General features: G+C 73.9%; 30 protein-coding genes (2 of these 30 cut by a window edge). 15 read left to right on the top strand and 15 right to left on the bottom strand.

Annotated elements, in window-relative coordinates; genetic code table 11:
* Both ACFU7Y_RS00235 and ACFU7Y_RS00240 read right to left on the bottom strand, forming a co-directional pair.
* Positions 1 to 1,204: the 5' portion of a tryptophan halogenase family protein gene (locus tag ACFU7Y_RS00235; protein WP_224275933.1), read on the bottom strand. Its footprint begins 404 nt before the window's first position; 1,204 of the gene's 1,608 nt are visible here — the first part of the coding sequence; its start codon is at positions 1,202 to 1,204; the stop codon falls past the left edge of the window.
* Positions 1,205 to 1,771: 567 nt separating this feature from the next.
* Positions 1,772 to 4,762: a BTAD domain-containing putative transcriptional regulator gene (locus tag ACFU7Y_RS00240; protein WP_380765699.1), complete on the bottom strand. Its 2,991-nt coding sequence runs from the start codon at positions 4,760 to 4,762 to the stop codon at positions 1,772 to 1,774.
* 410 nt (positions 4,763 to 5,172) lie between these two features.
* Here ACFU7Y_RS00240 and ACFU7Y_RS00245 point away from each other — a divergent pair, with 410 nt between their 5' ends.
* The 13 genes from ACFU7Y_RS00245 to ACFU7Y_RS00305 all read left to right on the top strand — a co-directional run bounded on the left by ACFU7Y_RS00245 (position 5,173) and on the right by ACFU7Y_RS00305 (position 42,561).
* Positions 5,173 to 6,129: a TauD/TfdA family dioxygenase gene (locus ACFU7Y_RS00245; protein WP_380765701.1), complete on the top strand. Its 957-nt coding sequence runs from the start codon at positions 5,173 to 5,175 to the stop codon at positions 6,127 to 6,129.
* A 185-nt stretch (positions 6,130 to 6,314) separates the two neighbouring features.
* Positions 6,315 to 7,190: a pyridoxal-phosphate dependent enzyme gene (locus ACFU7Y_RS00250; RefSeq protein WP_224275939.1), complete on the top strand. Its 876-nt coding sequence runs from the start codon at positions 6,315 to 6,317 to the stop codon at positions 7,188 to 7,190.
* A complete protein-coding gene (gene sbnB / locus ACFU7Y_RS00255; RefSeq protein WP_380765703.1) occupies positions 7,184 to 8,182 on the top strand; it encodes a 2,3-diaminopropionate biosynthesis protein SbnB in 999 nt (332 codons plus the stop codon). Before ACFU7Y_RS00250 ends, sbnB begins: the two co-directional genes overlap by 7 nt.
* A gap of 2 nt (positions 8,183 to 8,184) precedes the next feature.
* Entirely contained in the window at positions 8,185 to 9,195 is a 1,011-nt protein-coding gene (gene sbnA, locus ACFU7Y_RS00260; RefSeq protein ID WP_224275943.1) for a 2,3-diaminopropionate biosynthesis protein SbnA, read from the top strand.
* Positions 9,196 to 9,284: 89 nt separating this feature from the next.
* A complete protein-coding gene (locus tag ACFU7Y_RS00265; RefSeq protein WP_224275953.1) occupies positions 9,285 to 9,503 on the top strand; it encodes an MbtH family NRPS accessory protein in 219 nt (72 codons plus the stop codon).
* A 185-nt stretch (positions 9,504 to 9,688) separates the two neighbouring features.
* Entirely contained in the window at positions 9,689 to 14,662 is a 4,974-nt protein-coding gene (locus ACFU7Y_RS00270) for an amino acid adenylation domain-containing protein (protein ID WP_380765705.1), read from the top strand.
* Entirely contained in the window at positions 14,659 to 31,929 is a 17,271-nt protein-coding gene (locus ACFU7Y_RS00275) for an amino acid adenylation domain-containing protein (RefSeq protein WP_380765706.1), read from the top strand. Before ACFU7Y_RS00270 ends, ACFU7Y_RS00275 begins: the two co-directional genes overlap by 4 nt.
* Before the next feature lie 40 nt (positions 31,930 to 31,969).
* Positions 31,970 to 32,947: an ornithine carbamoyltransferase gene (locus tag ACFU7Y_RS00280; protein ID WP_380765707.1), complete on the top strand. Its 978-nt coding sequence runs from the start codon at positions 31,970 to 31,972 to the stop codon at positions 32,945 to 32,947.
* Positions 32,944 to 34,302: an MFS transporter gene (locus tag ACFU7Y_RS00285; protein WP_380765709.1), complete on the top strand. Its 1,359-nt coding sequence runs from the start codon at positions 32,944 to 32,946 to the stop codon at positions 34,300 to 34,302. The genes ACFU7Y_RS00280 and ACFU7Y_RS00285 overlap by 4 nt, the downstream gene beginning before the upstream one ends.
* Positions 34,299 to 35,288 carry a TauD/TfdA family dioxygenase gene (locus ACFU7Y_RS00290; RefSeq protein ID WP_224282224.1) on the top strand — a complete coding sequence of 330 codons (990 nt, stop codon included), beginning with the start codon at positions 34,299 to 34,301 and terminating at the stop codon, positions 35,286 to 35,288. Before ACFU7Y_RS00285 ends, ACFU7Y_RS00290 begins: the two co-directional genes overlap by 4 nt.
* Before the next feature lie 4 nt (positions 35,289 to 35,292).
* Positions 35,293 to 36,081 carry a thioesterase II family protein gene (locus ACFU7Y_RS00295; RefSeq protein WP_380765711.1) on the top strand — a complete coding sequence of 263 codons (789 nt, stop codon included), beginning with the start codon at positions 35,293 to 35,295 and terminating at the stop codon, positions 36,079 to 36,081.
* A complete protein-coding gene (locus ACFU7Y_RS00300; RefSeq protein ID WP_380765713.1) occupies positions 36,065 to 42,154 on the top strand; it encodes an amino acid adenylation domain-containing protein in 6,090 nt (2,029 codons plus the stop codon). Before ACFU7Y_RS00295 ends, ACFU7Y_RS00300 begins: the two co-directional genes overlap by 17 nt.
* Complete coding sequence (locus ACFU7Y_RS00305) at positions 42,154 to 42,561, top strand: hypothetical protein (protein WP_224282221.1); 408 nt, start codon at positions 42,154 to 42,156, stop codon at positions 42,559 to 42,561. The genes ACFU7Y_RS00300 and ACFU7Y_RS00305 overlap by 1 nt, the downstream gene beginning before the upstream one ends.
* Positions 42,562 to 42,682: 121 nt before the next feature.
* Here the strand turns inward: ACFU7Y_RS00305 and ACFU7Y_RS00310 are convergent, their stop codons facing one another.
* From ACFU7Y_RS00310 to ACFU7Y_RS00330, 5 genes are all read right to left on the bottom strand, one after another.
* On the bottom strand, positions 42,683 to 44,596 hold the full coding sequence (locus ACFU7Y_RS00310; RefSeq protein ID WP_380765715.1) for an FtsX-like permease family protein: 1,914 nt from the start codon (positions 44,594 to 44,596) through the stop codon (positions 42,683 to 42,685).
* A complete protein-coding gene (locus ACFU7Y_RS00315; protein ID WP_224273733.1) occupies positions 44,590 to 45,327 on the bottom strand; it encodes an ABC transporter ATP-binding protein in 738 nt (245 codons plus the stop codon). Before ACFU7Y_RS00315 ends, ACFU7Y_RS00310 begins: the two co-directional genes overlap by 7 nt.
* A gap of 68 nt (positions 45,328 to 45,395) precedes the next feature.
* Entirely contained in the window at positions 45,396 to 47,258 is a 1,863-nt protein-coding gene (locus ACFU7Y_RS00320) for a BTAD domain-containing putative transcriptional regulator (RefSeq protein WP_380765717.1), read from the bottom strand.
* A gap of 200 nt (positions 47,259 to 47,458) precedes the next feature.
* Positions 47,459 to 47,644 (bottom strand): hypothetical protein, encoded by a 186-nt coding sequence (locus ACFU7Y_RS00325; RefSeq protein ID WP_224273736.1) that lies wholly within the window; start codon positions 47,642 to 47,644, stop codon positions 47,459 to 47,461.
* A 226-nt stretch (positions 47,645 to 47,870) separates the two neighbouring features.
* Positions 47,871 to 48,851, bottom strand: coding sequence for a glycoside hydrolase family 16 protein (locus ACFU7Y_RS00330; RefSeq protein WP_224273738.1), 981 nt, complete (start codon positions 48,849 to 48,851; stop codon positions 47,871 to 47,873).
* A gap of 446 nt (positions 48,852 to 49,297) precedes the next feature.
* Here ACFU7Y_RS00330 and ACFU7Y_RS00335 point away from each other — a divergent pair, with 446 nt between their 5' ends.
* Positions 49,298 to 50,461, top strand: a complete 1,164-nt coding sequence (locus ACFU7Y_RS00335; protein ID WP_224273739.1) for a glycosyltransferase family 2 protein — start codon at positions 49,298 to 49,300, stop codon at positions 50,459 to 50,461.
* A complete protein-coding gene (locus tag ACFU7Y_RS00340) occupies positions 50,452 to 50,676 on the top strand; it encodes a hypothetical protein (RefSeq protein ID WP_224273741.1) in 225 nt (74 codons plus the stop codon). Before ACFU7Y_RS00335 ends, ACFU7Y_RS00340 begins: the two co-directional genes overlap by 10 nt.
* Before the next feature lie 81 nt (positions 50,677 to 50,757).
* On the opposite strand, the gene ACFU7Y_RS00345 is transcribed toward ACFU7Y_RS00340, so the two are convergent.
* The 8 genes from ACFU7Y_RS00345 to ACFU7Y_RS00380 all read right to left on the bottom strand — a co-directional run.
* Positions 50,758 to 51,495, bottom strand: coding sequence for a polyprenol monophosphomannose synthase (locus ACFU7Y_RS00345; protein WP_380765721.1), 738 nt, complete (start codon positions 51,493 to 51,495; stop codon positions 50,758 to 50,760).
* Positions 51,496 to 51,520: 25 nt separating this feature from the next.
* Positions 51,521 to 52,402 carry an alpha/beta fold hydrolase gene (locus ACFU7Y_RS00350; protein ID WP_224273744.1) on the bottom strand — a complete coding sequence of 294 codons (882 nt, stop codon included), beginning with the start codon at positions 52,400 to 52,402 and terminating at the stop codon, positions 51,521 to 51,523.
* Complete coding sequence (locus tag ACFU7Y_RS00355; protein WP_224273746.1) at positions 52,402 to 52,614, bottom strand: MbtH family protein; 213 nt, start codon at positions 52,612 to 52,614, stop codon at positions 52,402 to 52,404. Before ACFU7Y_RS00355 ends, ACFU7Y_RS00350 begins: the two co-directional genes overlap by 1 nt.
* A gap of 26 nt (positions 52,615 to 52,640) precedes the next feature.
* Entirely contained in the window at positions 52,641 to 53,438 is a 798-nt protein-coding gene (gene mppR, locus ACFU7Y_RS00360; protein WP_224273754.1) for an enduracididine biosynthesis enzyme MppR, read from the bottom strand.
* Positions 53,435 to 54,613: an aminotransferase class I/II-fold pyridoxal phosphate-dependent enzyme gene (locus ACFU7Y_RS00365; RefSeq protein WP_224273761.1), complete on the bottom strand. Its 1,179-nt coding sequence runs from the start codon at positions 54,611 to 54,613 to the stop codon at positions 53,435 to 53,437. Before ACFU7Y_RS00365 ends, mppR begins: the two co-directional genes overlap by 4 nt.
* Positions 54,613 to 55,764 carry an enduracididine biosynthesis enzyme MppP gene (gene mppP / locus ACFU7Y_RS00370; RefSeq protein ID WP_224273763.1) on the bottom strand — a complete coding sequence of 384 codons (1,152 nt, stop codon included), beginning with the start codon at positions 55,762 to 55,764 and terminating at the stop codon, positions 54,613 to 54,615. The genes ACFU7Y_RS00365 and mppP overlap by 1 nt, the downstream gene beginning before the upstream one ends.
* Positions 55,765 to 55,867: 103 nt before the next feature.
* Positions 55,868 to 57,043: a tryptophan 2,3-dioxygenase family protein gene (locus ACFU7Y_RS00375; RefSeq protein WP_380765725.1), complete on the bottom strand. Its 1,176-nt coding sequence runs from the start codon at positions 57,041 to 57,043 to the stop codon at positions 55,868 to 55,870.
* On the bottom strand, positions 57,040 to 57,671 hold the 3' portion of the coding sequence (locus ACFU7Y_RS00380) for a methyltransferase (RefSeq protein WP_380765727.1). The gene runs 397 nt beyond the window's last position; only the last 632 of its 1,029 coding nucleotides appear in the window; its start codon lies off the right edge, out of view; the stop codon is at positions 57,040 to 57,042. Before ACFU7Y_RS00380 ends, ACFU7Y_RS00375 begins: the two co-directional genes overlap by 4 nt.

The raw sequence follows: 57,671 nt of genomic DNA on the forward strand, positions 1-57,671 counted from the left end.
ACATCGTCCGGAACTCCCCGTTGAACCGGTCGATGAGGGCCGGGGCGTAGGAACGGTCCGGGAAGTGCCAGGTGAGCCGGCGCAGCGCCGTGGTGATGAAGTGGAGGCCGGTGGGCTCCAGGGGCTCCAGGAAACAGGCGGACGCCCCGATGCCGACGACGTTCTTCACCCAGGCGCGTTCGCTGCGGCCGACGCGCAGGCGGGTGTGGGTGCACGTGGTCGTGGCCGGGTCCAGGTCCCACAGGGCGAGGAGTTCGGCGGCGGCCCGCTCGCGGGTGGTGTGGCGGCTGGAATGGACGTAGCCGGTGCTGAACCGGCCCGGCAGCGGGATCTTCCAGGTCCAGCCGGCCTCCATGGCGATGGCGGAGGTGTACGGCTCCACGCCGTGGACGTCGTCGTCGTGCGGGACGTCGGCGGTGACCACGCTGTCGCACGGCAGGTGGTCGGCCGCGGAGCGGAAGGGCTCCGCCATGGCCTCGCCGAGGAGCCGGCCGCGGGAGCCGGAGCAGTCGACGAAGAGGTCCGCCGCCAGCACCGAGCCGTTCGCGGTGTGCAGGGCCGTGACGAAGCCGTCGGAGCGCCGGGCGACGGAGGCGAGCTCGTCGGTGATCCGGGTGACGCCCAGTTCGGTGGTCGCGAAGCGGCGCAGGAAGGCCGTGAACAGACCGGTGTCGAGGTGCCAGGCGTAGCGGGTGGCGGTGCGGCCGTCGAGCCAGCGCGGGGCCTTCTTGGCGTCCATCAGCGGGGGTTCGCGGAAGCAGGCGTAGTCGAAGGGTTCGATGGTGTCGCCCTCGTAGGCGCGCTTGAACCAGTAGTGGGACAGCGGCGTCTGGTCGTAGTCGGGCAGCAGACCGAACGGGTGGTAGAAGTGGTCCGGCGCACGGTCGGGCAGGGAGCGGGCCCCGGGGGCACCGGGGCCGGCGGTGCGCCAGTTGACGAAGCGCACGGCCATCTGGAAGCTCGCGTCGCACTCGCGCATCCACTGTTCCTCGTTGATGCCGAGGAAGTCGAAGAACGTGCGCTGGAGGCTGGGAAGGGTGGCCACGCCCAGTGCCACGCGCGCGGTGGCCGAGTCTTCGAGGACCGTGATGTCGACCGTGCCCTGCAGCGCCTTGCCGAGGTAGGCGGCAGTCATCCAGCCCGCTGTGTCGCCACCGAGGATGACGATGCTCCTGATGCGGCGGTCGGCGTAGCTTCGCGGCATGAGTGTGCCCCTCGTCTGGACAGGTGGTTCCGAGGCCGGTTCCAGGGTGGTCCGGGGGCCTTGCAGATTTCTTGATGCGGCGTGCCCGGGGTGCCGGAGATGCCGTGGGTGCCGGGATGCCGGGGAGCCGCGGGGGAGGTGTGGAGCCGGTACGGCCGCCCCGGCCATGCCCCCGGCCGCACGTTCCCGCGGCGGGGGCGCCGGCCTGTTTCGGTCGGGGGTCCGTCCGTGAAATCGAAGAGACATTGGCTCGACAGCGGCGCTCCCTAACGTCATGACTGTCGCCCCGACCGGGCGGCACCGAAGAGCCCGTGACGAGGAGAAGCCCTTATGCGCAGCATCCGCACCGCACTTGTCGTAGCCGGCTCCGTCGTGGCCGCGGCCTCGGCCCTGACGGTGTGCTCGGCGGGGCAGGCAGCCGCGAGTGACGTTCCGGCGGCGTCGGCGATCCGGTACGGGGTCCAGTACGGGGCCCAGGACGAGGTTCCGTGGACCGGTCCGGGCCCCGGGACGCCGGTTCCGGGCGTGGCCGGTGATTCCGAGGTGCCCTGGACCTGACCGTCCGCGTCAGCCTTCCAGGACGTCGATGAGGTCCTGCGGGGAGACGGGTCCGCCGGCTGCGGTCACGTTCTTCAGGACCTTCGCCACCTGCTCCTGCCAGACGGGGGCACGCAGGTCCTCGAACACGGCCCGCGCGGCCTCCAGACGGAGGGCCGCCTCGGGCGTGCCGCGCACCGCGAGCGCGCAGCCGAGGTCGGCCTCGATACGGGCTCGGAGGAACCGGTCGGACACCTCGTCGGCGACTTCGAGGGCCTGGAGGAGCGCGATCTGCGCGCTCTCCCACGCGCCCTGGCGCCAGCGCGCCTCGCCGATGCCGCGCAGCGCGTGGGCCTCGCCGAGCCGGTCGCCGTCCTGCCGGGTGAGGGCGAGGACCTTGACGCAGGTCTCCTCCGCCGCGGCCGGGTCGCCCCGGCGCAGCAGGGCCTCGGCCAGCCGGTAGGTGTTCTGGGTCTCGCCGCGGACACTGCCGGCCTTGCGGCTCATGGCGATGGCGTCCGTGCACAGGGCTATTCCCTCGGCCAGATTGCCCCGTTCCAGCTCCAGCTGGGCGAGCAGCCCCAGCGCATGGGACTCGCCGGCGATGTCGCCCGCCTGCCGGAACCCCTCCAGGGCCTCGCGGGCGTCCCGCATGGCGCCGTCGAGGTCGCCGGAGAAGCGGGCGCACAGGGCCAGGTTGCGCAGGGTCACGGCACGCCCGTGGATCTCGCCGCACGCGTCGAAGAGGGCGAGGGCCCGGGTGAGCAGGGGTACGGCCTCCTCGTAGTGGCGCTGGTAGATCGCCAGGGTGGCCTGGGAGCGGAGCATCGTGGCCTCGCCGAGGGTGTCGCCGGTGCGGATGGCTGCGGCGAGGGCGTGGTCGGCGCAGGTGCTCCAGTCGTCGAGGTAGTTGTGGGCCTCGAAGAGGGTGGTGCTGTTGACCGTCAGGCCCCAGGCGTAGGCGGCGGTGTGGTCCCCGGCCGCGGCCTGCTTGATGACGTCGCGCAGGGCGGTGCGTTCGGACTCGAGCCAGTCCATGGGGTTGGCGAGGAGTTCGTCGGTGAGCTCGGCGGCGAGCGGGTAGGGGGTGACCCGGCCGTAGGAGACGGTGTGGTCGCCTCCGTAGGTGCGGGTGCGGGCGGCGTCCGCGAGCGCGAGCCAGCCTCCGTAGGCCCGTTCCAGCGCGGCCGTGCGGTTCTCCTCGCTCTCCTCCTCCTGGGCGCGTTCCCAGGCGAACAGCCGGAGCAGGTCCTGGAATCGGTAGCGGATGGCGGGGCCCGAGGAGGGGGCGACCTCCAGGAGCTGGGTGTCGACGAGCTGCTCGATGAGGTCCTCCGCGTCGACGGCGTCGGTGTCGACGAGGGCGGCCCCGACCCAGGAGGCGAAGTCGGGCACGCTGAGGAGTCCGAGCCGGCGGTAGAGCTCGCGCGCCTGGGGGGACAGGTCGCGGTAGCTGAGCCGGAAACCGGCGCGTACGCCGCCTTCGCCGGGGCTGAGCTCGTCCAGCCGACGGCGCTGGTCCTCCAGCCGGGTGACCAGGTTCCGTACCGACCAGTGGGGTTTCGCGGCGAGGCGGGCGCCCGCGATGCGCAGGGCGAGCGGCAGCCGGTCACACAGGACGCCGAGGCGTTCGGTGGCGCCGGGGTCGTCGACGATGCGCTCGGCGCCGGCGACCTCGGCGAGCAGGGCGGTGGCCTCCTGCGGGGCCATCGCGTTGAGGCCGAGGGACAGGACGGCGTAGTCGCCGATCAGTTCGTCCATGAGGTCGCGGCCGGTGATGATGACGCAGCAGCGGCCGTTTCCGGGCAGTAAGGGCTGGACCTGGCGGAAGGAGCGGGCGTTGTCGAGGACGATCAGGACGCGTTTGCCGCCCAGCACGCTGCGGTAGAGGGCGGCCTGGTCGCCGGGGTCGGTGGGGATCTGGGGCGCGGGGACGCCGAGGCTGCGCAGGAAGCGGTCGAGGGCGGTGGAGGGGGAGACCGGCGCGTCCATCTCGTCGTAGCCGCGCAGGTCGGTGAAGAGCTGGCCGTCGGGGAAGCGGCCGGCGATCTGGTTGGCCCACTGGACGGCGAGGGCGGTCTTGCCGACGCCCGCGATGCCGCTGATGGCGGCGATGGCGAGGGGGGACTGGCCCAGGCGCTCGTCGAGCATCCGGTCGAGGGCGCTGAGTTCCTTGACGCGTCCGGTGAAGGAGGCTGAGGCGGTGGGCAGTTGGGCGGCGACGTCGGCGACGGGTGCCGGGGAGGGGTTGACGGGTGGCTGGGTGAGTTCGGGCGAGTCGTTCAGGACGAGTTCGTGCAGCCCGGTCAGGATCGGGCCGGGCTCGATACCGAGTTCGTCGATGAGGAGCCGGCGGCCCTCGCGGAAGAGGGCGAGGGCCTCGGCGCGGCGTCCGGACCGGTACTGGGCGAGCATCAGATGGGCGCGGACCTGTTCCCGCAGCGGGTTCTCCATGACCAGCGCGGCGAGTTCCGGGATCAGGGCGCGGTGGCGGCCGAGCTGGAGCCGCAGGCCGGCGTACTCCTCGTGGACGTTGAGGCGCAGCTCCTCCAGCTGGGCGGCCTCCCCCTCGACACGGGGTCCGGTGACGCCTTCCAGAGCGCGGCCGCGCCACAGCGAGAGCGCCTCGGCGTACGCGTCGCAGGCCTCGGCGGTCCTGCCGCCGCGGGCGAGTTCGCGGGCCTGGCGGACGGTGTCCTCGAAGACGACGGCGTCGATCCGGTGGCCCTGCGGGTTGAGGACGTATCCCGGGTGCGAGGTCGCGATGAGGTGCGCGGGGTCGGTGACGTCCTTGAACAGCTTGCGCAGGCCGGCGACGCAGATGGCGATCTGGTTGCGGGCGGTGGTGGGTGCGCCGGCGGGCCAGACGGCGTCGATGAGGGAGTCCACGGAGACGACACGGCCGGGCGACAGCAGCAGCATGGTGAGTACCGTGCGTCGACGCCCTCCGCCCACCTGGATCGATCTGTGGTCGACTCGAACGTCCAGTGGGCCCAACAGGCTGAAGACGATCTCGCGCATGCTCGCTTTTCCCCCACTGCTCGATCCATGCCGCTTCCCCCCGGCAGACTCGCCATTCTCATCCTTTACTGGTTGGTAGAGCCAGCGAACGGCCCTTCTGGAGCCGTGCCGCCTTTGACGCGCGGGGTGGCGTCCGAGGCGCGCTGCGGCGGGAAGTGCCCGGCGCGCCCACCGGCGGACTCCGGTGCGTCGTCGCCTGGCGGCCGAAGACCTCGTACGACTCCACCGCCCGGACCGCTGCCAAGGCCGCCCTGACCTCGGGTTTCGGCGCCGCGGTCGACGGCTCCGCGGTCGCCCGACCCGGGCGGACCGTACGGCGATGTAGGAGCCGCATAGTTTTCGGCATGTTCCCCGGCCGACTCTGCGGCGACAGGACCTGACACCCGCGTGCAGAGAAGAGGGATCCGACCATGCAGACCGCGGCCGAAGGACAGACAGACGTGTGGGCTCCGTGGGTGATCGCCGCCGACGGGGCCGGCGGCCCGGACCGGCTCGCCGGGCAACTGGCCGAGGCAGCCGGCGAGGAGGGCCTGGAACGGCTGCTGACCGAGAGGAAGGGCATCCTCCTGCGGGGCTTCGGCATCACCGCGCAGGACCTCGACGGCGTCCTCGACCTGCTGCTGCCGAACCGGCTCGCCTATGTGCACGGCAACTCGCCCCGCACCAAGGTCGGCGGGAACGTGTACACGTCGACGGAGTACCCGCAGGAGTTCACCATCTCGATGCACAACGAGATGAGCTACGCCCACCAGTGGCCCTCGCGGCTGGCGTTCTACTGCGAGAGGGCGGCGACGACCGGCGGGGCCACCCCGGTCCTCGACGCCGCCCTCTGGCTCGGATCGCTCGACGCCGAGGTCCGTGAGGCGTTCCGCGACGGGGTGCGCTACGTCCAGAACCTGCACGACGGCTACGGCCTGGGCAAGAGCTGGCAGGCCACCTTCGAGACGCAGGAGCGCGGGGAGGTCGAGGCCTTCCTGGCGGGTGCCGGGGCCGACTGGACCTGGAAGGCCGACGGCGGCCTGCGGGTCGGCCAGCTCCGCCCGGCCACCGTCCGCCATCCCCTCACCGGCACCGAGGTCTGGTTCAACCAGGCCGACCAGTGGCACCCGGCCGGGCTCGGTGACGAGACCGCGGCCCGGCTGGCGGCGATCCTTGCGCCCGACGAGCTTCCGCAGTCGGTGACCTTCGCCGACGGCAGCCCCATCCCCGCCGCGTACGTCGAGCAGATCCGCGATCGCGGACTGGAGAACGCCGTTGACGTCGACTGGTGCGAGGGCGACCTGCTGCTCATCGACAACGTCCTGCTCGCGCACGGCCGCAGGCCGTTCACGGGCAGCCGCCGGGTCCTCGTGGCGATGTCCGGCTGATGCGCACGCCGGTGACCCCGGTCACCGGCGCGTAGCGCGGCGGCCCGGGACCGCCCGCCGGCCGGGCGGTCCCGATCGGCCACCGGCCGCCGGGACACGGCGAATTGCTCGTATAGATGTTCGATAGGGCGTCCATAGGCGCCTCTCGCACCGTTGATCCTGCGAGTCAGAGAGGGAGTGACAGAGTGAGCCAGGCCGTACACCGCGGAATCATCTCCACCATCGGCGACACGCCGCTGATGGAGACCACCGGCCTCATCCCGGGATTCCGGTCCCGCGTCTTCATGAAGCTGGAGCGCCACAACCCGGGCGGCAGCATCGAGGACCGCACGGCCCTCTCCCTCGTGCGGGAGGTGATCCGGCGCGACGCCGTCGTCCCGGGCAGCTCGCTCGCCGTCGAGATCTGCACCCCCGAACTCGCGGTCTCCCTCGCGCAGGTGTGCCGCTTCTACGACATCGAGTTCCTCGCGCTGCTGGAGGCGGAGGCGGCCGCCCCGTACCCCGCGCTGCTCACGGCCTACGGGGCGCGCTTCGAGGTCCTCGCCCCCGGCGCCGCCCGCGAGCGGCTCTCGGAGATCCTCGCCACCGACTCCCGTGCGCTGCGACTGAGCACCGGCGCGGCCCCGCTGTGGCCGCGGGAGGACACCGACACCATGCGGGAGATCGCCGAGGCACTGGAGGAGCGGGTCGACCTGGTGCTGTGCGACCTGGACTACCCCCGCACGCTGGGCGGCTGCGCCGAGTACGCGCGTATCCAGGGGCTCAACACCACGGTGGTCGGGGTCGTCAGAGCCCCCGCGTCGGTGCCGTCCGGCCCGCTCGCGGTCCCGTTCGGCGTCGACGAGGTGGTGCGGGTGAGCCTGGAGGACACCTCCCGCATGCGGGAGCTGCTGCTGCACCGCGAAGGGCTGTTGGCCGACCCGGCGGCCGGCGCCGGCGCGGCGGCGCTGCTGAGCCTGGCGCACCGGATCCCCGCCGGATCGAACTGCGTCATCGTCTCTCCGTCCGGTGGTGACCGGTGCCCGGAGAACTTCGAGCTGAAGGATGCGACACCATGCTGATTCTGCGTCACGCCGACGTGCGGGACCTTCTCGACGGGCAGGAACGCCTGGTCGCCGATGTCGTGCGGGAGACCTACACGGCCCACGACGAAGGCCTCACCGCACTGCCGCACTCCATCTTCCTGCGCTTTCCCGACTCCCCCCGGGACCGCATCATCGGACTGCCCGCCTTCATCGGCGGGGAGACGCCGGCCACGGGCATGAAGTGGATCTCCTCCTTCCCCGGGAACCTGGAGGCGGGCCTGGAGCGCGCCAGCGCGGCGATCATCCTCAACGAGCCGGCCACCGGCCGCCCCCAGGCCCTGATCGAGGGCTCGGTCGTCTCCGCGAAGCGGACGGCGGCCAGCGCGGCCCTCGCCGCACGGCTGTTCACCGCGGACGCCGACACCCACGGCGCGGCCCTGATCGGCTGCGGGGTCATCAACCTGGAGGTGCTGCGCTTCCTCCGCTCGGAACTGCCCCTGCTGCGCGAGGCCGTGGTGTACGACCAGGACCCGGACCGGGCCGCCGGCTTCGCCGCCCGGGCCACCGAGCTCCTCGGCCTGCGGGTCACCGTCGCGGTCACCGTCGCCGAGGCACTCGCCGCGTACCGTCTGGTGTCGCTGGCCACCACCGCGAGCGAGCCCCACCTGGACCTGACCCCGCTCTCCGTCGGCTCCACGATCCTGCACGTCTCCCTGCGCGACCTGCACACCGATTCCATCCTCGCCGCGCAGAACGTGGTCGACGACGCCGACCACGTCAGCCGGGAGCGGACCTCCATCCACCTCACCGAACAGGCCACCGGCGGCCGGGAGTTCATCGACGCCGAGATCGGCCGGGTGCTGCGGGACCCGGGCTCCTTCACCCGCGACCCCGCGCGGACCCTGGTCTACTCGCCCTTCGGCCTCGGTGTCCTCGACATCGCGCTGGCCGCCCGGCTGTACGCCGAGGCGTCGGCCAAGGGGCTCGGCGTACCGGTCGAGGGCTTCCTCCCCGGAGAGACCAGCTGATCATGAAGCCTGGACGCCGCGCCCCGGCCCAGGGGCTGCAAGAGACCATCGGCAACACCCCACTGGTGCTCCTCGACCGGTTGCTGCCGGACCTCGGGTCCCGGGTCCACGCCAAGATGGAACGCTTCAATCCCGGCGGCAGCATCAAGGACAGGACCGCGCTGCGGCTCCTCGCCGACAAGGTCGCCGCGGGCGAGCTGGTGCCGGGACGGTCGGTGATCGTCGAATCCAGCTCCGGCAACCTCGGAGTGGGACTCGCCCAGCTGTGCCGCAGCTTCGGGCTCCGCTTCCTCTGCGTGGTCGACGCCCGGACCACCGAGCGGAACATCGCCCTCCTGCGCGCCTACCGGGCCGAGGTGGAGGTGGTCACCGAACCCGACCCGCAGACCCGCGAGTTCCTGCCCGCCCGGCTCCGCCGGGTGCAGGAGCTGACCGCGACGATCCCGCACGCCTACTGGCCCAACCAGTACACCAACCCGCTCAACCCGATGGCGCACCACCGCACCATGGCGGAGATCGACCGCGCCCTGGGCGGCCGGATCGACTACCTGTTCTGCGCGGTCAGCACGTTCGGGACGCTGCGGGGCTGTGCCGAGTACATCCGCGAACACGGCCTGTCCACCACGGTGGTGGGCGTGGACGCGGCCGGCAGCGCCATCTTCGGCAACCCGCCCGGGCCCCGGCTGCTGCCCGGCCACGGCGCCGCGATCCGTCCGCCGCTCGCCGACGTGACCCTGGCCGACGAGGTGGTCCACGTCCCCGACCTCGACGCCGTCGCGGCCTGCCGCCGGCTGGTCCGGCGCGAGGCGGTCCTCGCCGGAGCCTCCTCGGGGGCGGTCGTCGCCGCCCTGGAACGGCTCGCCGACCGGATCCCGAAGGGCTCCACCTGCGTCCTGGTCTTCCCCGACGGCGGCGACCGCTACCTCGACACCGTCTACTCCGACGCCTGGGTCACCGAGCACTTCGGAGCCGTCTCCCACCTCTGGGAGACCCGCCTCACCACCTCCGTCTGACCCGGTCCGGCCGACTCGCCGATCCACCCGGTCCGGCCGGTCCGTCGAACCGCCCGATCCACGTCAACCACTCGATTCAGGAGACATCCATGTCCGAACAGCAGTCCGCACCGGCCGAGTTCCGCGTGGTCCACAACGACGAGGAGCAGTACTCGGTCTGGTGGACCGACCGTGACCTGCCGGCCGGCTGGTACGCGGAGGGCACCGAGGGCACCCGCGAGGCGTGCCTGGCGCACATCGACGAGATCTGGACCGACATGCGCCCCGCGAGCCTGCGCCGCCGCATGGCGGAGCAGGCCGCCGGCTGACCCGTACCACGCCCGGCGCACACCCCCACCGCACACCACCCCCCACACCGGCCCGACGTGCCGTACGGGTCCCACGGCTCTCCCCGAGCCGTCCGTACGGCCGCGGGCACCACACCGCACAGGCCAGACCGGACCACACCGTTTCCCGGGGCCCGCCCGGCGATCCCACTAGGAGTGCCAGCGTCATGTCCGCACCACGGACGGGATACTCGCCCGACGAGATCCCCCTCACCCACCACCTCGTCGCGGCGCAGGCCGTGCGGACCCCGGGAGCGGTCGCCGTCGTCGACGGCCGTCAGACCATCGGCTACGCGGAGCTCGACCGCGCCGCCAACCAGCTCGCCCACCACCTGCGCGGGCTCGGCGCCGGACCCGACGTCCCGGTCGCCGTCTGCCTGCCCCGCGGCGCGGGACTGGTCACCGCGCTGCTCGCCGTCTGGAAGGCGGGCGCCGCCTACGTACCGCTCGACCCGGAGCAGCCGGCCGCCCGGCTGGCCTGGCTCATCAAGGACACCGGCGCCGAGGTGGTCGTCACCTCGGCCGACGCGGCCGACGCCGTGCTCGCCGTCGGCGCCCGCCCGGTCGTCCCGGCCGAACTCGGCGAGCACCTCGCCGCCCTGCCCGCCCACGCCCCCGAGACCGCCGTCGACCCCGCTTGCGCCGCCTACGTGCTGTACACCTCGGGCTCCACCGGCCGGCCCAAGGGCGTCGTCGTGGCCCACGCGGGCATCGGCAACCGGATCGGCTGGGCCGTCCGCAGCCTCGGGCTGACCGCCGCCGACCGGATCCTCGCCAAGACCGCGCCGACCTTCGACGCGCACTGCTGGGAGATCTTCGCCCCGCTCGTCAGCGGCGGCACCGTCGTCATCGCCCCGCCCGGCGCCGAGCGCGACCCGGCCGCCCTGGTGCGCGCCGTCGGCGACGGCGCGGTGACCGTGCTCCAGGTCGTCCCGTCCGTGCTGCGGACACTCGTCGAGGAGAGCGGCTGGGAGCGCTGCGACCGGCTGCGCGCCGTCACCTGCGCGGGGGAGCCCCTCCACGCCGAACTCGCCCAGCGACTGCGGGAGCTGTCCGCCGCCGAGCTGTGGAACACGTACGGGCCGACCGAGTGCTCCATCGACGTCGCCGCATACCGCTTCGACCCGGCGCAGACCTCCGGCCCGGTCCCCATCGGGCGCCCCATCGACGGCACCAGGCTCCTGGTCACCGACGCAGCCGGTTCCCCCGTCGGCGTGGGCACCCCCGGCGAACTGCACATCGGCGGCGTGGGCGTGGCCCGCGGCTACGCCGGGCGCCCCGGCCTCACCGCGGACCGCTTCGTGCCCGACCCCTACGCGAAGGACGGCTCGCGGCTGTACCGGACGGGCGACCGGGTCCGCTGGCGTGCCGACGGCGTCCTGGAGTTCCTGGGCCGCCTCGACGACCAGGTCAAGATCAACGGCGTCCGGATCGAGCCGGGCGAGGTCGAGGCCCAACTGGCGGCCCACCCCGCGGTCGCCGGTGCGGTCGTGACCGCGTACGCCCTTCCCGACGGGGCGAAGCGGCTGGCCGGCTACGTGCGGCTGCGCGACGGCGCCACCCTCCCCGACCTGCGCGGCTTCCTCCAGGAGCGGCTGCCCGCCACCCACATCCCCGGTGTCTTCGTCGAACTGGCCGCCTTCCCCCTCACCACCAGCGGCAAGGTCGACCGCCGGGCGCTGCCCGCCCCCGGCACCCAGCCCGACGCCCGTCACCGCGGCCCCGCCACCGCCGCCGAGCAGCTGGTGGCCGCGGTCTGGCAGGACGTCCTCGGCCGCGAGGAGGTCGGCCGCGACGACGACTTCTTCCAACTCGGCGGCACCTCCCTGCAGCTGACCCGGCTCGCCTCCCGGCTGCGCACCGCCTCCGGCCGCGACGTGCAACTGCGCAGGCTGTTCACCGCCACCACCGTCGCGGGGCAGGCCCTGCTCCTCGAACCCCCGGCCGAGCCCGGACCCCGGCGGGTGGAGCGCGGCGGCCCGCTGCCGCTCTCCTACGGCCAGCGCGGCCTGTGGTTCCTCGACCGGCTCGCCCCCGGCGGGACCGACTGGGTCTCCTGGACGGTCTTCGACGTCCCCGCCGAGGCCGGACACGGCCACGTCCAGCAGGCCGTCGACGCGCTGATCGCCCGTCACGAGATCCTGCGGACCCGGTACGTGGCGGGCGACGGCGAGCCCGCCCAGGTCGTCGAACCGGCGGCCCGGGTGGAGGTGCGCACCGCCACCGCGGCGCGCGGCGAGGTCGCCGGGCTGCTCGCGGCCGACCGGGCCGAGGGCTTCGACCTGGAGCGCGGCCCGCTGCTGCGCGCCCTCCTCGTCCGGACCGGCGACGGCGGGCAGCTGTTGGGCCTGGCCATGCACCACATCACCACCGACGGCTGGTCCAGCGGCGTTCTGGAGCGCGAGTTCGCCCTCCTCGTCACCGCCGCCGTACGTGGTGAGGAAGCCCGGCTGCCCGAACTCCCGGTCGGGTACGCCGACTACGCGGTCTGGCAGCGGGAGCGGCTCACGGAGGAGGCCCTCGCGCCGCGGCTCGCGCACTGGCGCCGCCGGCTGGAAGGGGCGCCCGAGTCGGCGCTGCCCACCGACCGGCCGCGTCCGGCAGTTCGCGACGGAAAGGGCGCCGCCGCCCTGTTCGACGTCCCCGCCGATGTGGTGGAGGGGCTCACCGCGCTCGGCAAGCGGCACGGTGCCACCCCCTTCATGACCCTGCTGACCGCGTACGCGACCGTCCTCGGCCGCAACAGCGGCCAGTGGGACCTGTCCATCGGCACCCCGGTGGCCGGGCGCGGCCTGCCCGAACTCGAAGGGGTCGTCGGCTTCTTCCTGAACAGCCTGGTGCTGCGCTGCCGCCTCTCCGGCCGGCTCACCTTCGCCCAGGCCCTCGACCTGGTCGCGGACACCGCCAAGGAGGCCTTCGCCCAGCCTGAACTGCCCTTCGAGCGGCTGGTGGAGGAGCTGGTCCCGGACCGGGACCTGTCGCGCACCCCGCTCTACCAGGTCGCCTTCGACCTGCACGGCGAGGAGTTCAACGGTCCGGTCCCCGCCGCCGGGGACGGCGCCGGCACCGAGGACCTCAAGGCGTCCTGGCACATCGCCCACACCGACCTGACGCTGATGATGCGGCCCGGCCCGGCCGGTTCCCTCTTCGGTGCCTTCGAGTTCGCGACCTCGCTCTTCGACGAGGCCACCGTCGAGCGGCTGGCCGGGCAGTTCACCCGGGTCCTCGCGGCCGTCGCCGCCGACCCCGGGACCCGGCTCGACGCCCTGGACCTCGCGGACGAGCGGGAGCGGGCCGACCTGGCGCGATGGAGCAGCGCCCCCGCGCTCCCGGCCGGCCTGACCGTGCCCGAGCTGATTGCCGCCCAGGCCGCCCGCACCCCCGGGGCGACCGCCGTGCGGGGCGACGGCTTCACCCTCACGTACGCCGAACTCGACGCCCGCGCCAACCGGATCGCGCACCGGCTGCGGGACCGGGGCGCCGGCCCCGAGTCGATCGTCGGCGTCCTGCTGGAGCGGGGCCCCGACCTGCACGCCGCACTCCTCGGCGTCTGGCGGGCGGGCGCCGCGTACCTGCCGCTCGACCCGGCGTTCCCCGCCGCCCGGATCGCCGCGATGCTGGACGCCGCGGGGGCCGGCACGGTCGTGACGCAGCGCGCGCACGCCGTCCACCTCGCCGGCGGCGCCCCGACCGTGGTCGACCTCGACGCCGAGCAGGGCCTCCTCGCGGGCCTTCCGGCGTCCGCCCCCGACGTCCCCGCGGACCAGGACCGGCTCGCGTACACGATCTTCACCTCGGGCTCGACCGGCACCCCCAAGGGCGTCGGCGTCCCGCACCGGGGCCTCGCCCACCACCTCGCCTGGGCCGCGCAGACCCTCGCCGGGGCGGGCGACGGCGGCAGCGCCGTGTTCTCCTCGGTCGCCTTCGACCTCGTCGTGCCGAACCTGTGGGCACCGCTGACGCGCGGGCAGAGTGTGCACCTGCTGCCGGCGGACCTGGATCTGGCGGAGCTCGGCAGGCGGCTCGCCGCCGGCGGCCCCTACAGCTTCCTGAAGCTGACCCCCGGCCACCTGGAGATCCTCGCCCACCAGCTGGACGACGACGAGGCCGCCGCGCTCGCCCCGGTCGTCGTGGTCGCGGGCGAGGCCCTCCAGGGCGCGCTCGCGGACCGCTGGGCCCGGATCCTCGGTCCCGGCGGGCTCGTCAACGAGTACGGCCCGACCGAGGCATCCGTCGGCACCTGCGTCCATCCGCTGACCGCCCCGGTCACGGACGGCGTCGTCCCGATCGGCTCCCCGCTGCCGGGCATGGTGATGCGGGTCCTCGACGCCGACCTGCGCGAGGTGCCCCTGGGCGCCACCGGCGAACTCCACGTCGGCGGCACCGGGGTGGCCCGCGGCTACCTCGGCCGGCCGGCCCTGACCGCCGACCGCTTCGTCCCCGATCCGTACGGCCCGGCGGGAGCCCGCCTCTACCGCACCGGCGATCTGGTGCGGTGGCTGCCCGGCGGCGCCGTGGACTTCCTCGGCCGGGGCGACGACCAGGTCAAGATCCGCGGCCACCGCATCGAGCTCGGCGAGATCCGCGCCGTCCTCGCCTCCCACCCGCGGCTGCGCGACGCCGTGGTGGTCACCCACCGGGCGGCCTCCGGCGAACTCGGCCTGGTCGCCTACACGGTGGCCGCGGACGACGAGCGCCCGCCGACCGGCGAGGAGCTGCGGGCCCACTGCGCCGGGCAGCTGCCGGACTACATGGTCCCGCCCGTGCTCCTCGCCGTACCGGAGATCCCGCTGAACGCCAACGGCAAGCTCGACCGGTCGGCGCTGCCCGACCCGGCGGCCCCGGACGGCTCCCCGGCCGACGGAACGGCCGCCGAGTGGAGCGTCGCCGGGCAGCGCATCGCCGAGATCTGGCAGGACGTCCTCGGCCGCGAGGCCGGCCCGCACGACCACTTCTTCCGCACCGGCGGCAACTCCATCCTCGCCATCCGCCTGATCGCCGAGCTCCAGGAGGAGTTCGACATCCACCTGCCGGTCCGCACGGTGTTCGAGCACCCGACCGTGGCGGGCCAGGCACAGGCGGTCGAGGACGCGATACGCGCCCAGATCGACGAGCTTTTCGACGAGGAGCAGCAGGCATGACCATCGAGCACGGGGCACAGCCGACGGCCCTCGGCGCGCAAGCCCGCGAGGAAATGCTGCGGCGCCGGCTCGCCGGCGGCCGCGGACCGGCCCGCGGCCGCGGGGTGATCCCCGCGGCGGACCGGTCCGGGCCGCTGCGGCTCTCGCCCGGCCAGCAGCAGATGTGGTTCCTGAACCGGCTGGAGCCGGAGAGCACCGAGTACCTGGTGCCGCTGGTGCTGCGGCTGCGCGGGACCCTGGACACGGCGGCGCTGGAGCGGGCCTTCGACGAGGTCTGCGCCCGCCACGAGATCCTGCGGACCCGCTACGCGACGGACGGCGCCGAGCCCGTACAGATCGTCGAGGCGGCCCGCCCGGCCGGCCTGCCCCTCCTGGACCTCCGGGCGGGGGAGGCCGGACAGGCCGGCCGGGGAGCGGACGGCGGCCCGGCCGCGGTCGAGCGCCTGGCGCACGCGGCGCTCGCCGCCGAGCTGGCGACGCCGTTCGACCTGGCGCACGACCTGCCGGTGCGCGGCCGCCTGTTGCGGCTGGCCGACGACGACCACGTCCTGGCCGTCGTCTTCCACCACATCGCCTGCGACGCCTGGTCGACGCAGCTCTTCGCCGGCGAGCTGTCCGCGCTCTACACGGCGCACGTCGAGGGACGCGAGGCCGGCCTGCCGGCGCCCTCGCTCCAGTACGCCGACTACGCCGCCTGGCAGCGGGCGGAGCTGACCGGGGCCCGGCTGGAGCGCCAGCTCGGCCACTGGCGGCGGGAGCTCGCCGGCATCGAGCCGGTGGAGCTGCCCACCGACCGGCCGCGGCCCGCCGTCCGCGACCACCGGGGCGCCGAGGAGCCCTGCCCGCTGCCGGAGGGCGTCGGGGAGCGGGTGCGGGCACTGGCCCTCGCCCACGACACGACCCCCTTCGCCGTGCTGCTGACGGCCTTCCAGGTGCTGGTGGCGCGCTACACCGGGCGCACCGACGTGCCCGTGGGCACCGTGGTCTCCGGAAGGACCCGGCCGGAGCTCCAGCGGTTGATCGGCTACGGCATCAACTCCCTGGTGCTGCGCGCCCGATGGACGGACGGGGCGAGCTTCGCCGAGCTCCTGGACCGGGCCCGCACCACCGTCCTCGACGCCTTCGACCACCAGGACGTGCCCTTCGCCCGGCTCGTGGACGAACTCCAGCCGCAGCGCGACCTCTCGCGCACCCCGCTGTACCAGGTGGGTTTCACCCTGCACGAGGACCGGCTGGCCGCCTTCGATCTGCCGGGGCTGACGGTCGAGCCGTTCCTGGACAGCGACGGGATCTCCAAGAACGAGCTGTCCCTGCGGGTGCGGGGGCGCGCCGACGGTGGTTTCGACGCCGAACTCCAGTACGCCACCGCACTGTTCGACGAGGAGACGGTGGGCCGGATGGCCCGGCACTTCGCCCGGCTCCTCGACGACGCCGTGCGCCGCCCGGACGTCCCCGTCAGCGACCTCGAACTCCTCGACCCCGCCGAGTACGCGGTGGTGACCGAGGCCGCTCCGGACGGGCCCGGCGCCGAGGAGACGGTGACCGCCTGCGTCCACGAGCTGTTCGAGCGGCAGGCCGACCGGACCCCCGACGCGACCGCCGTCGTCGCCGGCGCCGAGACGCTCACGTACCGGGAACTGGACGAGCGGGCCAACCGGATCGCCCACCACCTGCGCGCGCTCGGCGCCGGTCCGGAACAACTGGTCGGCCTCTGCCTGGAGCGCGGCCCGCTGCTGCTGCCCGCGCTGCTCGGCATCCTCAAGTCCGGCGCGGCCTACCTGCCGCTCGACCCGGCCAACCCCGGTGACCGGCTGGCGTACGTGGTCTCCGACGCCGGGGCCCGGCTCGTCGTGACCAGCACCGCGCTCGTCGCCGCACTGGACGGAGTCCATGACGGACCGCTCCTCGTCCTCGACGGAGACGGAGACGGAGACGGTGACGGCGGGGGCGCCGCGGCCGTCGCCGCCGCCCCGGCCCACCGGCCGGAGCCGTCCGCGACCCCGGACAACCTCATCTACACCATCTACACCTCGGGTTCGACCGGTCGCCCCAAGGGCGTCGCGCTCACCCACACCAACGTCGCCCGGCTGATGCGCACCGCGCGCGAGCGCTACGGCTTCGACGGCACCGACGTGTGGAGCATGGCCCACTCCTACGCGTTCGACGTCTCCGTCTTCGAGATGTGGGGCGCGCTCCTGCACGGCGGCACCCTCGTCGTCGTCCCGCACGGCGTGACCCGCTCCCCGGACGACTTCCTGGAGCTCCTCGCCGACACCGGTGTGACGGTGCTCAGCCAGACCCCGACGGCCTTCCGCTCGCTCGTCGCGGCCGCCGCCGACGGCGACCCGCGCATCGGACGCCTGGTGCTGCGGCACGTGGTGTTCGCGGGCGAGAAGCTGGAGGTCGCCGAAGTGCGGCCGTGGACCGACCGGATGGGCCTCGACGCGCCCGCCCTGATCAACATGTACGGCATCACCGAGACCACGGTCCACTCCACCTTCTACCGGGTCACCGCCGCCGACCTGGACCGGTCCGCTCCCAACCGGGTCGGCACCCCCCTGAGCGACCTGCGGATCCGGCTCCTCGACCAGACCGGCCGACTCGTGCCGGTCGGCGTGCCGGGCGAGATCCACGTCGCCGGGCCGGGCGTCGCCCGCGGCTACCTCGGCCGGCCGGCGCTGACCGCCGAACGCTTCGTGCCCGACCCGTACGGACCGGCCGGTGCGCGGATGTACCGCAGCGGCGACCTGGCCCGACGGCGGGCCGACGGCGGCCTGGAGTTCCTCGGCCGCATCGACCACCAGGTGAAGATCCGCGGCTACCGGATCGAGCTGGGCGAGATCGAGTCGGCCCTGGCCGCGCTCGACGGTGTGCGGCAGGCCGTCGTCGTCGTCCGCGAGGACACCCCCGGAGACCGCAGGCTCACCGGCTACGTCGTCCCCGAGGTCCCCGGCGCGACCGACGTCCGCGCGCTGCGGACGGCCCTGGGCCGCTCGCTGCCCGAGTACATGGTGCCGGCCGCGATCGCGGTCCTCGACGCCGTCCCGCTGACCACCAACGGCAAGCTGGACCAGCGGGCGCTGCCCGCGCCGGACGCCGCCGCCGGAACCGCCGGCCTGGACACCACCGCCCCGCGCACCCCCGTCGAGGAGCAGGTCGCCGCGGTCTGGTCGCAGGTCCTCGGCACCGGCCGGACCGGCGTGCACGCCGACTTCTTCGAGCTCGGCGGTGACTCCATCCGCGCCGTCGCCCTCGTCGGTGCCCTGCGCGCGGCCGGCTTCGACATCGCCGTCCGCGACGTCTTCGCCCACCGCACGGTCGCCGGCGTCGCCGAACTCGTCACCGGCCGGCCCGCCGCACCGGCGCAGACCCGGGTCGCGCCCTTCGAGCTGATCGGCGAGGCCGACCGGGCGCTGCTGCCCGCCGACGCCACCGACGCCTACCCGCTCTCGCAGAACCAGCTGGGCATGCTCATCGAGATGCTGACCGGCGACGGCGGGCGCAACCTCTACCACAACGTCTCCGCGTTCCGGATCCGCGACGAGCAGCCCTACGACCCCGCGGCGATGGCCGAGGCGGGGCGCGTCGTCACCGCGCGGCACGAGGCCCTGCGCACCTCCATGGACCTGACCGGCTACAGCACCCCGCTGCAGATCGTGCACGCCGGCGCCGAACTCCCCCTCGGCCACCAGGACCTGAGCGGTCGGGGCGCCGAGGAGGTGCGGGCGGAGCTGCTCGCCCACTCCGCGCGGGAGCGGGCCCGCCTCTTCGACCTCGGCACCCCGTCGCTGATGCGGTTCTTCGCCCATGTCACCGGGGACGGCGGCTGGTGGCTGTCGGTCACCGAGTGCCACCCGCTGCTGGAGGGGTGGAGCCACCACTCGCTGCTGATGGAACTGCTCACCGTCTACCGGGCGGTGCGCGACGGACGCGAGGTGGAGCCGTTCGACGCCCCCGACCTGCGGTTCGCCGACTTCGTCGCCGGCGAGCTGGCCGCCCTGGACAGCGCGGAGGACCGCGCCTACTGGAAGCACGTCGTCACCTCCCACGCGCCGTTCACGCTGCCCGCTCCCTGGCGTCCCGCGGCGGACGAGCCGGCCGGGACCGTGCAGCGGGCCACCGACTGGCGGGACCTGGAGCCCGCCCTGCGGGGCCTGGCGCAGAAGGCGGGCGGCTCCCTCAAGAGCGTGCTCCTCGCCGCGCACCTGAGCGTGCTGGCCCGGCTCACCGAGGAGGACTCCTTCCACTCCGGTCTGGTCTGCGACGCCCGCCCGGAGGCCGTCGGCGCCGACCGCGTCCTCGGCATGTACCTCAACACCCTGCCGTTCGTCATGGACCGCACCGCGGGCACCTGGCGGACGCTGGTCCGCCGGGTCTTCGACCGCGAGGCCGGCCTGTGGGCGCACCGCCGCTTCCCGCTCCCCGCCATCCAGAGCGCCTGGGGCGACGGCGGACGGCTCCTGGAGGTGTACTTCAACTACCAGGACTTCCGGCAGGTCGACCCCGAGACGGTCGACCACACCGAGGGCCTCGACGACAGCCCCACCGAGTTCCCGCTGACCGTCTCCGCACGGTCCGGCCACATCTTCCTCACCGCGTCCCGCCAGGCGCTCTCCGACGACGCCCTCGACCGGCTGGCCGCCCTGTACCGGGCGGTGCTCGAGTCGATGGCGGCCGACCCGGACGGGGACGCCCGGGCCGACCTGCTGCCCGCGCCGGAGCGCGCCCTGCTCCTCGGCGACTGGGCGCACACCCCGGGGGAGCCCGCCGGGGCGTGCGTGCCCGAACTCCTCGCGGCCCGGGCCGCCCGTACCCCCGACGCGCCCGCCGTGGTCGCCGACGGGGCGGTCCTCGACCACGCGGGGCTGGCCCTGTGGTCCGCCCGGATCGAACAGGCCCTGCGCGGCGCCGGTGTCGGCGCGGGCCCGGAGCAGAGCGTCGTGGGCGTCCTGCTCGACCGCACGCCGGAGCTGCTGCCCGCGCTGACCGGCACCTGGCGGGCCGGCGCCGCGTACGTGCCGATGGACACCTCCTGGCCGGCCGAGCGGCTGCGCGCGGTCCTCGCCGACGCCGGTGCGCCCGTGCTGCTGACGGACACGGCCCACGCGGAGCTCGCCGCCCGGGTCTTCGACGGCCCGGTGCTCCTCGTGGACGGGGAACTCCCCCCGGCGGCCGAGGAGTCCACCGCCGGCCGGGCGGGCACCGATCCGGACAGCCTGGCGTACGTCATCTACACCTCCGGCTCCACCGGCCGGCCCAAGGGTGTCCAGATCTCGCACCGCAGCCTTGCCGGATACCTCGCCTTCGCGGTCGACGACTACCTCGGCGCCGGCCCCTCCACGAACGCCCCGCTGTTCTCCTCGGTCGCCTTCGACCTCGTCGTGCCCACGCTGTACGCCCCGCTCCTCGCGGGCGGCGCCGTGCACCTCTTCGGCCCCGGCCGCGACCTGTCCGAGCTGGGTGACTGGCTCGTCGGCTCCGGCCCGTACGGCTTCGTCAAGCTCACCCCCGGACACCTGGAGATGCTCGCCCACCAGCTGACCGACGGCCGCGCCGAGGGCCTGACCCCCGTCCTCGTCGTCGGCGGTGAGGCCCTCCCCACCCGGGCCGCCGCGCACTGGTGCGCCGCGCTCGGCGGCGGCCGGGTCGTCAACGAGTACGGGCCCACGGAGATCACCGTCGGCAACAGCGTGTACCGCGTCACCGCGGCGCACACCCCCGAGGGCGAGACCGTGCCCGTCGGGCGCCCCGTCCCGGGCACCTGCCAGTACGTCCTGGACGGCCGGATGCGGCCCGTGCCCACCGGGGTCACCGGCGAGCTGTACATCGGCGGGCCCGGCCTCGCCCGCGGCTACGCGGGCCGCCCCGGGGCGACCGCCGACCGCTTCGTCCCCGACCCGTACGGCCCGGCGGGAGCCCGCCTCTACCGCACCGGCGACCTCGCACGGGTCCTGTTTGGCGGCGACGTGGAGTTCCTCGGCCGCGGTGACGACCAGGTCAAGGTCCGCGGCCACCGCGTCGAACCCGCCGAGATCGACGCGGTCCTCGGCGCCCATCCCGCAGTCGCCGAGGCCCGTACCGTGGTCCGCGAGGACACCCCGGGCGACCGCCGCCTCGTGGCGTACCTCGTCGCCTCCGACGGGACCACCGGTGCCGACGGTCCCGACGCCGCGCAGCTGCGCGCGCACTGCGCGGCGCTGCTGCCCGACCACATGGTCCCCGCGGCCTTCCTGACCCTCGACCGGCTGCCGCTGACCCCCAACGGAAAGCTGGACCGGCGGGCCCTGCCCGCCCCGGCCGCGACCGACCGCGCCACCGCCTTCACCGCCCCGCGCACCGCTGCGGAGGAGAAGGTCGCCGCCGTGTGGGGCGCCGCCCTCGGCACCGCGCGCATCGGCGTCCTGGACAGCTTCTTCGACCTGGGCGGCGACTCCATCAAGGCCGTCGGCCTGGTCGGCGCGCTGCGCACCGCCGGGTACGACGTCACGGTTCGCGACGTCTTCGAGAGCCGGACGGTCGCCGCGCTCTGCGAACGGCTCACCGGCCGCCCCGCGCCCACCGGGGCCCTGCCCGCCGTCGCCCCGTTCGCCCTGCTGACCGAGGCGGACCGGGCGGCCCTGCCCGCCGGCCTCGCCGACGCCTACCCGCTCTCGCTCAACCAGCTCGGCATGGCCGTCGAGAGCATCACCGGCGACGGCCCCCACCACTACCACGACGTCACCTCGTTCCTGCTGCGCGACGAGCGGCCGTTCGACGCCGCCGTGTTCCGGGAGGCGCTGCGGACGGTCGTGGCCCGCCACGACATCCTGCGCACCTCCTTCGACCTGACCGCCTACTCGGTGCCGCTCCAGCTGGTGCACGCCGAGCCCGCCGTCCCCTGCGGGCTGACCGACCTGTCCGGGCTCGACGAGGACGGCCGCCGCGACGCGCTCGCCGCCTTCACCGCCGCCGAGCGCTCCACCCCCTTCGACCTGGCGTCGGACGGACCGCTGTTGCGCGTGCACGTCCACGTCCAGGGGGAGGACTCCTGGCGCTGCTCCTTCACCAAGCACCACGCGATCCTGGAGGGCTGGAGCTACCACGCCCTGCTCGCCGAACTCGTGGACCACTACCGGGCCCTGCGGGACGGCCGGGAGCCGGTCGCCGTGAGCGCCGAGCCGCCCGCGCTCCGCTACGCCGACGCCGTCGCCGCCGAACTCACCGCGCTCGACTCGGCGGAGGACCGCGCCTACTGGGCGTCCGTCGTCGGCGGACGCAGCGGCTTCGCACTGCCGTCCGCCTGGGCCGGGGACACCTCGGCCCCTGCCCGGCCGGTCGCCTCCGGGTGCTCGTACGCCGACCTCACCCCGGGGCTGCGCGCCCTGGCCGCCGACGCCGGCGTGCCGCTCAAGAGCGTGCTGCTCGCCGCCCACCTGACGGTCCTCGGCCGGCTCACCGACGAGACGGAGTTCTTCACCGGTCTCGTCGGCCACACCCGCCCGGAGGCCCCCGGCGCTGACCGGCTCCTCGGCATGTACCTCAACACGCTGCCGTTCCCCTCGGAGCCGGCCCCGGCCACCTGGGGCGAGCTCGCCCGGCGGGTCTTCGCCCGGGAGACCGAGGCCTGGCCGCACCGGACCTACCCGATGCCCGCGATCCAGAGCGAGTGGGGCGGCGGGCGCCGTCTCGTCGACGTGCTCTACAGCCACCTCGACTTCGACGCGGCCGGCCACGACAGCGCCGAGGACGAGGGCAACGGCATCAACAGCAGCTCCACCGAGTTCTCGCTCTGGGTCACCACCCTCGCCGGAGTGGTCAGCCTGCGCTCCGACACCCACGCGCTGTCGCAGGACCGCGCCGACGTGATGGCCGCGATGTACCGCTCGGTCCTGGAGTCGATGGCCGCGACCGGTGCCGCCGGACCGGCCCGCGCGGACCACCACCTGCCGGCCGGGGAACTGGACCGTGAGGTAGGGGAGTTCAGCGGCGCGGCCACGGAGGCCGCGGCCCCTGTCACCACCGTGCACGGCGAGTTCGAGGCGCGCGCCGCCGAGACGCCGGACGCCGTCGCCCTGACCGAGGACCGTCCCGCCGGCCCCGACGGGACCGGTGGGTCCACCGGCCTCGCCCTCACCTACGCCCGACTGGACGCCCGCGCCACCGCCGTCGCCGACGGCCTGGCGCGCGCCGGGGTCGTCCCGGGCGCGGTCGTCGGCGTCTGCCTGGAGCGCTCCGCCGCCCTGGTCGCCGTCCTCCTCGGCGTCCTCAAGGCGGGCGCGGCCTATCTGCCGCTCGACCCCGAGTACCCGGCGGAGCGACTCGCCTTCCTGGCCTCCGACGCGCGTGCCGCCGCCCTGGTCACCACCACCGGCCTGGCGGACCGGGTGCCTGGCTGGACGGGCCCGGTGCTGTACGCGGACACCCTCCCGGAGCCCGCCGCCGGCCGGCCCGGCGCCCCGGTGGGACCCGAACACCTCGCGTACGTGATGTCCACCTCGGGCTCCACCGGAACCCCGAAGGCCGTCGCCGTCCCGCACCGGGCCGTCGTCCGGCTCGTCCGGGACGCCGCCCACCTGGCGCTCGGCGCCCGCACGAGGTTCGCGCACGCCAGCTCCATCTCCTTCGACGCCGCCACCCTGGAACTGTGGGGTCCGCTCCTGAACGGCGGCCGGATCGTGGTCCTCGACCGCGAGACCGTCCTGGACCCGCAGTCGCTCTCCACCGCGCTGCGCACGCACGGCGTCACCCACCTGTGGCAGACCGCCTCGCTGTTCAACCACACCGTGGCGCGCGTCCCGGACGCCGTCGCCGGTGTCGGCACCGTCCTGATCGGCGGCGAGGCCCTGGACCCGGTCACGGTCCGCGCCGTCCTCGCGGGCGGCGCCCCCGGCCGGCTCCTCAACGGCTACGGGCCGACCGAGAACACCACCTTCTCCACCACCCACCACATCACCGCCCTCGCCCCCGACGCGGCCTCGGTACCGATCGGCACCCCGATCCCGCGCAGCCGGGCGTACGTCGTCGACGCCGCGCTGCGGCCCGTCGCCACCGGTGTCCCGGGCGAACTCCTGGTCGGCGGCGCGGGTCTCGCCCACGGCTACCTGGGCCGCCCCGCGCTGACCGCGGACCGGTACGTCCCCGACCCGTTCGGCCCGCCCGGCTCCCGGCTCTACCGGACCGGGGACGTGGTGCGCCGGCTCGCCGACGGAACCCTCGAATACCGGGGCCGCGCCGACCAGCAGGTCAAGCTGCGCGGCTACCGCATCGAACTCGGCGAGATCGAGGCCCGCCTGGCCGCCCACCCGGGTGTCGCCCAGGCCCGGGTGGTGCTCCGCGAGGACACCCCCGGCGAGCGCAGGATCGTCGCGTACGCCGTCCCCGGCGGCGCGCACCTGCCGCCCGCCGCCGAGCTGCGCGACCACCTCGCGCGGGAGCTGCCCGCGTACATGCTGCCCGAGGCCTGCGTGGAGCTGGAGCGGATCCCGCTCACCGGCAACGGCAAGCTCGACCGGGACGCGCTGCCGCTGCCCGCCGACTCCGACCGGGCGATCGGCGCCACGGGCGGCATCGCCCCCCGGACGCCGGTCGAGGCGCGGCTGGCGGAGATCTGGGCCGACACGCTCGGCCTGGAGCCCCACCGGTTCGGTGTCGAGGACGGCTTCTTCGACCTCGGCGGCGACTCCATCCGCGCCGTCGCCCTGGTCGGTGCCGTCCGGGCGGCCGGGTTCGACGTCTCCGTACGCGACCTGTTCGCCCGGCGCACGATCGCCGGGATCGCCGAGCTGATCACCGGCCGGCCCGCTCCGGCCGCCCCCGCGGGCTCGGTGCAGCCGTTCGCCCTGCTGTCCGAGGCGGACCGGGCGGCCCTGCCCGACGGCCTCGACGACGCGTACCCGATGACCCAGGTGCAGACCGGCATGGTCGTCGAGATGCTCGCCGGACCGCCCCCGGGCGGGGACGGCGGCGCGGCCTACCACCATGCCGCGCTCTACCGGGTCCGGGACGCCGCGGAGTTCGACGCGGTGGCCCTGCGGCGCGCCGTGGCCGTGGTCGCGGCCCGCCACGACGTGCTGCGCACCTCCTTCGACCTCACCACCTTCTCCGTACCGGTCCAGCTCGTCCACGCCGAGGCGGATGTCGACGTGACCGTGCGCGACCTGTGCGAGGCGGGGGAGCCGGGCGCGCGGCGCCGGGAGGCGCTGGAGGCCTTCCTCGCCGACGAGCGCGCCACGCTCTTCGACGTGGAGGCCGGCCGGCCGCTGTGGCGGGTCTGCGCCCACACCGAGGAGGACGGCTGGTGGCTGGGCCTGACCCAGTCCCACGCCGTCACCGAGGGCTGGAGCCAGCACGCGATGCTGATGGAGATCATCGGCGCCTACGCGCAGCTGCGCGACGGCCGCGAGCAGGCCGCGCCGCCCCCGGCCGCGGTCCGCTTCGCCGACACCGTGGCGGCGGAGCTGGACGCGCTCGCTTCGGAACGGGACCGGGCGTTCTGGCGGGACACCGTCTCCCGCCACCCGCGGCTCGTCCTGCCGGCCGCCTGGCAGGCGCCCTCGCACGAGGCGGACGAGAGCTACGACCTGTCGGTGCCGCTGCGCGACCTGGAGCCGTCCCTGCGCGCCCTGGCGTCCGCCGCCGGGGCCTCCCTCAAGAGCGTGCTGCTCGCCGCCCACCTGTCGGTGCTGGCCCGGCTCACCGACGAGGAGACCTTCCAGACCGGTCTGATCTGCGACACCCGCCCCGAGGCCGTCGGCGCCGACCGGGTGTACGGCATGTACGTCAACACCCTCCCCTTCCCGTACGAGCGGACCGCCCGCACCTGGCGGGAGCTGGTCGGCGCGGTCTTCGCGCGGGAGACCGCGATGTGGGAGCACCGCCGCTTCCCGCTCCCGGAGATCCAGCGGGAGGCGGGCGGCGACCGCCTCATCGACGTGATCTTCAACTACCAGAACTTCCACGTCGTGGACGAGGGGGCGGTGGACGTCGCCACCACGCTGGGCGCGGGCGCCACCGAGTTCGACCTGGAGGTGAACACCTCCGGCGAGGGCCTGACGCTCAAGACCCGCACCGGGATCGTCTCCCGCGAGCGCGGCGACGCGCTCGCGCAGATGTACCGCACCGTCCTGGAACGGATGGCCGCCGACCCGGACGGCGACGCCGGGGCAGCCCTGCTCGCCCAGGCCGACCGGGAGCGGCTCGCGGCGTGGAACCGGACGGACACCGAACCCGTGACCCTCGCCCCGGAGCGGGAGTTCGCCCGGCACGCTGCCCTGACCCCCGGCCGGACCGCGCTGACGGCCGACGGGGTGAAGCTCACGTACGGCGGGCTCAACGCCCGGGCCAACCGGCTCGCGCACCGGCTGCGCGCCCTGGGCGTCGGCCCGGACACCCTGGTCGGCCTGCGGGCCGAGCGGTCGGCACGAACGGTCGTCGCCGTCCTCGCCGTGCTGAAGGCGGGCGGCGCCTACCTGCCGCTCGACCCGGCGTACCCGGCCGAGCGGCTCGGCTTCCTGATCGCGGACGCCGGAGTGCGGCTGCTGCTCACCGAGGACGGACCGGACGCGCAGGCGGCGCAGGGCCGCCCGGCGGAGGTCTCGCTCGACGGGATCCTGGACGAGGTCCCGGCCGCGCCGTGGGCGGGCCTGCCCGACACCGACCCGGAGCCGACGGCGGACCCGGACAACCTCGCGTACGTCATCTACACCTCCGGCTCCACCGGCCGGCCCAAGGGCGTGCAGGTGCCCCGCGGCGGCATGGGCAACCACCTGATGGCCAAGATCGAGGACCTCGACCTCACCCCGTGGGACAGCGTGGTCCACAACGCCCCGCTCGCGTTCGACATCTCGGTGTGGCAGATGCTCGCCCCGCTCGCCGCGGGCGGCCGGATCCACGTCGAGGACCGGGACACGGCGGCCGACCCGCTGGAACTGTTCCCACGCGCCGCCGCGGAGCGGGTCACCGTCCTCGAAGTCGTACCCGCGCTGCTGCGGGCCGCGCTCGACGCCTGGGACACCGGCGCCCTCGCGCTCGAACTGCCCTTCCTGCGCTGGATGGTGGTCACCGGGGAGGCGCTGCCGCCGGACCTCGCCCGCCGCTGGTTCGCCCGCTTCCCGGGCATCCCGCTCGTCAACGCCTACGGACCCACCGAGTGCTCCGACGACGTCACCCACGCCAGGATCGGCTCCGGCGACCCGATCGGGAGCCTGCGGGTCACCATCGGCCACCCGGTGCGCAACACCCGCCTCCACGTGCTCGACCGGAGGCTCGAACCGGTACCGGTCGGCGCGCCCGGTGAGCTGTACGTCGCCGGAGCCGGGGTGACCCGCGGCTACGGCGGCCGCCCCGGCCTGACCGCCGAGAAGTTCCTCCCGGACCCGTTCGGCCCGGCCGGCTCCCGGCTCTACCGCACGGGCGACGTCGCGGCCTGGAACGCCGACGGCAGCCTGGAGTTCCTGGGCCGCGTCGACCACCAGGTCAAGATCGGCGGCGTCCGCATGGAACTCGGCGAGATCGAGGCCCTGCTGACCGAACGGCCGGACGTGTCCGCGGCCGTCGCCGCGGTCCGCGAGGACGTCCCGGGCGTGCGGCGCCTGGTGGCGTACCTGGTGCCCGCCGCCGGCGCCGAACCGCAGCCGGCCGGGCTCCGCGCCGAGCTCGGCACGTTCCTGCCCGCGGCGATGGTGCCCTCGGCCGTGGTGCTCCTGGACGCCCTGCCGCTGACCCCGAACGGCAAGGCCGACCGCAAGGCGCTGCCCGCCCCGGAGGCCGATGCCACGGGCGGCGGGACCGCTCCCCGCACTCCCGCGGAGGCTGCCGTCGCCGAGCTGTGGGCGCGGGTCCTCGGTGTCGCCGAACCGGGCGTCGAGGACGACTTCTTCGACTCCGGCGGCGACTCCCTGCGGGCCGTGGCCCTGGTGGGAGCGCTGCGGGGCGCGGGCCACCGCGTCTCGGTGCGGGACGTGTTCACGCACCGCACGATCGCCGCGCTCGCCGTCCACACCGCCCCCGCGGACCCGGCCGGTCCGGCGGGTACCGCGACCGTGCCGACCGGGGTCGCGCCGTTCGCGCTGCTCGACGCCGCCGACCGGGCCGCACTGCCCGTCGACGCCGTCGACGCCTACCCGTTGTCGCAGACGCAGCTCGCCATGGTGGCCGAGCAGCTCGGTGACACCGACCGGGGCGCCTACCACACCGTGGTCAGCCTGCGGTACCACGACGACGGCCCGTTCAGCGCCCAGGCCCTCGAACAGGCCGTACGGACCGTCACCGCCCGGCACGAGGTCCTGCGCACCTCGATGCGGATCACCGGATACTCGGTGCCGCTCCAGGTGGTGCACGCCGACGCCGAGGTGCCGGTCGCCGTCCACGACCTGCGCGGTCTGGACCGTACCGAACTGGAGCGGGCCCTCCTGGAGTTCGTCGCCGCCGAGCGCGCCGCGCTGTTCGAGCTCGGCACGGCGCCGCTGCTGCGGGTCGCCGCGCACCGGGAGAGCGAGAGCACCTGGTGGATGACCTTCACCCAGTCCCACGTGATCCTGGAGGGCTGGAGCCAGCACACGCTCCAGCGCGAACTCCTCGACGCCTACCGGGAGATCCGCGACGGCGGCGCCGCCGCCCCGTACCCGCAGACACCGGTGCGGTTCGCGGACGTGATCGCCGGCGAGCTGGAGTCGCTGGAGTCGGCCGCCGACCGGGCCTTCTGGGAGAAGGTCGCCACCGGGCACGCGCCGCTGGTACCGCCCGCCGAGTGGGCGGGCGACCCGTCGCGGCCGGCGCAGCCGTACGGCGTCCAGGTCCCGGTCGACGGCCTCGCCGACCGGCTGCGCGCCCGCGCCGTCGAGGCCGGGGTGCCGTTCAAGACGGTGATGCTCGCCGCCCACCTGAAGGTGATGGGCCAGCTCACCGACGCGGACGCCTTCCACACCGGGGTGGTCTTCCACACCCGGCCGGAGGCCCCCGGTGCGGAGCGGCTGGTCGGCATGCTGCTGAACACCCTGCCGTTCCCGCACGACCGCACGGCCCGCACCTGGGGCGCGCTGCTGCGCCAGGTGTTCGCGCGGGAGGCCGAGATCTGGGACCACCGCCGCTACCCGCTGCCGGCCGTGCAGCGGGAGTGGGGCGGCGGCCGCCGCCTGCTCGACGTCCACTTCAACTACGTGGACTTCCACCAGGTGGACACCGGGCGCGTGGACGGTTCGGCGGGCGTCAGCGAGGCACCGACCGAGTTCGGGCTCTCCGTGCAGGTGCACGGCGCCTCCCGGATCTCCCTGCACTCCGACACCCGGCTGCTCGACCGGGCCCACGCGCAACGGCTGGCGGGCATGTACCGCTCGGTCCTGGAGGCGATCGCCGCCGGCCTCGACGGCGACGCCCGTACCGTCCACCTCCCGGAGGGCGAACGCGAACGGCTCCTCGGCTCCGCGTCGAGCGGCCCGGCGGCCGAGCCCGCCACCCACCTCGTCCACCAGCTGTTCGAGGCCCAGGCGGCGGCGACGCCCGACGCGGTCGCGGTCCGCGCCCACGACGGCACGCTGACCTACCGGGAGCTCAACGAGCGCGCCAACCGGCTCGCCCACCTCCTGCGGGCCAAGGGCGTGGTCCCCGAGCAGCTGGTCGGCCTCTGCCTGGAGCGCGGCGTCGACGTGATCCCGGCGCTGCTCGGCATCCTCAAGTCCGGTGCGGCCTACCTGCCGCTCGATCCGGCCAACCCGGTGGAGCGGCTCGGCCACATCGTCGCCGACGCCGGGGCCCGGCTGCTCGTCACCGGCACGGAGCTGGTCCCGCTGCTGGACAAGGTGTACGAGGGCGAGCGGATCCTCATGGCGGACGCGGCCGACGGGAAGGGCCTGCCGGCCCACGACCCGGAGCCGGTCTCCGTCCCGGAGAACCTGATCTACACCATCTACACCTCCGGTTCGACCGGCCGCCCCAAGGGCGTGGCCCTCACCCACGCCAACGTGGTACGGCTGATGACGACGGCCCAGGAGCACTACGCCTTCGACGAGTCGGACGTGTGGAGCATGGCCCACTCCTACGCCTTCGACGTGTCCGTCTTCGAGATGTGGGGCGCACTCCTGCACGGCGGCACCCTGGTCGTCGTACCGCGGGAGACCACCCGCTCGCCGGAGGACTTCCTGGACCTGCTGGTCGACGAGGAGGTCACCGTCCTCAGCCAGACCCCGACCGCCTTCCGGGGCCTGGTGTCGGCCGCCGCGGACGGCGACCCGCGGATCGGACGGCTGTCCCTGCGGGCCGTGGTGTTCGCCGGGGAGAAGCTGGAGATCGGCGAGCTGAAGCCGTGGGTCGACCGGTGCGGGCTGGGCCGTACGGCGCTGGTGAACATGTACGGGATCACCGAGACCACCGTGCACTCCACCTACCACCGGCTCACGAAGCGCGACTTCGCGGACGGCGCCGGGAACGCGATCGGGCGCCCGCTGAGCGACCTGACGATCCACCTGCTCGACGCGTCGGGCGACCTGGTGCCGATCGGGATCGCCGGCGAGATCCACGTCGGCGGTCCGGGGGTGGCCCGCGGCTACCTCGGCCGGTCCGCCCTCACGGCCGACCGCTTCGTGCCGGACCCGTTCGGCCCGCCCGGCGCCCGGCTCTACCGCAGCGGCGACCTGGCCCGGCGGCGTCCCGACGGCAGCCTGGAGTTCGTGGGCCGCATCGACCACCAGGTCAAGATCCGCGGCTACCGCGTGGAGCCGGGCGAGACCGCCGCCGTACTGCTGGAACACCCGGCGGTGCGCCAGGCGGTGGTCGTGGCCCGCGAGGACAGGCCCGGGGACGTCCGCCTGGCGGCGTACTGGGTCCCGCGCGAGCCGGACGGCGGCGCGGACGCGGCGGTGCTCGCCGCGCACTGCGCGGCCGGGCTGCCGGAGTACATGGTGCCGGCGAGCTTCACACCGCTGGACGCGATCCCGCTGACCCCGAACGGCAAGCTGGACCAGCGCGCCCTCCCCGTCCCCGACGCGGCGGCCGCGGCCCGCGCGGTCGCGTACTGCGCCCCGCGCACCGAGGCCGAGGAGACCCTGGCGGCGCTGTTCGCCGAGGCACTGGGCCTCGACCGGGTCGGCCGTGACGACGGCTTCTTCGCCCTGGGCGGCCACTCCCTGCTGGTTCCCCGCCTGATCGTCGAGGCCCGCGAGCGCGGCCTTCCGGTCACGGCCCTCCTGATCTACCGCCACCCGACGGTCGCGGCACTGGCCCGGGCGACGTCGACCGGACCGGCGCCCACCCCGTCCACCCCGTCCACCCCGTCCGCCCCGTCCGCCCCGGCGGCGGCCCCCGCGCGGCGCGCGGTCGGCGAGGGCCGGCGGCCGGGGGAGGTGGAGCGGTTGATGCGGCGGCACGGTGTGCCCGGGGTGTCGTTGGCCGTCGTCGAGGGCGGGCGCGTGGCGCGCGTCGAGGCGTACGGGGTCCTACGGGCCGGGGAGAGCGAGCCGGTCACGGCCTCGACGCCCTTCCGCGTGGGGTCGGTGTCGAAGTTCGTCACCGCGCTCGGGGCGCTCCGGCTCGTCGAGGACGGGCTCCTGACCCTCGACGGGGACGTCAACGACCGGCTGACCGGCTGGCGGGTCCCCGGCCAGGGCGACGGCGAACGGCCGGTCACCCTACGGCAGTTGCTCAGCCACCGGGCCGGCCTGACCGCCTACACGGGCGAGCCGGGGCAGCCCCTCGCGGATCTGCTGCGGGAGCACGTGCGCCGGGAGTCCGTTCCCGGGGAGGTGTTCCGCAGCACCGACGCCAACTACGCCGTCGTGCAGCAGTTGGTGGAGGACGTGACGGGCGAGCCCTTCGACACGGTCCTGCGCCGCCTGGTCCTGGAGCCGCTCGCCATGCACTCCAGCGGTTACGGGAACCTCCCCGCCACCGCGGCGGCCGGTCACGACGACGGCGGCCGTCCGGTCCAGCGGGCCGGGGCGGCCGGGCACGGCCGGACCGACACCGCGGCCGCCGGGCTGTGGAGCACCGCGGGCGACCTGGCCCGCGCGCTCCTCGCGCTGCGCGACTCCCACCAGGGGCTCCCCGGGGCGCTGCTCACCCGTGAGTCCGCGGCGGAGATGCTCGCCGCCCACCCGGACTCGCTCTACGGACTCGGCACGCTCGTCGACGGCACCGGCTCCGACACGGAGTACGGACACGGCGGCACCGTGCCCGGCTACCACGCCGTCGCCGCGGCCGGCCTCGCCCGGGGCAGCGGCCTGGTCGTCCTGACCAACGCAGACACCGGACCGCACGTCGTCAGGGCGCTGTCGGCCGAACCCGGCCACCAGGCCTGAACCCCTCGCTTCCTCACCACCCCTTTGACGGAGGAACTCCGTGTCAGCACGACACCTCATCTCCCTCGACGACCTCACCGACGCCGAGCTGTACGCCCTGGTGGAGCGCGGCGCCGCGTTCGCCGCCGGCCGGACCGAAGCCGGCGGACCGCAGGCCCGGCCGCTGGACGGGCGGATCACCGGCGTCTACTTCCGCGCGACGTCCACGCGTACCCGCACCGCGTTCTCCGTCGGGGCCCTGCGCCTCGGCGGGCAGATCATCAGCTACGGCGCGGGCGATCTCCAGCTGAACACCGGCGAGACCAGCGAGGACACCGGACGGGTGTTCTCCCGGATGCTCGACGTCCTGGTCGCGCGGACGGCGGGCGAGACCGCCGAGCTGCGCGGCTGGGCGGCCCAGCACCGGATGTCGGTGGTCAACGCGATGAGCGCGCAGGAGCACCCCACCCAGGGACTCACCGACCTCACCACGTTCCTCGGCCGGTTCGGCCGGATCGAGGGCCTGCGCGTCCTGTACGTGGGCGAGGGCAACAACACGGCGGCGGCGCTCGCACTCGGCCTGACCCGCTACCGGGGGACCACCCTGGAGCTGCGCACCCCGCCCGGCTACGGGCTCGACCCGGACGTCCGACGCCGGGCCCTGGCCCACGCCCGGGCCGCCGGGTCGGTCCTGACCGAGCACCACCACATGGCGGACCTGCCCGGCGACTTCGACGCCGTGTACACCACCCGCTGGCAGACCACCGGGACCAGCAAGCCGGACGCCGACTGGCGGGAGCGCTTCGTCCCGTTCCAGGTGACGGACGCGCTGTGGAAGACCAGCCCGCGGGCGGTCTTCCTGCACGACCTGCCCGCCCACCGCGGCGAGGAGGTCACCGCCGAGGTCCTCGACGGGCCGCACAGCATCGCCTTCCAGCAGGCGGAGAACAAGGCGCACAGCGCGATGGCCGTCCTCGAATGGTGTGCCGCCTCGCTGCCCGTCCCCGCACACGGCGACCGGGAGTTCCGGGCGGCATGACACTCCTCGACGAGCGGCCCGTCCCCGACGGCCCGAAGACCTCCGAGACCCCCGCGAAGCCGCTGCGCCGCAACCGCGACTTCCTCCTGCTGTGGACCGGCGCCGGTTTCTCCCTCCTCGGCGTGCAGGCGGCCCAGGCGGCGTACCCGCTGCTGATGATCTGGCAGGGGTCGGTGGCCGGCGCCGGTCTGGTCGGCTTCGCCGCACTGCTGCCGCACCTGCTGGTGCAGTTGCCCGCCGGGGCACTGGTCGACCGCTGGGACCGGCGCAAGCTGATGATCGTCTGCGACCTCGTCGGCATCCTGGCCATGGGCAGTGTCGCCGTGGCGCTGGTCGCCGGCCGGCCGTGGCTGCCGCACGTGATGGCGGCGGCCTTCCTGGAGGGCACGGCGTTCGTGTTCTACCGGCTGGCCGAACGGGCCGCCGTACGCAACGTCGTGGACGCCGAGCACCTGGCGGGCGCCGTCGCCCAGAACGAGGCCCGCGGCCAGGTCGCCTCCCTGCTCGGGCAGCCCGCGGGAACCGCCCTGTTCGCCCTCACCCGCTGGCTTCCGTTCGGCGTCACCGCGGTGGCGCACCTGCTGGCCCTGGTCAGCCTGCTGCTGATCCGCCGCGACCTCCAGGAGGAGCGCACCGGGCCGCCGCGCCGCCTCGCGACCGAGGTCGCCGAGGGCGTCTCGTGGGTGTGGCGGCAGAAGTTCATGCGCGCCGCCGTCGGGCTCGTGGCCGGCAGCAACATGCTCTTCCAGGTCCTCAACCTCTCCCTGGTCCTGATCTTCAAGGAGGCCGGGCACTCCCCGGCGATGCTCGGGGTGCTCGGGGTGATGGAGGGCGTGGGCGGCGCGCTGGGCGCGCTCAGCGCCTCCTGGTGGCTGAAGCGCTTGGCTCCGTCGACCGTGGTGATCAGCGCGTTCGTCCTGTGGGCGCTCCTGCTGGCGCCGGTCGCGCTGATCACCGACCCGGTGGGCCTCGGTGCGCTGTGCGGCGGGATGGCCTTCGCGGGGTCGCTGATGAACGTCGGAGCCGGGGTGCACCAGATGCGGATCACCCCGGACGAGATGCAGGGCCGGGTGAGCAGCGTGTTCATGCTCATGGCCTCCGGGATGAACTCGGCGGGCGCCCTGGTCGGCGGCCTGCTCCTCGCGGCCTTCTCCACCTCCGGCACGGTCCTCGGCCTCGCCGTCGCGATGGCCCTGATGGCGCTGCTCGCGGCCCTGAGCCCGGCGATCCGCTCGGCCGGCCGCGAGCCCGACAGCCCCGCCGCGGGGCCCGAAGCCGACCGGCAGCACGACGACGCACACGACAACGACGCACACGACGACGCACACGACGGCGAAGGGGTACCCACGTCATGACGACTTCCCAGTCCGAGCAGACCCGGCTGCTGCCCGTCCTCCTCGAGGACGACGGCACCCACCCGGGCATCACCGAGTACGTCGACGCCGAGCGCCCCGCCCTGCGCGCGGCGCTGCGCGAGCACGGCGCGGTCCTGCTGCGCGGCTTCCCGCTGGACGGCGTGGACGGGTTCGACGCGACCGTACGGGCTCTGTCGACCGCCCCCCTCACGTACTCGGAACGCTCCTCTCCCCGCTCCACCATCAAGGGCAACGTCTACACCTCGACGGACTACCCGCCGGACGAGGAGATCTTCCTGCACAACGAGAACTCCTACCAGTCGGTCTGGCCGCGGCTGCTGTACTTCTTCTGCATCACCGAGCCGGACACCCTGGGCGCGACCCCGCTCGCCGACACCCGCCGGATCCTCTCCCTCGTCCACCCGGACGTGCGCGAGGAGTTCACCCGCCGCCGCTGGATGGCCACCCGCACCTTCCACCCGCGCTTCGGCATCCCCTGGGAGACGGTCTTCAACACGGACGACCGGGCCGAGGTGGAGCGCCTGGCGCGGACCAAGGACCTGCGCCTGGAGTGGCTCCCGGACGGGGGGATGCGGACACGGGCGGTCCGCGACGCGGTGCACCGCCACCCGGAGACGGGCGAGGAGGTGTGGTTCAACCACATCACCTTCTTCCACCACACGACCCTGCCCGCCGAGGTGCGCTCGGGGCTGCTCGAACTCTTCGGCGAGGAGGACCTGCCCAGCAACACGTACTACGGCGACGGCGGCCGGATCCCGGACGACGTACTGGACCACCTGCGGTCCTGCTACCGGCAGGCGAGCGTCCGGTTCGACTGGCGCAAGGACGACGTCCTGGTCGTGGACAACATGCTGGCGTCCCACGGCCGGGAGCCCTTCACCGGGCCTCGCAAGATCGCGGTCGCGATGGCCGAACCGTACGACCCCGCAGCCGGCACCGGCCCCGCCGCCCCGACGGAGGGATGAGCCCGTGCGTACTGTCTCGACCCCGACCGCCTCCGACTGGCTGCGCATCTTCGCCCCCCGCCCCGCCGCCCGGGTCCGGCTCTTCTGCTTCCCCCACGCGGGCGGCGGCGCCTCCGCCTTCCGGGAACTGGCCGAGGCCGCACCCCCGCAGGTCGAGGTCGTCGCGGTGCAGTACCCCGGCCGCCAGGACCGGTTCGACGAGCCCCTGATCACCGACCTGTCCGTCATGGTCGGCGAACTCGCCCGGGCCGTGACGCCCTGGCTCGACCGCCCGGCCGCCTTCTTCGGGCACAGCATGGGAGCCACCCTCGCCTTCGAGACCGCCCGGGTGCTCCGCCCACGACGCCCGAACGCCGTGGTCCACCTCTTCGCCTCCGCGCGCAAGGCCCCCCACATCGACCAGCGCGACCGGCTGCGGTTGCCGGACGCCGACGCCGTCAAGGCGTACGTCCGGCGCCTCGGCGGCAGCGGGGCCGAACTCCTGGAGATCCCGGAGCTCTTCGAGCTCGCCCTGCCCACCCTGCACGGCGACTTCCAGCTGCTCGCCGGCCACCGTTTCGCCCCCGGAGCCCCGCTGACCTGCCCGCTCACCGTCATCACCGGGTCCGACGACGCCTCCTGCACCCCCGAGGACGCCGCCGAGTGGGCCCGTCACACCGTCGCCGGACACCGGGTCCACACCTTCCCCGGCGGCCACTTCTACCTCGAAGGGCGGGCCGCCCCGCTCATGGAGTACCTCATCGGCCGGCTCGGCCCCGACCTCGCTGGAGACCGCCATGACCGCCACGCATGAGACGTTCCCGCCCCGCCGGTTCCCGCCCCAGCGGCTGCCGCTGACGGCGGCGCAACGAGGGCTCTACTTCGCGCACCAGCTCGACACGACCGGCCGCAGCCACAACGTCGCCGAGTACTTCGCCATCGACGGCCACGTCGACCACGCCCTGCTCGAACAGGCCTGGCACGCGCTGCTCCTGGAGGCGGACACGCTGCGGGTGCGCACCATCTCCGAGGACGACGACGGCCTGTGGCAGTACCTGGACGACAGCCTGCCCGAGCTGCCGTTCCTCGACCTGAGCGACCGGCCCGACCCGACGGCTGCCGCCGAGGCGTGGATGCGGGCCGACCTCAACCGCCCGGTCGACCTCGCCGCCGGGGGCCTGGCCACGTACGCCCTGATCAAGACGGCCGAGGAGCGGTTCCTCTACTTCCACCGCTACCACCACCTGGTGATCGACGGCGTCGCCGGCGGCATGGTGGGCCGCCGCCTCGCCGAGCTCTACAGCGGCCTGGTCGAGGGCCGGCCGGCCGAGCCGTGCACGTTCCTGCCCCTCACCGACGTCCTGGACGAGGACGCCGCCGACCGCGCCGGCGAGGCGTCGGCGGCCGACCGCGCCTACTGGGCCGAGCTGCTGGAGTCGATCCCCGCCCCCGCGTCGCTGCCCGGGACCGGGCAGGGCGCCCCCACCGCGGCCGAACTCGCCGCCGGTGAGCCCGCGTTCATCCGCCGTACCCGTACGGTCGGACCCGGCCGGGCCGAGCGGATCGCGGCGACCGCCCGCGAGGGCCGCACCCGCGGACCCGTCCTGCTGATCGCGGCGACCGCCGCCTTCCTGTCCCGGATGACCGGCCGCAGTGACATCGTCCTCGGCCTGCCCGTCACCGGCCGCACCGGGAAGGCCGCCCGCGTCACCCCGTGCTTCGCCTCGACCGTGCTGCCGCTCCATCTGACCGTCGAGCCCGGCCGGAGCCTGTGCGACCTGCTGCCGGAGGTCTCGCGGCGGGTGCGCACCGTGGTCCGGCACCAGAGGTGCCGGTACGAGGACCTGCGCCGTGAACTCGGCCTGACCGGAACCGACATGGGCCTGATCGGCCCGGTCGTCAACATCATGGCCTTCGACTACCAGCTGGAGTTCGGCGGCCACCGGGCCACCGCCCACAACCTCTCCCTCGGCCCCGTCGACGGACTGGCGCTCGCCGTGTACGACCGGTCGGACGGCACCGGCCTGCGCTTCGACCTCGACGCCGACCCGGCCCGGTACTCCTCCTCCGAGGTCGCCTCGTACCTGGGCCGCTTCCTGGACTTCCTCGACGCGGCAGTCGCCGAACCGGAGCGCGCCCTCGACACCCTCCCGCTGCTCGGCGCCGGGGAGCGGCACACGATCCTGGAGGACTGGAACGAGACCCCGGGCGACAGCGTCGAACCCGTCACCCTGACACAGCTGTTCGAGGCGCAGGCAGCCCGGACCCCCGACCGGATCGCGGTCGCCGACGACGAGGGCGAGCTGACCTACGCCGAGCTGAACGCCCGGGCCAACCGGCTCGCCCACCAGCTCGTCACCGGCGGTGCCGGCCCGGAGACCACCGTCGCGCTCGTCCTGCCGCGCTCGGCGCTCTGGCTGACCGGACTCCTCGCCGCCGTCAAGGCGGGCGCCGCCTACCTCTCCGTCGACGGCAACTACCCGGCCGACCGCATCCGGTACATGGTCGAGGACGCGCGTCCGGTGTGCGCGGTGACCACCGCCGCGCTGGCGTCCGTCGTCCCCGACGGCTGCCCCCGGCTGGTCGTCGACGAACCGGCCACCGCCGCCGCCGTGGCCGCCCGCCGTGCCGACAACCCCACCGACGCCGACCGGACCGCCCCGCTGACCCCGGCCAACCCGGCCTACCTCATCTACACCTCGGGCTCCACCGGCCGCCCCAAGGGCGTCGCCGTCACCCACGCCGGTATCGCCTCCCTGGCCGCGGCGCAGCGCGAGCACCTCGCCGTCGACGGGGACAGCAGGGTCCTGCAGTTCGCCTCGCCCAGCTTCGACGCCGCCACCTTCGACGTCATCGCCGCGGTGCTCTCCGGCGGCCGTCTCGTCCTCGCCCCCTCCGAGCAGCTGCTGCCCGGTGAAGGCCTGGTCGAGCTCGTGGCCCGGCAGGGCGTGACCCACATCCTGCTGCCGCCCGCCGCCCTGTCCGTCATCCCCGAGGGCGCCCTGCCCGGCGTACGCACCCTGATCGTCGGCGGGGAGGCCTGCCCACCCGCGCTGGTCACCCGTTGGTCCGGTCGCGTCCGGATGGTCAACGCGTACGGGCCGACGGAGGCCACCGTCTGCACCACCCTGAGCGCTCCGCTGCGTGCCGCCGCACCCGGTGACGGGGCCCCCGGCACCGTCCCCGGCGCGCCGCCCATCGGCCGCCCCGTCCACAACACCCGCGTCTACGTCCTCGACGAGCGGCTGCGACCGGTGCCGCCCGGCGTCGCCGGCGAACTGTACGCCGCCGGGCCCAGCCTGGCGCGCGGCTACGCAGGCCGTCCGGGCCTGACCGCCGACCGGTTCGTCCCCTGCCCGTTCGGCCCCGACGGCGACCGCATGTACCGCACCGGGGACCTGGTGCGATGGCACCCCGACGGCTACCTCGACTACGTCGGCCGCGCCGATCACCAGGTCAAGATCCGCGGCTACCGCATCGAACCCGGCGAGATCGAGACCGTCCTGGCCGGCCAGGACGGCGTCGCCCAGGCCGTGGTCGTCGTCCGCGAGGACCGGCCCGGCAACCGCCGCCTCGTCGCCTACACCGCCGCCGCGCCCGGCGCCGCTCCCCTCGACCCCGCCGGACTGCGTGCCCGGCTCGCCACCGTCCTGCCGCCGTTCATGGTGCCCTCGGCCGTCGTCGTCCTCGACGCGCTGCCGCTCACCCCCAACGGCAAGATCGACCGGGCCGCCCTGCCCGCGCCGGACACCACCGAGCAGGAGGCCGCCGGACGCGCCCCCGTCACCGAACGGGAGGAGATCCTCACCCGGCTCTTCCAGGAGGTCCTCGGGACCGACCGGGCAGGCACCGACGCCTCCTTCTTCGACCTCGGCGGCGACAGCATCATGGCCATCCAACTGGTGGCGAAGGCCCGGGAACACGGACTGCGGCTCACCCCCACCGAGGTGTTCAAGCTCCGTACGGTCGAGGCGCTCGCCGTCGCAGCCCGCGGTGAGGACGCGCCCGGCGCAGTCACCGAACCCGCCCTGGCGGCCCTCGGCCCCGTCCCGCTGCCGCCCGTCGCCCGCTCCGTCCTCGCCCGCGGCGGCAGCAGCGACACCTTCCACCAGGCGATGCTGATCGCCCTGCCACCGGACACCGACCACGAACTCCTCGGCGAGGCCCTGCACGTCCTGCTCGACCGTCACGACGCCCTGCGCGCCCGACTGGAACGCACCCACGACCAGTTGCTCGTCCTGCGCAAGGGTGTCCGCTATCCCGCACTGCTGACCGCCGTCGACATCGCCGGGCTGCACGGCCCCGCCCTCGACGCCGCCGTCCGCTCGGCCGCCGAGGCCGCCCGCGACGGCCTCGACCCGGCCGCCGGGCAGATGGTGCGGGCCGTCCGCTTCGACGCCGGACCCGGCGCCCCCGGCCGGCTCCTCCTCGCCATCCACCACCTGGTCGTCGACGGCGTCTCCTGGCGGATCCTGCTGCCCGACCTGAAGACGGCCTACGAAGCCCTCGCCGAGGGCCGCGCCCCCACCCTGCCGCCCGTGCCCACCTCGTACCGCACCTGGGCCACCCAGCAGGTCCGCCACGCCGAGGCAGGCGGCCGGCGCGGCGAACTCGCCGCCTGGGAAGCGCTGAGCGACGTCCCGCAGCCCGGGATCGGTGACCGCCCCGTCGACCCGGCCACCGACACCGCGGCCACCGCCCGGCACATCCGCACCACGGTCCCGGCCGGGGTCACCGGCGCGCTCCTCGGCCAGGTCCCCGCCGCCTTCCACGGCCGGATCGACGACGTCCTGCTCACCGCGCTCGGCCTCGCCGTCGCCGAATGGCGCGGCCGCCGCACCGCCGCCCCCGGCACCGCGCTCCTCCTCGACCGGGAACACCACGGCCGCGGCGAGACGGGCGGACTCGACCTGTCACGCACCGTCGGCTGGTTCACCGCCGTCCACCCCGTGCTGATCGACCCCGGCACCGCCGACTGGGACGAGGTCGTCCGGGGCGGGCCCGCCGTGGGCCGCGCGGTCAAGGCGGTCAAGGAGCAGCTGCTCGCCGTGCCCGGCGACGGCCTCGGCCACGGACCGCTGCTCCACCTCGACCCCGAGACCCGGGACCGGCTGTCGGCACTGCCCGCACCGCAGGTGCTCTTCAACTACCTGGGCCGGCTGGGCATCTCCGGGGACGCCGGGCCCTGGCAGCCGTTGCCGGGCGACGCGCTGCCCGACGGAGCGGACCCGGGGCTGCCCGCCGCGCACGTCCTGGAGATCAACGTCCTGGCGCGGGAGACCGCCGAGGGGCCCGAGCTGTACGCCGACTGGGCGGCGCCCGCGGGGGTGCTGAGCGAGGAGACCCTGACCGAGCTGGCACAGCTCTGGTCGCAGGCCCTGCACGGCCTCGCCGCGCACGCGGCCGAGCCGGGCGCGGGCGGCCGCACCCCCTCGGACTTCCCGCTGGCCACGCTCACCCAGCAGGACGTGGAGATGCTGGAGGCGGCCGTCCCCGGGCTGGTGGACGTCCTGCCGCTCACCGCACTCCAGGAGGGCTTCCTGTTCCACGCGGTGGAGACCGAGCACGCCGCCGCGACCACGGAGGCGGGCCCGAGGGCGCCCGGGGCCTTCGAGGCGGTCGCCGACACGTACAACATGCAGGTCGCCGTCGACTTCGAGGGCCCGTTGGACGCCCCGGCCCTGCGCGCCGCGGGCCAGGCCCTCCTGGACCGGCACGCCAACCTGCGGGCCGGCTTCCACCACGAAGGGGTCCGCGAACCCGTCCAGGTCGTGTCCGCCCGGGCGGAACTCCCGTGGTCCGAAGCCGACCTGAGCACTCTGCCGGCTGCCGCACGGCAGCCGGAGGCGCTACGGCTCGCCGCCGCCGAGCGGGCCCGCCGCTTCGACCTGACCCGAGCGCCACTGCTGCGGTTCCTGCTGGTCAAGCTGGCCCCCGAGCGCCACCGGCTGCTGCTGAGCACCCATCACATCGTCTGGGACGGCTGGTCGCTGCCCGTCGCCGTCCAGGAGCTCTTCGCCCTCTGGGCGGACCGCGGCGCGAGCCTGCCGCCGGTCGCCCCCTACCAGGACTACCTGGGCTGGCTGGGCGCCCAGGACAAGGCCGGGGCCGAGGCCGCCTGGACGGACTACCTCCGCGGCGTCGAGGAGCCCACCCTGGTCGCCCCCGGGGCCGCGGACCTCGCCCCCGTACCGCAGGAGCAGGTCACCCACCTGGTTCCGGACGAGCTGCTCGCGCGGCTCGCCGAGCGCGGACGGGCGTACGGCGTCACCCTCAACACGCAGTACCAGGCGGCGTGGGGGCTGGTCCTCGCCCAGGCCACCGGCAGCCGGGACGTCGTCTTCGGCGCCACCGTCTCCGGCCGGCCGGCCGAGGTGCCCGGGGTCGAGCGCATGATCGGCATGCTCTGCAACACGCTGCCGGTACGGGTCCGCCTCGACGACCGGGAGCCGCTGCACGCGCTGCTCTCCCGGCTCCAGGAGGAACAGGTCCGGCTGATCGCCCACCACCACGTGGCCCTGTCCCGCGTCCAGCGCCTGACCGTCGGCCGGGACCTGTTCGACACGACCACCATGCTCGTCAACTACCCCCTGGACACCGGGGCGCTGGCCGCCGCGGTCGTCGGGCCGCGGCTGACCGGGCTCGCCGTGGACGACGCGACGCACTACCCGCTGCGGCTGATCGCCGTACCGGTCGAGGGTGGCCTGGAGCTGCGGCTCGGGCACCGCCCGGACGTCTTCGGCGCCGACGAGGCGCGGGTGTTCCTGGAGCGCACGGTACGCGCACTGGAGAGCATCGCCCAGACCCCGGAACTCTCCGTGGGCTCCGTCGACCTGCTCTCCCAGGCGGAGCGCGAGCAGGTCCTCATCCAGTGGGGTGGTTACTGATGCGCACAACCCGGCTTCGCGCCTTCACATCGCTCGCCGTCGCCGCGGTCGCGATCGCCGCACTGGCCGGATGCCAGGACAAGACCGGGTCCGCCGCACCGTACCCGTGCGGCCAGAGCATCGCCTCGGCCGACCGTTTCGCCGACTCGTCCGCGGACCTGGAGAAGGATCCCGAGGGGGCCGCCGCGAACGCCGGCGGGCTCGCCCGTGAACTGCGTGCGGCGGGGGAGCGCTCCACCGACCGGAAGGTCAAGAGCGCACTCGGTGAATTCGCTGACGCCTACGACGAGTTCGCCCAACAGGTCCGGAGCTCCGACCCCGCCCGGGGCAAGGTCGCCGGCATCGAGAAGACCTTCACCCGGCTGGAGAAGGCCTCCGCCCGCCTCGACGACGCCTGCAAGGGCTGACCGGCCCCGGACCGGCGCCCGGGGCGGGTAGGCGTCGCCGTGCGGTACCCGCCCCGGGCGTGCCGGGGGCGGGTACCGGACCCGTGCGGAGCGGACCGTGCGCGGCCGGCCGGACCGTGGGTCAGGCGGCCCCGCCCGGGGCGGGGCGTCCGCGCAGCGCGGCCGCCGCCGCCAGGACCGAGGCGGGGACGGCGACCGCGGCACAGGCCGCCGTCACCGCGGCCATCGCCGCCCACGGCAGTGCCAGCGGGGCCCCGGACCCGACCAGTACGGACAGCGCGGACCAGGTGCCCATCACGTTGAGCGTGGTCACGACCAAACCCAGGAGCGCGCCCGCCACCACCACGACGGCCGCCTCGACGGCCACCACGTACAGCACCTGGCCGCCGGTGGCCCCGGTCAGCCGCAGCGTCGCCAGATCACGGCGCCGGTCACCGGCGGCCGCGACCGCCGTCCCGGCCAGGGCGATCAGGGAGTAGATCAGGGCCAGCCCCAGCACCACGAAGACGGCCAACCGGCTCTCCCGCTTGGTCTCCGGCTGCGAGGCTGCGATCCACTCCTCGGCCGTGGCCGACACGGCGCCGTGCGGACGCACGGCCGCGGCCAGGGCGGCCCCGACCTGCGCCCGGTCCGCGCCCTGGTCCACCCGGACCTCGACCCGGTCGGGACGGGCGCCGGGGGCGTTGGCGGCGGTCACGTACACGCCGTTGCTGCCCGTGCCCCTGCGCATCACGGCGGCGACGGTCAGCGTCACCTTGGCGCCGTCCGACCGCCAGACGTCGACCTGCTTGCCGACCTCGGTGACCGGCCATTCGTCGTTGACGACGATCGACCGGTCGTTCAGGTCCTTCACCGACCCGGCGATCAGCGGGAGGCTCGACAGCTCGGCGAAGACCGCCGGATCGACGACCCGGCCCGGCTCGGGCACCCGCACCAGACCCTCGTAGAGGTACTCGACCGTGGTGGGCGCCGTGACCGCGGTACGGCTGCCCGGCACCGCGGCCGCCCGGACGGCGGCGTCGTCCAGCGTCCCCCCGGACGCCGGGGTGACGACGAAGTCCGCGACCGTACGGTTGCGGATCTCGTCCGTCTTGCCCGCGCCGACGGTGTCCGTCGAGCCGAGCAGGGACCCGGCCAGGGCAACGCTGACGAGCACCGGGGCGGCGATCGCGGAGGTCCGCCGGACACCGGCGGTCGCGCTCTCGCGCACCAGGGTGCCGACCGCGCCCCGGGCGGACTCCAGCGGCCGGGCGACGAGCCGTACCAACGGTCCGGCGGCCAGCGGGGCCAGCAGGGCGAACGCGCCGATGAGCAGCATCGGCTCGGTGGTGTACGTCTTGCGCTTGAGCAGGTTCGCCGGGTCGGACACCAGCTGCTGGACGAACAGGACCAGCCCGCCGGCCAGCAGCAGCCCGCCGAACACCCACCGTCCGACCGTCATCACCCGCTTGTCGACGGCCGCCTCCCGCAGCACCTCGATGGCGCTGGTGCGGGCCGCCCGGCCCGACGCGGCGAACGCGCCGGTGAGAGCGACCACGAGCCCGATCGCGAAGGCCACGGCGTAGGGCCACACCTGGTCGCCCGTCGTGAGCCACGCGGGCGCGAGCCGCTCCCGGGCCATCCAGTCGATCAGGGCGGGGCCGCCCACGCTGCCGATCAGCATCCCGGCCAGTGCGGCGGGGACGGCCACCACGGCCGCCTCGACGAGGACGGCGACCCGCAGTTGGCGGGGGGTCGCCCCGGCGATGCGGAGCAGGCCGAACTCGCGCTGGCGCTGGGCCACCGCGAAGGCGAACGCCGACGCGACGACGAAGACGGAGGTGAAGGTGGTGACGGCCGAGGCGGTGCCGAGCATGGCGTTGACCGTGAGCACGGCGTCCGCGTCACGGTCCTTGAGTTCCTGCGGCGCGTCGAGGGTGGCCGCCAGCGCGAGCCCCATCGAGGCGGTCAGGCCGACGCCGAGCGCGACGGCGAGGAAGACACCCACGAAGTGGGCCCAACGGGCCCGCACCGTGGCCAGGGCGACACTCAGCACGAGATCTCCTCGAGCTCGGTCATCCGCGCGGCGATCTCGTGGGCGGCGGGCCGCAGCAGCTCGCCGCTGACCCGGCCGTCGACGAGGAAGACCACCCGGTCCGCGTGGGAGGCGGCCTGCGGGTCGTGCGTCACCATGACGACGGTCTGGCCGTCGTTGTCGACCAGACCGCGCAGCAGGGCGAGTACCTCGCGGCCGGTGGAGGAGTCCAGGGCGCCGGTCGGCTCGTCGCCGAACAGCACCTCGGGCCGGGTGATCAGGGCGCGGGCCAGGGCGACACGCTGCTGCTGGCCGCCGGACAGCTCGGAGGGCCGGTGGCGGGCGCGGTCGGCGAGGCCGACCCGGCCCAATGCCTCCGCCACCGCGCCGCGCGGGGGCTTGCGGCCGGCCAGCCGCAGCGGAAGCGCCACGTTCTGTTCGGCGGTCAGCATCGACATCAGGTTGAACTGCTGGAAGACGAAGCCGATCCGGTTGCGCCGGAGCAGCGTCAGCTCGCTCTCGGACATGCCGGTCAGCTCGGTGCCGCCGAGGGCGACGGAGCCGCCGTCGGGCCGGTCGAGGCCCGCCGCGCACTGCAGGAGGGTCGATTTCCCCGATCCCGAGGGACCCATGATCGCAGTGAAACTCCCGGCCGGCAGGGCGAGCGAGACTCCGTCGAGTGCTCTGACCGTGTGGTCGCCCGTTCGGTAGGTCTTCGTCACCGACGTCAGCACTACTGCGTCGTTGCTCATAATCCTCTTGTCTCTCGTGGTGTGAGGCGGCGATGGGCCGAGAATGGACGGGGGCGGTGGGAAGCTGCTCAACTCGCCACCGGCAGCGCGGTGTCGACGGGGATCCGGACGGGCAGGGAGCGTGCGTAGCAGAGCACGAGCCGGTGGAACCGGTACTGCGGAACCCCGTTCGTCCCTCCGGACGGTTCCGCGGGATCCATGAGCGAGGCGTCGGCCAGTCGCTCCAGCAGGTCCTCGGCCAGGACGACGGGAAGTTCGAGTACGGCGGCGGCGGTCGCGGCCGAGAAGGAGCGCTCGCCCAGCGCGGAGCACAGGCGCAGGTCGTCCTCCGCCACGCCGGTCAGCCGCAGCCAGGAGCGCAGGGAGCGGGCCATGTCCAGGCCGCCGAAACGCAGTTCGCGCAGCCGGTTCGCCGGGGCGGCGAGCAGACCGGCCAGCAGTGCCGGCGACCAGTGGGGGCGGGCGGCGAGCCGGGCGCCTGCCGTCCGCAGGGCGAGCGGGACGCCGCCGCAGTACGCGATGATCTCTCGGGCGGCTGCCAGGTCCTCGGCGACCCGCCCGACACCCACGGCGGCGGCCAGCAGGGCCAGGCTGTCGTCGTCGCCGAGCGGTTCGACGACGGTGGTGTGCGGGCCGATGGCGGCGGCGAGGTGCGCGTGACCGATCACGAGAACCGCGGGCTCCTCACCGCCGGGGAGGAGCGCGGCGAGCTGCTCGGTGTCGGACACGTTGTCCAGCACGACCAGCAGCTTCCGTCCGGCGGTACGGGCGCGGTAGCGGCGCACCAGCTCGTCGAGACCGGGGCGGAGCGCCACGGCGGGGGACATTCCCCCGCCGTACGCCCCGTCGCCGGCCGCCGTCTCCTCGCCGAGGGCGCGCAGCAGCCGGACCAGGACTTCGCGCGGATCCCGGGCGGTGCCGTCCTCGTCCGCGAGGTCCACGTACAGCTGCCCGTCGGGGAAGTGGTACCTGCTGGTGTGCGCGGCGCGCAGGGCGAGGGCCGTCTTGCCGACCCCGCCCATGCCGGTGATCAGGCCGCGCCGGACAGGGCTTCCGGGGGCCAACAGAGCCTGCAGCGAGGCCAGTTCCCGCCCCCGTCCGACGAACGTGGCGGTGTCCGCGGGCAGTGTCGACGGCGCCACCGGCCCTGTGGGGGCGGGCTCCCGAGGGGCACGGGTGAGCGACTCGGCCGGGGCGGTGTCGAGCGAACCGTTGAGTACGGCCTGGTAGGTCCCGGTGAGTTCGGCACCCGGGTCGACTCCGAGCTCGTCGGCCAGCACACGGCGGCCCTCGTGGAAGACGCGCAGGGCGTCCGCCTGACGGCCGGACCTGAACAGGGCGGTCATCAGCTGCGCGCGCATCCGCTCCCGCAGGGGGAAGTCGCAGACGAGACGGACGAGTTCAGCGGTGAGGTGCTGGTGATGGCCCAGTGCGAGGCCGGCCTCCACGCGGTTCTCCAGCGCGGCCGCCCTGACCTCCTCCCAGTGTGATTCCTGCTGCTCGACCAGGAGGTCCGTGGTGTTGGCCAGCGCCGGACCGCGCCACAGGTCGAGCGCCCGGTTCAGCAGAGCCCCCGCCTCCTCGTAGCGGTGCGCCTGGAGCGCGGCGCGGCTCTCACGTTCCAGCCGCTCGAACTCGACGACGTCGATGAGGCTGTCACCGGTCTCGATGGCGTAGCCGGGTGCCCGCCGGACGATGGCGACCTCGGGTTCGAGGAGTTTGCGCAACCGGGAGACATAGGTGTAGATCTGCGCGTTCATCGTTGTGGGTGGGTAGGCACCCCAGAGCAGCCAACTCAGCCGTGCGTCCGGGACCACCCTTCCGCGAGCGATCAGCAGCGCCGCGAGCAGCGTGCGCATCTTGGTCCCGGACAGCCCGATGGGCTTGCCGTTGCGTCTGGCTTCGACGGGACCGAGCAAGCTGAACTCCATGGTTCCCCCCGTTGGCTGGTGTCCTGTGTACGCCCATCCTGCCGGGGGCGGGTGTCGTCCCGCTTTCGATCCGATTTCGCCGCAGGCAACCGTCGTCGTTCCCGGGTGCGCAGGACGCCGGACGCCTCTGCCGTCGGCCCCGTGAGCCGGATGGCGTCGGGGTTCTCACCACCGTCATACATTGGCGCCGGTAACGGAGTTCAAACGGAATCGTCGGGACGTCGCGCGGCGGGGGAGAGTGCGGCGCGACGCGCCCGCGGCCCGTGGTGGGCGCGCAGTCGGGCGTCGAACTCCTCGCGCGGCTCCAACTCGCCGGAGCCGGTGCGCTCCTGGAGCTGACGGGCGATCCGGAGGGAGCGCGGAGCAGCGCTGCGATACGTGGCCACGCCGGGATCCTATGCGCCCCGAGGTCTCGGCTGCCGGTCCCGCCGGCGCCGCCGGCTCCGACACCAGGCCCGGACAGTCCCAGGCACGGGAAATGACGGGGCATCAGCCGAAGAGCTGATGCCCAGTCACGATGAACACCGTTGCGGTATCGGAGAACCGGACCGACCGGTCAGCCGAGTGTTTTTCCGTCCCTGTATTCAGCCGGTCGGGAACCCGGGGGCGGGGTCAGTGCTTGGGGAGGGTGTTCACGAAATTGGTGTTGGTGGCATAAAAGCCACTGACAGCCTTCTCGGCCTCCGCCAGGGTGACGTTCTTGTCCGCCTGGTAGTAGAGCCAGTTGACCTTCATGTCCCATGTCCGGGTACCGGACATCGTCGCGGGAAGGTCGATCAGCCAGGAGCTGAACCGGATGCTCAGGGGTTCGCGCGGGTAGGACTTGTTGCCGCTGCTGAACAGGGCCTTCCCGTCGACGGAATAGGTGACCTTTCCGTTGTCGGCGGTCATCATCAGGGTGTGCCAGCCCGCGACGCTCTTCTTCGTGGCGAGGGTGTCCCGGTCGTTCTGGGCGGAGCTGCGCCAGCTCGTGGTGTCGAGCCGGGGGCCGGGCGCGCCCCAGCCGCCGTTGGGCATGTACTCGAAGTCCAACTCGCTGTACTTCTGCGAGTTGTGGTCCGGCGAGATCGCGTAGGCGGTCTGGATGATGTGGTCGCCGTCGCGGCCGTCGGCCGGCTTGTCGCTGAAGAAGATCCGGGCGGCGATGGTGCCGTTCAGGGACTCGCCCGTCGAGCGTCCGACCTCGACCTGCTTGGTGCCCTTGGGGGTGCCGTCGCTGGTGACACGCAGCTGCATCGCCTGGCCGCTCTGGGCGTCGGCCACGGTGGGGAAGGAGACGCCCTCCTTGGACCAGGTGTCGCGGATGCCGGGGCCACCGCCGTCGGTGCGGACGGTCCAGCCGTGGGCGGCCAGGGAAGGGTCCTCGGCTCCGGTGTAGTGGAAGGCGTCGAACAGGACGCCGGGCGGCCCGGGCGGGGTGGTGGGGGTCGGCGCCGCGGTGGCGGCCTGCTGCGCCTCCTGTCCGCGTCCGGCCGTGGGCCCGGGGGACTCCTTGCCGGAAGCGCACGCGCTCGCGCAGGCGGCGAGCATGGTCAGGGGCAGGGCGATCCCGAGTGCGGCCCGCGTGCGGGTGTGCCGGGTGAGGCGGGTCACGACTGCTCCTCCGAGGGGGATGCGGAGGGTGCATGGCGTGCACATGCTTCGCATCGGATCGACCAATTCCCGCTCATCCTATCCACGCCGTTGCATCGCCTTTCGGCCCTCGGAACAAGACCCGTCCCGGAAGAATGCGGCTCAAAGAGCGGGTGGGGGGTGGAATGTGAATGTGTTCCCGGCCACGTTCGTTGCCGCTCACGCGTGGGTGATCTGCCTGATTTGGCGCGCTTTGGCGGAGGCGGCCAAGCGGCCCGACTTACTTTGGGGAAGTGCGCGATCGCGCTGCGTGCCATCCGATGCCGGGGGGGCGTGCCAACCCGTTGAACCGTCTACCTTCTGGGAGGGTATCCTCTCCCCGGCCATCAACGGGATGTGCACAGAGTGGGCGGCGTTGACCACCACGCCGTCAAAACGGGGGAGTTCGTACCGTGTCAGGTGCCGCCGTGCCCAGCGCGCCCATCGAGGAGTCGCGGTCCTCGCGCAGCCGGCACCGTCGGGGCCGGGTGGCCCCCGCGGCCGGCACCGCCCTCTACGACACCGTGGTCCTCGTCCCCGCCCGGAACGAGGAAGTCGGCGTTCTCACCTCGCTGGACTCCCTGGCCAAGCAGAGCCGGCGCCCCGACCTCATCATCGTGGTCGTCAACAACTCCACCGACCGCACACGCGAGTTCGCCCAGCAGTTCGCGGACGACGAGCGCACGCCGCCGACCGTGGTGCTCAACCTGGACAACAACCCCCACAAGAAGGCCGGCGCCCTCAACCACGGGCTGGACTGGCTCCGGGAAGCGGTCGGCGGACGCCTCACCGGCGCGGTGCGCCACGTCCTGGTGATGGACGCCGACACCGAGCTGCACCACCGGTTCATCGAGCGGGCCCGCAACGTCATCTCCTCCGACCCCGAGCTGGGTGGCGTCAGCGCCTCCTGCCTCGGCCGGACCGGCCTGTGGCGCAGTCCCTGGCAGCGCTACCTGCTCGGCATGCAGATCATCGAGTACGGCCGGGCGGCCAGCGCCCGCTACCGCGCCGACGTGCACACCATGTCCGGCGCCGGCAGCTTCTACCGCGCCGAGGCCCTGCAGACCCTCATCGACTGGCGCGGCGAGGTCTTCTGGGAGGACCACCGCAACCTCGTCGAGGACTACGAGACCACGCTGGCCCTCAAGGAGTCCGGCTGGAAGGTCACCGCCAACGAGCTGTGCATCGCCTACACCGACCTGATGCCCACCCTGCGCGAACTCATCCAGCAGCGCGAACGCTGGTCCCGCGGCACCGTCGACACCCTTCGCGCCCGCGGATGGACGAAGTTCACCTGGCACTCGATCAGCACCCTGATCATGGGGCTCGTCGCCTCCGCCTACATCCTCGGCTGGGGCACCAAGCAGGTGGCCGCCATCGTGGAGTACGGGGTCAGCCATGGACCGCTGTTCTGGGCGATGATCGGCTTCTGGGTCCTCTACCCGGCGCTCCGGGTCCGCAAGCTCGGACCCAAGGCCATGATCGTCGAGGCGCTGCTGGTACCGGAGCTCGTCTTCACGGTGGTCCGCACCTACTGGCTCGTCTCCTCCGTCGTCAAGTCGTACATGACACGCGTCTCCGCGTGGAAGTGACCCGAAAGAACACCATGAACGTCTTCAAGGGCCTGGGCGTCTGCATCCTCCTGGCGGCCATCACCGTCGCCATGACCCAGGTTCCCAACGCCGACCTCGTCCTGATGGTCGTCAGCATCACCGTCATCAGCGTCTCCATCGTCACCTTCGCGGCGTCCGTTCGCCGCAGCCGCCGGGACCGCCGCCTTGCCGGTGCCGGCCGCCGCCGGGCCTGACCCGGCGCCCGCGGAGGCCGTCGGTGGATGCCCCGGTGCCGCCCGCTGCGTCGGTGAGGCCGGCGAACCGGCCGTGGGGGTTCAACCGCGCTTGCCCCCGAAGCGCAGCTTCCACGGGGCGAGGGCGGATTCGAGCTGCACTCCCATGCTCATCTTCGACACGCCCTGCTCGCGTTCCTCGAAGCGGATCGGCACTTCGAGGACGGTGAATCCCCGCGTCACCGCGCGGTGGTTCATCTCGACCTGGAAGGAGTACCCGTTGCTGTGCACGGAGCCCAGGTCGATCGCGCGCAGGGTCTCGGCCCGCCACGCCTTGAATCCGGCGGTGGCGTCCTTCAGCCGCAACCCCAGGATCGCGTTGACGTAGATGTTGGCCCAGGCCGACAGGGCCCTGCGCGACCAGGGCCAGTCGGAGGCGGTCGAGCCACCGGCCACGTAGCGCGAGCCGATCACGGCGGCGGCGCCCTTCGTCAGCAGCGCGTCGACCATGGCCGGGATCGCCGAGACCGGGTGCGAGAGGTCGGCGTCCATCTGGATCACGATGTCGGCGCCCTCGTCCAGCGCACGGGTCATTCCGGCGATGTAGGCGCGGCCGAGTCCGTCCTTGGCGACGCGGTGCAGCACGCCGACGGTGTCCGGCGCGTCGGCGGCGAGTTTGTCGGCGACCTCACCGGTGCCGTCGGGTGAGTTGTCGTCGACCACGAGCAGGTGCAGGTTCGGCACCGGCAGGTCCGCGAGCAGACCGGCCAGTACCGGCAGGTTGTCCCGCTCGTTGTAGGTCGGCACGACGACAACAGTCTTCGGGGATGCGACGGCCATCGGCACTCCTCGGTCGGGAAACGGTTCAGGGGCCGGTCACCGGGCGCTCGTGGGCCGCCGCACGGTTCGTACGTGCGAGAGGGCGGGCCGGAACGCTCCGGAAGAACTCCAGGATCTGCCGGTTCACCTCCTCCGGCTGCTCCAGGTAGCCGTAGTGACCCGCGCGGTGGATCAGCCGGTGGGCGGCGCCGGGGATGGCACGTGCCACCTCGGCGACCAGGTGCGGGGGCGTGATCAGGTCGTCGGCGAAGCCGATGACCAGACACGGCGTGGTGATCGCGGCGTAGGCCGCGAGGCGACGGGGGTCCGGCTTGATGGCGAGCTGATGCCGCAGTCCGGGGCCGGCGGACAGCGACTGCTCGAACACCGGCAGCCAGTTGGACACTTCGAGGTCGTCGTTGAGCGTGTGCGGGGACAGGTTCTGCATCGCCTGCACGGCCGCGTGGTACCCGCGCGGCAGCGTGATGCCGGAGTCCAGCAGCTCCAGCTCGGCCCGGTCGGCGGCCGCGCGCAGTTCGTCGTCGCGGCCGCGGGTGGCCATCAGGACGGCGGCGGTGGCCAGGTCGGGCCGGGTCAGCAGCAGTTCCTGCACCACGTGCGCGCCGAGCGAGGTCCCCACCAGGCGGCACGGCCCGGCGTGCAGGTGCTCGATGAGCCCCGCCAGGTCGGCCGCGAGGTCGCCGACCGTGAAACCCGCCTCGCCGGGGTCGCTGGGGGGCACACCGCGGGAGTCGTACGTGATCACCCGATAGCCGGCCTCGGTGAGCGCCGGCACCTGGTGCAGGTGCCACGCCCGGCCGCGACCGCCCGCGCCCATGACCAGGACGACCGGCTCCGCGCCTTCCCGGCCGCCGGGTGCGAGGTCGTCGTAGTGCAGCTGTGCCCCGCGGACGGTCGCGACGCCCATCAGCGTGCGGCCATGCGGTCGGCCAGGCTCTTCGGACGCATGTCGGTCCAGTGCTCCTCGACGTACGCGAGGCAGGTCCCGCGGTCCGCGTCGGCCAGCGCGACCGACCACCCCTCGGGAACGGCGGCGAACGCGGGCCAGAGCGAATGCTGACCCTCGTCGTTGACCAGCACCTTGTAGGCCGTGTCAGGGTCCTCGAACGGATTTGTCATCGTGTGCTCCTTCGGGGGGACGGGTTTCAGGCGAGCGCCTGGCCGGAGACGAGCGTCTCGGCGTATCCGAAGACGTGGCCGCGCCCGACCTCGACCGGCCGCAGCGAGGCGAAGTCCTCGTCGAGCGCGTCGAAGATCTCAAGGGTCGCGTCGCCCGACCACACCTCCGAGAACTCGACCCCCGTGACGGTCGAGGTCACCAGCCCGAGGTCGGGCTCCTCACCGTCGATCCACCGCGGCTGGACCCGGCTGTGCACCAGCGGCACGGTGTGCAGCGCCGGCGGCTCGGCGGCCGGGGCGGTCACGCTCACCGAGGCCTGGGCGATCCGGCGGCCGCCCGTCGAGGCGGTGCCGTGGTACGTGCCCGCGGCGGAGCCCAGGGGACCCGCCTTGCCGACGCGCATCGGCCGGGTCTGGTGCACCTCGCCGAACTGCTTCGGCATTCCCTGCACCCAGCCGCGCAGCAGCGGTACGGGCTGGTCGACCCAGGCGTACGGGCACCGGGCCAGGCGGCGGCCGCGGTACTCGCAGCCGAGCAGGATCAGGAACTCACTGAACTGGCTGGCACCCGGCTCGGCCAGCTCGGTGCCCGGCTCCGAGCACCACTGCCAGTGCGCGAAGACCGCGGCGGCCTGCCCCGGATCGGCGCCGAGGTCGAGCTCGGGCGGGAGGAACCGCGCCGCCGCCTCCGGATCCACGCGGTAGTCGACCATGACGACCTCGCCGGAGAAGTGCCACGGCGGAGGAGTCAGCGTGGACGAGGTGCCGGACGGGGACAGCGGAAGGCTGTAGCCACGCAGGCTGCTGACGACGGAACTGGTCATCGAAGGGTTTCCTCGTTTCTCCAGGCGGCGGCGAGCCGCGCGGCCGCCTCCGCCAGACGGTCGGGCGGGTTGAAGCTGTACGCGAGCCGCACGTGGGTGCCGGGCGTGCTGCCGTAGCGGGAGCCCGGTGCCACCGCGACGCCTGCCCGGTCGGCAGCGGCGAGCAACGACGCCTCGCTGCGCCGCGGGTCGAAGGTCAGCCAGACGAAGAATCCGCCGGCCGGACGGTCGATGGTCACCGACTCGCCCAGGCCGGCCCGCAGGGCGGCCACGAGGGTCTCGCGCCGCAGCCGGAGCTGGTCCCGCAGCCACGACAGGCGCCGGTCGTAGCGGCCGTCCCCCATCAGCATGGCCACGGCCAGCGAGGTCAGGTGGTTGAGCGATCCGCCGCTGACCAGCTGTCCGCGGTTGGTCAGCGTCTCGACCAGGTCCGGTTCGGCCTCCAACCAGCCCAGTCGAAGGCCCGGCCCGAGTGTCTTGGCGAACGACCCGAGCCGGATCACGCCCCGCCGGCCGGCCAGTGCGGCGAGCGAGGGCGGCGGGGTGGTGCGGTCCAGGGCCAGTTCCGTGTACGCGTCGTCCTCGACGATCGGCACGCCGTGCCGGGCGGCGACCGCGAGCAGCTGGCGGCGCCGCGATGTGCCCGCGACCGTGCCGGTCGGGTTGTGGAAGGTCGGCGTCAGGTAGACGAACGCCACGTCGTCGCCCTGGGACAGGGCCTGGTCCAGCGCCTGCGGCCGCACGCCCTCACCGTCGGCGTCCACCTCACGCAGGCGCAGACCGTGGTCGGTCATGATGCTCCGGCCCAGGTCGTAGCACGTGCGCTCGACCACGACGGACCGGCCGGGCCGGCCCAGGACGGTGCACAGCAGGGTCAGCGCCTGCGAGGTGCCGGCGGTGACCATGACCTCGTCGGCCGTGCAGCCGTGCCGGGCGGCCAGCAGGGCGCGCAGCGGCTCGGCCCCGGCGTTGGCGCCGTAACTGAGCGCCGCGGGGCCGAACTCGGTGAGGGCCTCCGCGTAGAGCGGAAGCACCTCGTCGACCGGCAGCAGGCTCGGTTCGAGGTAGCCGGGCCCCAGGTCGATGACGCCGGGCGGGGAGACGGCCTGCACCACCCCCGCACGCCACCAACGGGCGTGCGGGAGCGGCGAGACCGTCGTGTTCGGTGGAACCATCAGCCCTGCTGCCCCGGGGTGTCCAGCAGAGCCGCGCGCAGCACCCGGGCGCCCGCGAGCAGGGTGGAGGGGTTCCGGGACAGCGCGATGCGCAGCATCCGGTCGCCCTCCTCCGGCCGCGCCCAGTGGAACTTCTGGCAGGGCAGCACGTAGAGGTTCTGCGAGCTGACCGCCGACCAGACGTCCAGTGCCAGCCGCGAGCCGACGTGCACGCGCTCCACGCTGGTGCGGGCATCCTCGTCGATGAAGCTGATGTCGGGCACGCCCGCGAGCTCGGCACGCACCAGGGCCCGGTTCTCGGCGATCGTGCGCTGCAGGTCGGCGAGGCCGCCGTCCGCCCCGTCGTCGGCGAACCGCTTCACCATGAGCATGATCAGCGGCGAGGTGCCGAGCAGGATGTCCGAGTGGATCTTCTCGATCGGCAGGTCCACGTTCTCCGAGCGGACCAGCCAGCCGATCTTGAGTTCGAGCGTGGGCCACAGCTTGCCGGTGTCCTCGATGACCACCCAGCGGCAGCCGCTCGCGTCGAGGATGGCGTAGTGGTCGAACTGCGCGGCGGGGTCGAAGCCGCGGAACGAGGTGTCCAGGGCCAGCACCACGTTGTGCTCGGCGCACTGCTCGGCGAGCCTGGTCAGGCGCTCCGCGGTCATCACCCGGCCGGTGGGGTTGTTCGGCGTGGTGATGAAGACGCAGCCGACCTGCTCCAGCAGCTCCGTCGGCAGGTCGTCGTCGTGGGCCTGCTCCTCCTCGACCGGGATCAGCCGAAGGCCGACCCCGCGCAGGATGTCGGGGATGTTGTCGAACGTGGGGTGGAGCAGCGCCACCGCGTCGGACGTGGTGACCAGCGAGCGGGCCAGGATCTCCATCGCCAGCGAGGAGGAGTAGCACGGCAGCGTCCGCCCGGCGGCGAACGGGTGGCTGTGCTGGCCGAGCATGCCGAAGAACGAGTCGGCGGCCTCCTGCTCGATCTCGGCCACCGGGCGCATGACGGCCTCGGCCCACAGGTCCGGCAGCTCGGCGATGACCTTGGCCTGCGCGGGCGTGAGCTGCTGGCGGGCGTGCCCGTCGGCGAGGTTCATCGAACTGTTCAGGGCGAGCGTCTCGAATTGGGTCAGGTTCTCCGCGGAGACCTTCGACGGAATTCTGTTCACAAGCACCTCTCATATGAGTGTGTGGCGAAGTGTGCTTGGAGCCACGGCGGTTGCCGGGACTCACCGGCGCGAGCGCCGGGATAGGAATCGAAATGACCCTCTGTCAGCAGAAGGCGAAACGGGTGAGCAATTGCTCGACATCGTCGACAAGGTCACCGGAAGGCAACCCGGACTTTCCGACGAAGCGTTTGAGGTAACCGGCACCCTCGGTGCCGCCGGACCCAGGGGTGTCCGGCAGATAGCGGCGGCCGAATCCGTAGTGCCGGCCGCGCCAGACGTGCAGCGGCGTCTCGCTCGCGGCGAACGCCTCGCGCACGTCGGGGTCTTGGGAGCCGCCCGCGGCGTCCCGCAGGGACGTGAACGCGCGGAGCAGCAGGTCGTTGATCGGGGCCAGGTGCTCGAAGCGCCGGTAGGTGTCGATCTTCCGTTCGTCGTAGCCGTACACCACCAGCTCCATCAGGTGGTAGTTGAGCGACTGGACCGCGCTGGCGCTCCCGGTCGCATCCCGGAAGCCCATGAACAGCTCCGGGGTCAGCGTCCGCAGTGCGTGGAAGACGACGTTCAGCAGCTCGGCCGCCCAGGTGAGCTGGCCCATCCGCAGGACGTACTCGTCGCGGTCGCGGCCGACGGCCTCGGTCGCGCGGCGTGCGGTCCAGCGGATGAGGAAGAAGCCGATCTCGCAGGCCTGCACGGCGCGCATGAAGATGTGCTCGTCGTGCTTGTCAGACCGGCGGAACCCCGAACAGCGGTTGACCACCGTCAGGTCGTGGACCAGCGCGTCGTCGTCGCCGGCGAGCCGGACCAGACCGGCGCTCGCCATGGTGCGGTCCGGGCCGACGGGGGACCGGTCCAGGTGGTCGAGCACGGCCTTCAGACGGCGCACGCGTTCCGCGCCCTCCTCGACCGTGGTCTCGTGCAGCCCGGCCTCACGCTCCTCCAGCGCGATCAGGTCGGTCATGAGCGCGTGCAGCAGCATCAGGCCCGCCTCGTACGCGTCCTCCCGCCGGGCGAAGTACCAGCCGGCCACGTGCAGCCCGGTGTAGCGGTAGTACTCGGGTATGTCGAGGCGTCGGCTGAACGGTCGGGTCAGCAGTCGCAGGATCTCGTTCTCGTCGGTGTCGGGCCCGGCCACGGCCTCGTCGTAGCGCTCGGACAGCCCGAGGATCTCGTCGTCGGGCAGCTCGGCGAGGGGCGTGGCGTGCAGCCAGGCGGCCAGTTCGGCGCAGGCCGCGGGCAGTTCCCGCGAGGGGGCCGGGGCGAGGGCTCTGAAGGGGCTCACCGCTCGGTCGCTCTCTCGGTGTCTCTGCCGGCGCGCAGGCCGATGACCAGGTGCTTGTCGCCGCTGGAGCGCCGGACCGTGCCGTCCGCGAAGCCGGCCCGACGCAGCAGGTCCAGGTACTCGGCCGCGGTGCGGTGCCGGCCCTCGGTCTCGACGTGCATGGAGAGGTTCATGACGGCCGTGGCGAGCGGGCCGCCGCGGTCGTCGTCGAAGAGCCGCTCCATGATCAGGACCCGGCCGCCGGGGAGGCACGCGTCGTGCGCCTTGCGCAGCAGCGTCACGCAGGTCTCGTCGTCCCAGTCGGACAGGATGTAGCCGAAGGCGAAGCAGTCGCCCGTTGGTAGCGGGTCGCGGAAGAAGTCGCCGGCCGCGAACTCCAGCCGGTCGCCGAGCCCGTGTTCGGTGGCCCGCGCGGCCAGGTGCGGACCGACCTGGGGAAGGTCGAACACGGTCGAGCGCAGCTGCGGGAAGGCCTGCAGGGCGGCCACCGAGAAGGGCCCGCTCGCTCCGCCGACGTCGATCAGCTGCCGGGCGTCGCCCAGGTCGGCCAGGGCGGCGAGCTCGTGCGAGACGTGGTGGCTGAGGCCCCACATCGCCTTCAGGAAGCGGCCCACCGACTCGTCGTCGC

Origin of the sequence: Kitasatospora sp. NPDC057542 (assembly GCF_042801945.1) — a bacterium.
Taxonomy (GTDB): Bacteria; Actinomycetota; Actinomycetes; order Streptomycetales; family Streptomycetaceae; genus Kitasatospora.

Bases quoted from the DNA above. Each gene is read 5' to 3' on its own strand.
- ACFU7Y_RS00240 (WP_380765699.1), bottom strand. From the start codon at position 4,762: ATGCGCGAGATCGTCTTCAGCCTGTTGGGCCCACTGGACGTTCGAGTC.
- ACFU7Y_RS00245 (WP_380765701.1), top strand. From the start codon at position 5,173: ATGCAGACCGCGGCCGAAGGACAGACAGACGTGTGGGCTCCGTGGGTG.
- sbnB (WP_380765703.1), top strand. From the start codon at position 7,184: ATGCTGATTCTGCGTCACGCCGACGTGCGGGACCTTCTCGACGGGCAG.
- sbnA (WP_224275943.1), top strand. From the start codon at position 8,185: ATGAAGCCTGGACGCCGCGCCCCGGCCCAGGGGCTGCAAGAGACCATC.
- ACFU7Y_RS00265 (WP_224275953.1), top strand. From the start codon at position 9,285: ATGTCCGAACAGCAGTCCGCACCGGCCGAGTTCCGCGTGGTCCACAAC.
- ACFU7Y_RS00270 (WP_380765705.1), top strand. From the start codon at position 9,689: ATGTCCGCACCACGGACGGGATACTCGCCCGACGAGATCCCCCTCACC.
- ACFU7Y_RS00275 (WP_380765706.1), top strand. From the start codon at position 14,659: ATGACCATCGAGCACGGGGCACAGCCGACGGCCCTCGGCGCGCAAGCC.
- ACFU7Y_RS00285 (WP_380765709.1), top strand. From the start codon at position 32,944: ATGACACTCCTCGACGAGCGGCCCGTCCCCGACGGCCCGAAGACCTCC.
- ACFU7Y_RS00290 (WP_224282224.1), top strand. From the start codon at position 34,299: ATGACGACTTCCCAGTCCGAGCAGACCCGGCTGCTGCCCGTCCTCCTC.
- ACFU7Y_RS00300 (WP_380765713.1), top strand. From the start codon at position 36,065: ATGACCGCCACGCATGAGACGTTCCCGCCCCGCCGGTTCCCGCCCCAG.
- ACFU7Y_RS00305 (WP_224282221.1), top strand. From the start codon at position 42,154: ATGCGCACAACCCGGCTTCGCGCCTTCACATCGCTCGCCGTCGCCGCG.
- ACFU7Y_RS00315 (WP_224273733.1), bottom strand. From the start codon at position 45,327: ATGAGCAACGACGCAGTAGTGCTGACGTCGGTGACGAAGACCTACCGA.
- ACFU7Y_RS00320 (WP_380765717.1), bottom strand. From the start codon at position 47,258: ATGGAGTTCAGCTTGCTCGGTCCCGTCGAAGCCAGACGCAACGGCAAG.
- ACFU7Y_RS00345 (WP_380765721.1), bottom strand. From the start codon at position 51,495: ATGGCCGTCGCATCCCCGAAGACTGTTGTCGTCGTGCCGACCTACAAC.
- ACFU7Y_RS00350 (WP_224273744.1), bottom strand. From the start codon at position 52,402: ATGGGCGTCGCGACCGTCCGCGGGGCACAGCTGCACTACGACGACCTC.
- ACFU7Y_RS00355 (WP_224273746.1), bottom strand. From the start codon at position 52,614: ATGACAAATCCGTTCGAGGACCCTGACACGGCCTACAAGGTGCTGGTC.
- mppR (WP_224273754.1), bottom strand. From the start codon at position 53,438: ATGACCAGTTCCGTCGTCAGCAGCCTGCGTGGCTACAGCCTTCCGCTG.
- ACFU7Y_RS00365 (WP_224273761.1), bottom strand. From the start codon at position 54,613: ATGGTTCCACCGAACACGACGGTCTCGCCGCTCCCGCACGCCCGTTGG.